General features: G+C 67.1%; 48 protein-coding genes and 1 tRNA gene. 43 read left to right on the forward strand and 6 right to left on the reverse strand.

Features of this window, described 5'->3' with window-relative positions; all coding sequences use genetic code 11:
• Positions 1-93: 93 nt before the first annotated feature.
• Together ALA01S_RS18290 and ALA01S_RS18295 are read right to left on the reverse strand one after the other, a co-directional pair.
• Positions 94-816, reverse strand: coding sequence for a hypothetical protein (locus ALA01S_RS18290; protein ID WP_066339207.1), 723 nt, complete (start codon positions 814-816; stop codon positions 94-96).
• A 14-nt stretch (positions 817-830) separates the two neighbouring features.
• Positions 831-1,145 carry a hypothetical protein gene (locus ALA01S_RS18295; RefSeq protein ID WP_066339209.1) on the reverse strand — a complete coding sequence of 105 codons (315 nt, stop codon included), beginning with the start codon at positions 1,143-1,145 and terminating at the stop codon, positions 831-833.
• 243 nt (positions 1,146-1,388) lie between these two features.
• On the opposite strand from ALA01S_RS18295, the gene ALA01S_RS18300 reads away from it, so the two are divergent.
• The 38 genes from ALA01S_RS18300 to ALA01S_RS18480 all read left to right on the forward strand — a co-directional run bounded on the left by ALA01S_RS18300 (position 1,389) and on the right by ALA01S_RS18480 (position 32,970).
• Positions 1,389-1,464, forward strand: a tRNA-Gly gene (locus ALA01S_RS18300).
• A gap of 14 nt (positions 1,465-1,478) precedes the next feature.
• Positions 1,479-1,799: an HNH endonuclease gene (locus tag ALA01S_RS18305; RefSeq protein WP_169805957.1), complete on the forward strand. Its 321-nt coding sequence runs from the start codon at positions 1,479-1,481 to the stop codon at positions 1,797-1,799.
• A gap of 224 nt (positions 1,800-2,023) precedes the next feature.
• Positions 2,024-2,233: a hypothetical protein gene (locus ALA01S_RS18310; RefSeq protein ID WP_066339214.1), complete on the forward strand. Its 210-nt coding sequence runs from the start codon at positions 2,024-2,026 to the stop codon at positions 2,231-2,233.
• A gap of 9 nt (positions 2,234-2,242) precedes the next feature.
• Entirely contained in the window at positions 2,243-3,934 is a 1,692-nt protein-coding gene (locus tag ALA01S_RS18315) for a terminase large subunit (protein WP_066339216.1), read from the forward strand.
• Positions 3,931-4,119, forward strand: a complete 189-nt coding sequence (locus ALA01S_RS18320; RefSeq protein WP_066339218.1) for a hypothetical protein — start codon at positions 3,931-3,933, stop codon at positions 4,117-4,119. The genes ALA01S_RS18315 and ALA01S_RS18320 overlap by 4 nt, the downstream gene beginning before the upstream one ends.
• The gene (locus ALA01S_RS18325; protein WP_084267700.1) at positions 4,116-5,345 is read left to right on the forward strand and encodes a phage portal protein; all 1,230 of its coding nucleotides are present in this window, start codon (positions 4,116-4,118) and stop codon (positions 5,343-5,345) included. Before ALA01S_RS18320 ends, ALA01S_RS18325 begins: the two co-directional genes overlap by 4 nt.
• Before the next feature lie 71 nt (positions 5,346-5,416).
• Positions 5,417-6,154: an HK97 family phage prohead protease gene (locus ALA01S_RS18330; protein WP_066339220.1), complete on the forward strand. Its 738-nt coding sequence runs from the start codon at positions 5,417-5,419 to the stop codon at positions 6,152-6,154.
• An 11-nt stretch (positions 6,155-6,165) separates the two neighbouring features.
• Positions 6,166-7,698, forward strand: coding sequence for a phage major capsid protein (locus ALA01S_RS18335; RefSeq protein ID WP_066339223.1), 1,533 nt, complete (start codon positions 6,166-6,168; stop codon positions 7,696-7,698).
• A 32-nt stretch (positions 7,699-7,730) separates the two neighbouring features.
• Positions 7,731-8,153 carry a hypothetical protein gene (locus ALA01S_RS18340; protein ID WP_066339225.1) on the forward strand — a complete coding sequence of 141 codons (423 nt, stop codon included), beginning with the start codon at positions 7,731-7,733 and terminating at the stop codon, positions 8,151-8,153.
• Positions 8,154-8,213: 60 nt separating this feature from the next.
• On the forward strand, positions 8,214-8,702 hold the full coding sequence (locus ALA01S_RS18345; RefSeq protein ID WP_066339226.1) for a hypothetical protein: 489 nt from the start codon (positions 8,214-8,216) through the stop codon (positions 8,700-8,702).
• A gap of 12 nt (positions 8,703-8,714) precedes the next feature.
• Positions 8,715-8,963, forward strand: a complete 249-nt coding sequence (locus ALA01S_RS18350) for a hypothetical protein (protein WP_066339229.1) — start codon at positions 8,715-8,717, stop codon at positions 8,961-8,963.
• Between the two features lie 73 nt (positions 8,964-9,036).
• On the forward strand, positions 9,037-9,423 hold the full coding sequence (locus ALA01S_RS18355; RefSeq protein WP_157119106.1) for a hypothetical protein: 387 nt from the start codon (positions 9,037-9,039) through the stop codon (positions 9,421-9,423).
• Positions 9,424-9,427: 4 nt separating this feature from the next.
• A complete protein-coding gene (locus ALA01S_RS18360; protein ID WP_157119107.1) occupies positions 9,428-10,822 on the forward strand; it encodes a hypothetical protein in 1,395 nt (464 codons plus the stop codon).
• A gap of 9 nt (positions 10,823-10,831) precedes the next feature.
• Positions 10,832-11,563 carry a hypothetical protein gene (locus ALA01S_RS18365; protein ID WP_066339235.1) on the forward strand — a complete coding sequence of 244 codons (732 nt, stop codon included), beginning with the start codon at positions 10,832-10,834 and terminating at the stop codon, positions 11,561-11,563.
• Positions 11,560-12,033, forward strand: a complete 474-nt coding sequence (locus tag ALA01S_RS18370; RefSeq protein WP_066339237.1) for a hypothetical protein — start codon at positions 11,560-11,562, stop codon at positions 12,031-12,033. The genes ALA01S_RS18365 and ALA01S_RS18370 overlap by 4 nt, the downstream gene beginning before the upstream one ends.
• A gap of 19 nt (positions 12,034-12,052) precedes the next feature.
• The gene (locus tag ALA01S_RS18375; RefSeq protein ID WP_066339242.1) at positions 12,053-12,934 is read left to right on the forward strand and encodes a hypothetical protein; all 882 of its coding nucleotides are present in this window, start codon (positions 12,053-12,055) and stop codon (positions 12,932-12,934) included.
• Entirely contained in the window at positions 12,934-13,380 is a 447-nt protein-coding gene (locus ALA01S_RS18380; protein WP_066339243.1) for a hypothetical protein, read from the forward strand. Before ALA01S_RS18375 ends, ALA01S_RS18380 begins: the two co-directional genes overlap by 1 nt.
• Positions 13,381-13,384: 4 nt before the next feature.
• Positions 13,385-14,884, forward strand: coding sequence for a hypothetical protein (locus ALA01S_RS18385; protein ID WP_066339245.1), 1,500 nt, complete (start codon positions 13,385-13,387; stop codon positions 14,882-14,884).
• 1 nt (position 14,885) lies between these two features.
• Positions 14,886-15,455, forward strand: a complete 570-nt coding sequence (locus tag ALA01S_RS18390) for a head-tail connector protein (protein WP_066339248.1) — start codon at positions 14,886-14,888, stop codon at positions 15,453-15,455.
• Positions 15,455-15,781, forward strand: a complete 327-nt coding sequence (locus tag ALA01S_RS18395) for a phage head closure protein (RefSeq protein ID WP_066339250.1) — start codon at positions 15,455-15,457, stop codon at positions 15,779-15,781. The genes ALA01S_RS18390 and ALA01S_RS18395 overlap by 1 nt, the downstream gene beginning before the upstream one ends.
• A gap of 5 nt (positions 15,782-15,786) precedes the next feature.
• Positions 15,787-16,314, forward strand: a complete 528-nt coding sequence (locus tag ALA01S_RS18400) for a hypothetical protein (protein ID WP_066339254.1) — start codon at positions 15,787-15,789, stop codon at positions 16,312-16,314.
• Between the two features lie 6 nt (positions 16,315-16,320).
• Positions 16,321-16,692 carry a hypothetical protein gene (locus ALA01S_RS18405; protein WP_066339256.1) on the forward strand — a complete coding sequence of 124 codons (372 nt, stop codon included), beginning with the start codon at positions 16,321-16,323 and terminating at the stop codon, positions 16,690-16,692.
• Positions 16,692-17,228, forward strand: a complete 537-nt coding sequence (locus ALA01S_RS18410; protein WP_066339258.1) for a hypothetical protein — start codon at positions 16,692-16,694, stop codon at positions 17,226-17,228. The genes ALA01S_RS18405 and ALA01S_RS18410 overlap by 1 nt, the downstream gene beginning before the upstream one ends.
• A 6-nt stretch (positions 17,229-17,234) precedes the next feature.
• Positions 17,235-19,691, forward strand: a complete 2,457-nt coding sequence (locus tag ALA01S_RS18415; protein WP_066339260.1) for a SwmB domain-containing protein — start codon at positions 17,235-17,237, stop codon at positions 19,689-19,691.
• 3 nt (positions 19,692-19,694) lie between these two features.
• Entirely contained in the window at positions 19,695-20,237 is a 543-nt protein-coding gene (locus tag ALA01S_RS18420) for an HK97-gp10 family putative phage morphogenesis protein (RefSeq protein ID WP_066339262.1), read from the forward strand.
• Positions 20,234-20,587 (forward strand): tail completion protein gp17, encoded by a 354-nt coding sequence (gene gp17 / locus ALA01S_RS18425; protein ID WP_066339264.1) that lies wholly within the window; start codon positions 20,234-20,236, stop codon positions 20,585-20,587. Before ALA01S_RS18420 ends, gp17 begins: the two co-directional genes overlap by 4 nt.
• A 98-nt stretch (positions 20,588-20,685) precedes the next feature.
• The gene (locus ALA01S_RS18430; protein WP_066339266.1) at positions 20,686-21,333 is read left to right on the forward strand and encodes a phage tail tube protein; all 648 of its coding nucleotides are present in this window, start codon (positions 20,686-20,688) and stop codon (positions 21,331-21,333) included.
• Between the two features lie 90 nt (positions 21,334-21,423).
• Positions 21,424-21,822, forward strand: a complete 399-nt coding sequence (locus ALA01S_RS18435) for a phage tail assembly chaperone (RefSeq protein WP_066339268.1) — start codon at positions 21,424-21,426, stop codon at positions 21,820-21,822.
• Between the two features lie 20 nt (positions 21,823-21,842).
• A complete protein-coding gene (locus ALA01S_RS18440; protein WP_066339271.1) occupies positions 21,843-22,142 on the forward strand; it encodes a DUF1799 domain-containing protein in 300 nt (99 codons plus the stop codon).
• Positions 22,143-22,178: 36 nt separating this feature from the next.
• Positions 22,179-26,330: a phage tail length tape measure family protein gene (locus ALA01S_RS18445; RefSeq protein WP_084267701.1), complete on the forward strand. Its 4,152-nt coding sequence runs from the start codon at positions 22,179-22,181 to the stop codon at positions 26,328-26,330.
• Between the two features lie 2 nt (positions 26,331-26,332).
• The gene (locus tag ALA01S_RS18450; protein ID WP_066339275.1) at positions 26,333-27,241 is read left to right on the forward strand and encodes a hypothetical protein; all 909 of its coding nucleotides are present in this window, start codon (positions 26,333-26,335) and stop codon (positions 27,239-27,241) included.
• A 193-nt stretch (positions 27,242-27,434) separates the two neighbouring features.
• Positions 27,435-29,156 (forward strand): tail fiber domain-containing protein, encoded by a 1,722-nt coding sequence (locus ALA01S_RS18455; protein ID WP_169805958.1) that lies wholly within the window; start codon positions 27,435-27,437, stop codon positions 29,154-29,156.
• Between the two features lie 257 nt (positions 29,157-29,413).
• Positions 29,414-29,896, forward strand: coding sequence for a hypothetical protein (locus ALA01S_RS18460; RefSeq protein ID WP_066339281.1), 483 nt, complete (start codon positions 29,414-29,416; stop codon positions 29,894-29,896).
• An 8-nt stretch (positions 29,897-29,904) separates the two neighbouring features.
• Positions 29,905-30,183 (forward strand): hypothetical protein, encoded by a 279-nt coding sequence (locus tag ALA01S_RS18465; protein WP_157119108.1) that lies wholly within the window; start codon positions 29,905-29,907, stop codon positions 30,181-30,183.
• 1 nt (position 30,184) lies between these two features.
• Positions 30,185-31,303, forward strand: coding sequence for a glycoside hydrolase family 24 protein (locus ALA01S_RS34455; protein ID WP_238455850.1), 1,119 nt, complete (start codon positions 30,185-30,187; stop codon positions 31,301-31,303).
• 2 nt (positions 31,304-31,305) lie between these two features.
• Positions 31,306-31,686, forward strand: a complete 381-nt coding sequence (locus ALA01S_RS18475) for a ubiquitination-like system serine protease family protein (protein ID WP_066339287.1) — start codon at positions 31,306-31,308, stop codon at positions 31,684-31,686.
• On the forward strand, positions 31,686-31,859 hold the full coding sequence (locus ALA01S_RS33205) for a hypothetical protein (protein ID WP_157119109.1): 174 nt from the start codon (positions 31,686-31,688) through the stop codon (positions 31,857-31,859). The genes ALA01S_RS18475 and ALA01S_RS33205 overlap by 1 nt, the downstream gene beginning before the upstream one ends.
• A gap of 325 nt (positions 31,860-32,184) precedes the next feature.
• A complete protein-coding gene (locus ALA01S_RS18480; RefSeq protein ID WP_169805959.1) occupies positions 32,185-32,970 on the forward strand; it encodes a PEP-CTERM sorting domain-containing protein in 786 nt (261 codons plus the stop codon).
• A 140-nt stretch (positions 32,971-33,110) separates the two neighbouring features.
• On the opposite strand, the gene recC is transcribed toward ALA01S_RS18480, so the two are convergent.
• Positions 33,111-36,578, reverse strand: coding sequence for an exodeoxyribonuclease V subunit gamma (gene recC, locus ALA01S_RS18485; protein ID WP_066339293.1), 3,468 nt, complete (start codon positions 36,576-36,578; stop codon positions 33,111-33,113).
• Positions 36,579-37,059: 481 nt separating this feature from the next.
• Positions 37,060-37,380 carry an H-NS histone family protein gene (locus ALA01S_RS18490; RefSeq protein ID WP_066339298.1) on the reverse strand — a complete coding sequence of 107 codons (321 nt, stop codon included), beginning with the start codon at positions 37,378-37,380 and terminating at the stop codon, positions 37,060-37,062.
• A gap of 1,381 nt (positions 37,381-38,761) precedes the next feature.
• Here ALA01S_RS18490 and ALA01S_RS33210 point away from each other — a divergent pair.
• The 5 genes from ALA01S_RS33210 to ALA01S_RS18510 all read left to right on the forward strand — a co-directional run bounded on the left by ALA01S_RS33210 (position 38,762) and on the right by ALA01S_RS18510 (position 44,060).
• The gene (locus tag ALA01S_RS33210) at positions 38,762-38,989 is read left to right on the forward strand and encodes a hypothetical protein (protein ID WP_157119111.1); all 228 of its coding nucleotides are present in this window, start codon (positions 38,762-38,764) and stop codon (positions 38,987-38,989) included.
• Positions 38,990-40,022: 1,033 nt separating this feature from the next.
• A complete protein-coding gene (locus tag ALA01S_RS18495) occupies positions 40,023-40,502 on the forward strand; it encodes a VOC family protein (protein ID WP_066339320.1) in 480 nt (159 codons plus the stop codon).
• Between the two features lie 127 nt (positions 40,503-40,629).
• Positions 40,630-41,103, forward strand: a complete 474-nt coding sequence (locus ALA01S_RS18500; protein WP_066339302.1) for a GFA family protein — start codon at positions 40,630-40,632, stop codon at positions 41,101-41,103.
• Positions 41,104-41,205: 102 nt separating this feature from the next.
• Complete coding sequence (locus tag ALA01S_RS18505; protein ID WP_066339310.1) at positions 41,206-42,117, forward strand: SHOCT domain-containing protein; 912 nt, start codon at positions 41,206-41,208, stop codon at positions 42,115-42,117.
• Between the two features lie 98 nt (positions 42,118-42,215).
• Positions 42,216-44,060, forward strand: a complete 1,845-nt coding sequence (locus tag ALA01S_RS18510; RefSeq protein ID WP_066339313.1) for a glycoside hydrolase family 15 protein — start codon at positions 42,216-42,218, stop codon at positions 44,058-44,060.
• A 28-nt stretch (positions 44,061-44,088) separates the two neighbouring features.
• Here ALA01S_RS18510 and ALA01S_RS18515 read toward each other — a convergent pair whose 3' ends face one another.
• A complete protein-coding gene (locus ALA01S_RS18515; RefSeq protein WP_066339316.1) occupies positions 44,089-44,355 on the reverse strand; it encodes a helix-turn-helix domain-containing protein in 267 nt (88 codons plus the stop codon).
• A 69-nt stretch (positions 44,356-44,424) separates the two neighbouring features.
• Positions 44,425-44,835: ABC transporter substrate-binding protein (locus ALA01S_RS18520; RefSeq protein WP_157119112.1), on the reverse strand; the 411-nt coding region annotated here is incomplete at its 5' end.

Consider the following 44,835-nt stretch of genomic DNA (forward strand, 5'->3'; position numbering starts at 1 on the left):
TCAGCTGCTTATTCAGCAGTAAACGAAAACCGAAGCGGTCCTTTTCTGAGCTGCCTGTTCGGCAGTGCGGTGGAACCCATGTCTACCAATTTCTCAGCTGCCTGTTCGGCAGTGACTGGGATCAACCAGCACCCGCTGGACACCGAGTCGATGCATCAGCAAGTGCCACAGAGCATAGCTCATCCGCTGCCGCGTGGACGCACCTTCGGGCGCGAGGTACTTGCGAAAATTCTGAGGCGTCACACCGACCAGCGCGGCCGCAGCGGCGCCGGTCACGCCAGTGAACGATCCCTCGCCCACCACGTGGCGGATCTGCCAGGCCGTTGGCGCCTCCCACTCGTCAGGGTCCGCGGCCAGCACGTGCTCGGGCAGCAGCTCCGCGATCCACGCATTGCGTGGCGCCTCGTGCTCGCATTGCAGCCGCGCGAACTCGCCCAGCGACTCCAGCGGCATGCTGAACGTCGGCCGGCTCGCCGAGACGATCCAGTGCTGCCAGCGGTCGTCCGGCAACCCTGCCGACATGCCCGGCACCACGCCGCCGCTGACAGCGAACGCGGCCAAGTCCAGGCCCGTTGTCACGTCATGCAAGCGCACCAGCCCTGGCGCGTGGCGCCGTCGCAGGTCCGCCGCGAAGGCACCCATGTCGTCGGCGAAGGCGTCGCGCACGCCGTACTGCGTCGCGGCTTCCGGCACGGTGCGCTCGGCCAGCTGCTGCTCGCCGTAGTACAGCGTCCAGCGCCGGGAGTCCACGCCCGCCACGCGCAAAGCGCGGCCGGCGCAGAACGAGAAGGGGCCGATGCTGCAGTCGGTTTTCATCGTTCTGTTCCTGATCAGACGGCTTCGACGATGGCCATGAACTGCAGCTCGCTCATGCCCATCGCGGCGGCGTAAACGGCGAGCGGCGTGCCGTGCTTTTCGAGCAGTGCAGCGGCAATGGTCTCGCGCTGCTTCTGCGTTGCCTTCTGAAAGCGCAAGCCACTGTCATAGGCCTTGAGCAGCTTCGCGGCGAGCGCCTGCACCTTCTTGTCGCCGAGAAGATCGGCCTGCTGCAGGAATTCGGGTTCAGCGACCAGGCCAATGAGGGCATGGATCGGGGCCGATTGCATGCGGCCCTTGAAGACGCCTGCGGCGTATTCGATGTGCATCTCAATCTCCTTGAGGGACAGCGCTTGCGGTGTGCAGTGCTGATGGGGTGAATATTACTAGCGCGATTCGCGCTAGTCAAGGAGTAATGCACCTCGGCTGCGCTGGGAGCTGACGCGAAACTTACAAAAATCTTGCGCGATTGCGCAGCGTGTGCTAGAAACGCGCCATCTTTGGGGAACCTCCCCTAGCAGAATCACAGAGCCCGCCACGACGCAAGTCCGGCGGGCTTTTTCTTTCCCGGTGCGGGCGTAGCTCAGTTGGTAGAGCTGCGGTCTTCCAAGCCGCAGGTCGCGGGTTCGAGTCCCGTTGCCCGCTCCATCAAATTCATGGCCATGGCCAAGCTGACGATGCTCAAGCCGCGTGTGGCGACGGTGAGCACGCAGCGCGCGCGGACGTTCACGACCGAGACGGTGCGCATCACCGGCTCACGGTTGCAGGCGATCCGCGAGCGCATCCTGCGCAGGGACAACGGGCTGTGCCAGTGCGAGGAGTGCAAGGCCGCACCGGTGCCGCGGCTGGCTTCGGTGGTGGACCATGTGGTGCCGCTGTGGGAAGGCGGGGCTGAGTCGGACGAGAACCGGCAGAGCCTGAACGTGGGCTGCCATGCCCGGAAGTCGGCCGAGGAGGCGCGGCGGCGGGCGGGTGGACGTTGACCCCTCAACCCCCTACTCAGGGGGTTGACCCCTGCCGTATCCCCTCATGCAGAGGGGTAGGAGGGGAGGGGTAGGTAAATCTTACCGATTCCGTCAGGGCGAAACCACCCGGTTCCGCACGCGCAAAACAACGCCTCGTTTTGAGAGATATTCAAATGGCTGGAGCAAAGGGCAGGAGCGGAGGTGCCCGCCCTGGGGCCGGCCGCCCGAAAAAAACGCCGGTCGTGACCGAACTCGTGGACCCGCTGGAGTTCCTGCGCGCCGTCTGGAAGGGCGAGCTGGACCCGAGTCCGGCACAGGTGAAGGCCGCGGCTGCCGCGCTGCCCTACGTGCACCCCCGCAAGGCGCCCGGCAAGAAGGAAGACGGCGCACCGAGGACCGGCGGTAGCAAGTACGCGGCACGCCAAGGCCCGCGCCTGGTGTCCAGCCGCTGATCGCTGACCATGGAATGGTCCACCTCCTGCCCCGACTGGGAGCGCAGGATCGTTGCGCGCGAACCGCTGATCTTGGTGCCGCCGCTGTTCCCCCAGGAGGCTGACGAAGCCTGGGACATCTGCGGCGGTTTCAGGCTGGTGGATGTGACCGGCCAGCCGCTGCTGCGCGACGCTGCGCTGCCTTGGCTGCGCGACTTCGTGCGGGCCGTGTTCGGCGCCTACAACCCGGAGGACGGGCGGCGCTACATCAACGAGTTCCTGCTCTGCGTGAGCAAGAAGAACGCCAAGAGCACGATTGCTGCGGCGATCATGCTGTGCGCGCTGATCATGAATTGGCGGCAGTCGGCCGAACTGCTGATCCTGTCGCCCACCAAGGAGATAGCGGACAACTCCTACAAGCCGATCCGCGACATGATCCGCGCGGACGACGAGCTCGGCGACCCGGACCATGGGCTGCTGAAGGTGCAGGACTACTGGCGCACCATCACGCACAGAGAAACGGGTGCCACCCTAAAGGTGGTTGCGGCCGACTCGGACACCGTGTCAGGCAAGAAAGCGTCGTTCGTCTTCGTGGACGAGCTGCACGAGTTCGGCAAGCAGGCCAAGGCTTCGAACATGCTGCTGGAGGCCACGGGCGGCCTGACGTCGAGGCCTGAGGGCTTCGTCATCTACGCCACGACACAGTCGGCAGAGCCGCCGGCGGGGGTGTTCAAGGAAAAGCTGCAGTACGCGCGCAAGGTGCGCGATGGTGCAATCAAGGACCCGCGCTTCCTGCCGGTGATCTACGAATTCCCGCAGTCCATGCTGGAGGCGGGTGCGCACAAGGATTTGGCAAACGCCTACGTCACCAACCCCAACTGGGGTGCCTCGGTCGATACCGAGCGGATCACGCAACTGCACAGTCAAGCGCTGGAGAGCGGTGAGAACGCCTTCAAGGAGTTCCTGGCCAAGCACCTGAACGTCGAGATCGGCATGAACCTGCGGGGCGACCGCTGGGCTGGTGCCGACTACTGGGAAGGTGCGGCCGAGCCAGTGCTCACGCTGGACGAGCTGCTCGCGCGCGCCGAGGTATGCACGGTGGGCATCGACGGCGGCGGGCTGGACGACCTGCTGGGCCTGGACGTCCTGGGCCGCTGCAGCGAGACGCGCCGCTGGCTGGTGTGGAGCCATGCCTGGGCGCACCGCATCGTGCTGACGCGCCGCAAGGAGATCGCGCCGCGGCTGCTCGACTTCGAAGCCGATGGCGACCTGACCATCGTGGACCTTCCTGGCCAGGATGTGACCGAGGTGGCCGACATCGTCTGCCGCGTGCGCGACGCCGGCCTGCTGCCGGAGAAGGCTGCGGTGGGCGTGGACGCCGCCGGCATTGGCGACATCGTGGATGAGCTCACGGCCCCGGGCCGCGACATCACGATGGAGCAGATCGTGGGCATCAGCCAGGGCTGGCGCTTGAACGGCGCCATCAAGACCTGTGAGCGCAAGCTCGCCGGCGGCGAGATGGTGCACGGCGGCCGGCCGATGATGGCCTGGTGCGTGGGCAACGCCCGCACGGTACAGCAGGGCAACGCCGTGTCCATCACCAAGCAGGTGTCTGGCACGGCCAAGATCGACCCGCTGATGGGACTTTTCAATGCGGCCTCTCTGATGGCCATGAATCCGGTCGCTGCCGGGGGCAAGAGTTTCTGGGAGACCACGACGTGACGACACTGCTGACCCGCTGCAGCGCAGCGGCCGCGCGCCACGTCCCCGACGTGCTGGGCGTCTGCGGCGCCTCAGCCATAGCCTATGGCGCAAGCCTCATCTATGTGCCGGCTGGCTGGATCGTTGGCGGCGCCATTGCGCTGGCCGTTGCCGTGCTCAGCGCCCGGAAGGCTGACGCGCCGTGAGCTTCCTGGGGAGGCTGGTCGCACCGCAGCGCAAATCGGCGGGCGACACGCTGGAGATTTTTCGGGAGCTGTTCGGCTCCCGCCTGTCGAAGGCCGGCATCGCCGTGAACTGGGACACCGCCATCCGGGTGTCCACAGTGCTGGCGTGCGCGAGCGTCATCTCGCGCGGAATCGCGCAGGTGCCACTGAAGGTGTTCCTGCAGCAGGGCGAGAGCAAGACGCCAGCGCTGGACCATCCGCTGTACTACCTGCTGCACAACCAGCCCAACCCGTGGCAGACAAGCTTCGAGTACCGCGAGACGATGGGCCTGCACCTGGCGCTGGCCGGCAAGCACTACTCGTTCATCAACCGCGTGAGCGGCGGCCGCATCGAGGAGCTGATCTCCTTTGAGCCGCAGAAGGTGTGCGTGGACCGGGCCACGGACGGCACGCTGACCTACAACATCACCATGCCCAACGGGGCGCAACAGGCCTTCCCGCAGGAGGCCATCTGGCACGTGCGCGGCCCGAGCTGGAACGGCTGGCAGGGCATGGACCCGGTGGAGCTGGCGCGCGAGGCCATCGGCCTGGCCATCGCGGCCGAGGAGCAGCACGCCAGGTTGTTCAGGAATGGCGTGCGACCGAGCGGCACGTACTCGGTCGAGGGCAAGCTGCTTCCCGACCAGTACAAGGTGTTGCGCGAGTTCATCGTCGAGAACACCACCGGCGACAACGCCAGCATGCCGCTGATCGTCGACCGCGGCGCCAAGTGGCTGCCGCAGGCGATGTCCGGCGTTGACAGCCAGCATCTGGAGACGCGACGCTTCCAGGTCGAAGAGATCTGCCGCAGCTTCGGCGTGATGCCGATCATGGTCGGCTTCGCCGACAAGACAGCCACCTACGCCAGCGTCGAGCAGATGCTGATCGCGCACGTCGTGCATTGCTTGTCGCCTTGGTACATCCGGCTGCAGCAGTCCATCGATGCGCACCTGATCGGCAAGCGCGACGTGGTGCGCGGCTACTACGCCAAGTTCATCGCCCAAGGCCTGCTGCATGGCGCCATGCAGGACCGCGCCGAGTATTTCGCCAAGGCACTGGGCGCCGGCGGCTCGCCAGCCTGGATGACGCAGGACGAGGTGCGCGGCCTGGAAGAGCTCAACCCCATGGGCGGCGCGGCGGCGAAGCTGCCGGTACCGACCAACGTCGGCGGCGGACAGCCGCAGCCGGCCGCCAACGACGACACCTGACGCGTCGCGCCGCAAGACACACGAGCCGCCTTCGGGCGGCTTTCGCATTTCAGCCCCGCAAGGAGCTCACCATGAACATCGCTGCCCGCTTCGAACGCAAGGACGGCGCGGATCCCGCCCATCTCGGGTGCGGCCTGGTCGAACTGAAGTTTTCCGGCGCCGACGAGAAGGAGATGACCTTCAGCGGGTATGGAGCCGTCTTCGGCAACATCGACAGCTACGGCGACGTGATCCAGAAGGGCGCCTTCGCCGACACGCTGCGCCGCGCCAAGAGCAGCGGCCAATGGCCGGCCATGCTGATGCAGCACGGCGGCCTGCTGGGCGCGGAGATGACGCCTGTCGGCATCTGGACCGACATGCATGAAGACGACACCGGCCTCTTCGTGGAAGGCAAGCTGGCGCCGACGCCGCGCGGCAGCGAGGCGTACCAGCTGCTCAAGATGACGCCGCGGCCGGCGATCAGCGGCCTGTCCATCGGCTATCTGGCCAAGGAATGGTCCGTGCGAACCCGGCCCGATGAGCCGCGGCGCACGCTCAAGGCCGTGGATCTCATCGAGGTGTCGCTGGTGACGAACCCGGCGAACCCGAAAGCCAGGGTCCAGGCCGTCAAGAACGACCTCACGATTCGTGATGCGGAGAAGGCTCTACGGGATGTGGGCTTCTCCCAGTCCGATGCCAAGGCAATCGTCGCCTCTGGCTTCAAAGCGCTACCTCAACGGGATGTTGAGAGGAGCGGAGTAGCTGCTGCGGAACTCGGCGACCTGCTGGCGTCCGTGCAGCGAGTTCATTCCATCTTCACCAAGCCCTGAGAGGCAACACCATGAAGAAATCCATCCTGCTGGCCGCGTGCGCGGCCCTGGCTGCCGTCGCCTCGGCTGCCGTTGCTGGCGCTGACGTGTCGGCCATCGTCGCGCTGACCGCGCATTCCCTGTTCGGCCTGGATCCGCAGGTGCTCGGCCTGGTCCTGGCCGCGGCGCCGGCCGCTGTCGGCTACGAGCGCAAGAACGCAGGCGGCGGAGATGGCGGCGGCGTCGATGCCAGTGCCGCAGTGCTTGAGGTCAAGAAGCTGGTCGAGGCCATGGGCCGAGGTTTCGAAGAGTTCAAGACCACCAACGACAACATGATCAAGGCCAAGGCCGACGGCAAGGCGCTGTCGGACTTCGAGGCCAAGCTCGACAAGATCGACAAGGACCTCACCAGCCTGAGCGAAGCCAAGAGCGCGATTGACGCCGCGCTGGCCAAGCTCAACCGCCCGGCACTGGGTGGTGCCGGCGAGGGTGCCGGCGACCTGGCCGCCGAGGTGAAGTCCTTCAACGACTACCGCCGCTCCCTGGCCAACGCTCCGGGTCACGTCTCCGAGGTCACCACCGAGCAGTACGTCGCCTACAAGAGCGCCTTCATGTCCTTCGCACGTAAGGGCAACCTGGAAATGCTGACGGACGCCGAGCGCAAGGCCATGTCCGCCGGCGTGGACTCCGATGGCGGCTACCTGCTGCCCACGCCGATGGTGGGCCGCATCATCCAGCGCGTCTATGAGACCTCGCCGATTCGGCAGATCGCCTCGGTGCAGACCATCTCCACCGATGCCCTGGAAGGCATCAATGACCTCGACGAGGCCTCGGCCGGCTGGGTGGGCGAGACCAGCGCGCGCAACGACACCAACACGCCGCAGGTCGGGAAGTACCGCATCGAGGCGCACGAGATGTACGCCCAGCCCAAGGCCACGCAGAAGCTGCTGGACGACGCCGCGGTGGATATCGAAGCCTGGCTGTCGGGCAAGGTGAGCGACAAGTTCACCCGCGTCGAGAACGCCGCCTTCATCACCGGCAACGGTGTGTCCAAGCCGCGTGGCTTCGCCGACTACCCCACGGCTGCTACCGCCGATGCCACGCGCGCCTGGGGCACGCTGGAGCACATCAAGACCGGCGCCAACGGCGCCTTCGCGAGCTCCAACCCGGGCGACGTGTTGTTCGACCTGATCGGCGCCTTCAAGGCTCACTTCCTGGCCAATGCCCGGTGGGTGACGCGGCGCGAAATCATCACGCTGGTGCGCAAGTTCAAGGACCAGCAAAACGGCTACCTCTGGCAGCCGGGTCTGCAGGCTGGCCAACCCGACCGGCTGCTCGGCTACCCGATCGTGAACGCCCAGGACATGCCGGCGGCAGCCACCGGCAGCTTGTCGCTGGCCTTCGGGGACTTCCAGGCCGGCTACCAGATCGTGGACCGCATCGGCATCCGCGTGCTGCGCGACCCGTACACGTCCAAGCCGTACGTGAAGTTCTATAGCACCAAGCGCACCGGCGGCGGCGTGCTGGACTTCGAGGCGATCAAGTTCCTGAACTTCTCGGCCTGATGCCCTGAGCGCAACCACATCGGAGAAGTCCCATGCGTGATCTCATGAACAACATCCACGTGGCCCGGGCCATCGCCCCGGTCAGCGTGGCCGACAACACCGCCCAGGTGTCCCAGATCATCGACCGCCGCGGCTACGACAGCCTCACGTTCCTGATCGCCATCGGCGCCGTGGCCGACGCCGACGCCACCTTCACCGTACTGGTGGAGGAGGGCGACGCCGCGAACCTGTCCGACGCTGCGGCCGTTGCCGACGACGACCTGATCGGCACCGAGGTGCTGGCGGGATTCCAGTTCGATGACGACAACGAGCCCCGCAAGATCGGCTACCGGGGCGCCAAGCGCTACGTGCGCCTGACCATCACCCCGGTCAACAACGCTTCCGCAGCCCTACTCGCAGCCGTGGCGGTGCTCGGCCACGCGTCGATCAAGCCGACCGCCAACCCGCCGGCCTGACCCACTTCGTTGCCAAATTGAGGCCGCCTCCGGGCGGCCTTCTCATTTCTGGAGGCCGTCATGGCTGCAATCGTCCGAATCGTGCAGAAGAACGGCGCTGGCGCAACTGCGACCGACGCCAGCGGCGGCGTCCGCTTCAAGAACGCCGACAACGCCACCGTCGACCTGAACAACCCGCTGGTCAAGCCCACCTCTGGCAGCGACTTCAGCTTCGAGAAGTGGCTGCGCCTGGAGGTGACCGGCGGCACGTACTCGCAGATCACGAACCTGAAGGCGTACAGCGACGGCACCAACTCGTTGGGCACCGGCATCCTGCTCTGGGCCAAGGCGGTGACCACCTACGCCACGCCGGCGGAGGCCACGGCAACCACGGGCTACAACAACTTCTTCTCGTACACGTCCGGCTCTCCGCTGAGCCTGGGCGCGGGTCCATACACGAGCACTGGCGAGAAGGGCGACCACCTGGTGCTCATGTGCGAAGTGCAGTCCACCGCGTCGGGCGGGCTGGCGTCGGGCGATTCCGTCTTTTTCGGTTGGGATGAGATCTGAGGGCGCAACGACATGACGCCCACCCCATTCGAGATCGCCGTTGACGAGGCAACCGGCATGCGCACAGCCTCCAACGGCGCCGTGCGCGTGGCCCTGCACGACACCGACGGCGTGATCTTCCGCCGCCGCGGCGTGATGGTCGCCGGCCCGCTCGCCGGGGCACACGTCGAATGGGCCGTCGTTGAGCTCGCCGGCGTGCGTGTCTACGTCGACAGCGCCAGCGGCGCGGTCGTCGTATCGCGCCAGGACATTCACCCCTGAATTCCAAGAGGCTGCCATGCCGCTGTACTCCGTTTCGCGCGCTCGCGCTGCTCTGAGCCTGAGCGCTGACCTGTTGACGATCAAAGCCAGCGCCAGCAAGCCGCTGCGCATCAGCGTGGTGGACATCAAGGGCATGGACTCGTCGTCCTCGGTCAACGAGATCGTGATGCAGCGCAGCTCTGGCGGAACGACCGGTGGCGGCGCCATCACCCCGAGCAAGGTGAACCCGTCCAGCGTGTCGGCCAGCTTCAACGTCTACACGACCTGGAGCGTGCAGCCCACGCTCGACGGCGAAGTGCTGTGGCGCTTCGGACCCAACGCCAACGGCGGCATCGACAAGGACGTGGCCATTCCCGGCTGGGAGTGGCCTGTACCCGTCAACGGCCAGGTCAGCTTCCGCAGCGTCACCGGCACCGGAAACGTGACGATCAACCTGCGCATCGAAGAAATCGACGGCTGAAGCCATGGCATACGGCAGACCGATCGCTGTGCGGGCCGGCATGGGACGCACGCCACGCAGGCGCCCGGCCGAGTCCGTGCCGGAGCCAACGCCGGGCGTCTTGAGCGGCACCGCGTCTGCGGCCGTCCAGCTCGCCAGGTCCGCCTCGTCCGCGCTGAGCATCAGCGTCAATGCCGGCGGCGGCGGCGGCACCGACAGCCCCTCCTACCGCTACATCCGCGCCGGCGCCGCGGCAGGCGGCAACGGCTTGAGTTGGTCCACGGCCTGGAGCAGCTTTGCCTCGGCCTCCGGTATCACGGGCGGCATGACGGTGTGGGTGGCGGGCGGCAACTACGGTGCTGTCCGGCCAGGATGGAACGGCACCAACGCCAACCGCATCACGATCCGGGCTGCCACGCTGGCTTCCCACGGCACCGACACGGGCTGGTCCAGTGCGTTCGCCGTGGACGGCGGCAATCCGGTCATCTTCGACGCTGGCGGCTCGGCGTCGCCAGCCGTCACGAAAGCGTTGAACCTCGACGGCTCGAACTACGTCACGGTCGACGGCCAGATTCGCAACGCCGACCTCGAAAGTGGTTACGGCATCATCGCCCGCAACGCCTACTACGCTGTCCACTGCGATGACGGAACCGGCTCCAACGGCATCACGCTGCGCTACATCGAAGCCAGCGTCATGCCGAACTCCGACGTGAACCGGCGTGAAGACGGCATCCAAGGCAAGGGCGACGACCTGATCGTCGAATACTGCTTCATCCACGACAACGACAGCGGCGTCACCCACGGCGACAACATTCAGTGGTTTGGCGGCAACCGCATCACGCTGCGCTACAACGTCTGGAAGAACGGCGGCCAGTCGATCTACCTGGGCGACGGCGGCCTGAACTTGTGGTGCAACAACGTCGAGATTTACTACAACCTCATCTACAACCGCGGCGGCGGCCACTACAACGGCATCCTGTTCAACTGCGTGTCCTCGCAGGCGACTTTCAACGGCGGGCAGCCGGCGTACTACAACATCTACAACAACACGGTCGACCTGGAGTGCCTGTCGAACGACGGCTTCAACGCGATCCTCAACGCCGCGAACTCGGGTCCGACGATCCGCTTCACGAACAACGCGTTCCGTGCCACGAACACGAGCACGATGCAGTGGCGCTCCACGAACACCACGAACGCGTTCGACAACAGCGGCACCGGCACGTGCTTCAACCTGCCCGCGGGCATCACAGCGGCTGATCTTGGGTTCCTGGTGTCCGCGCCCTCCAACGCGCTCGGCTTCCGCCCGGGTGCGTCTTCCGTGCTGCGCGGTGTCGGCACGAACGTCGGCTTGACCGTGGACATGCTCGGTAACCTGGTGCCGAGCACGCCCGACATCGGTTGCTTCCAGTTCGCACCCTGAGGACCGCGCATGCCCATCACCTACAGCGCCGCGCACGTCACCAGCCCCAGCGGGACCTGGACCACCGGCAATATCTCCAGCGCCGCCACGGCCGTGACGACGGGGCAACTCGTCGTTGTGATGTGGACCTGCGGCACCAACGCCTCCGGCAGCGTTGGCACGCTCTCCATCTCCAACACCGGCAGCGTCGGTGCTGGGCTGACCTGGACGCTGATCGGCCAGAACTCATCGCCCTCGACGGGCAACAACGCCAAAGTCGTGGCCTGGTACGCCGTGGCCGCGCGCAACGAGAACATCACGGTCACGGTCAACAACACCGGCTGGCAGGACCTCGGCCGCCGGCTTACGACGATCGTGCATTCCGGCGCGCACGCAACGACGCCGGTCCGCTCGTTCTCCACGGCAGAGAGCCAGGCCACGTCGGCGTCGGTGACCATCACGCCGCTGCAGTCGGGTAGTGCCATGTGGATGCTCGCGGGCGACTACACCGCGGCCAACTCGGCCACGGCGGGCACGAACTGCTCACTGGAGGGCTCGGTGTTCAACAGTACCGGCGACTTCACCACGGCCGTCATCCGCCCCACCACGCAGCCGCGCACCGACTCCGCGGCCTTCACGTTGAGCCTGAGCGGCACGTCAGCGACATGGGCCTACATCGCCTTTGAAGTGCAGGCCGCCGGGTCGTCGCAGTCCCAGGCTCCGCGCTCGATGCATCAACTCCGCCAGAGGTTCGCGCAATGAACATCCTCAAGCAAAGCACCGCCGTCACGCTGGTGCTCGGACCGTTTGTGGACAACACGGACGGCTTCACGGCCGAGACGGCGCTGTCGATCGCGCAGGCCGATGTGCGGCTGAGCAAGAACGCGGGGACATTCGCGCAGAAGGGCGACACGACCAGTGCCACGCACATGGAGAACGGCTACTACTCGGTGCCGCTCAACACGACCGATACCGGCACCCTGGGGCGCCTCACTATCGCCGTAAACAAGACCGGCGCGCTCCCCGTGTTCATGAACATCATGGTCGTGCCGGCCAACGTCTACGACTCCATCGTGGCCGGCACGAACTTCCTGAAAGTGGACAGCCTGGCGCCCGTGTGGTCGATCAGCGGCACCACGCTGACCGTCAAGGCGCCGGACGGCACGACGACCCAAACCACGCGCACGCTCACGACCGACGCCGCGGCCGTGCCCATCATCGGCGCAGCCTGACCTTCGCTGGGAGCAAGCGATGCACGCGAGTTGGGCCAAGGCGCAGACCACGACGACCGGCACGGGCAACCTCACGCTGTCGGCCCTGCCTGGGTTCCCGACGCCGTATCAGCTCATGGGCTCGCTGCCGTTCGCGTACACGCTGCTCAACAGCAGCAACCAGCCAGTCGAAGGTGGCATCGCCACCATGTCGAGCTCGACGGTGATGGTGCGCTCGCGCGTGCTGCGCACTTGGGACGGCACGACGCTGACCAAGAACGGCGGCGCCACCGCCGCGAGCCTGACGGGCACGACCCAGGTCATCTGCACGCCGCTCGATGCGACCTCTGAGGCGCTGATGCCCACGGTCGACAGCACCGCCGGCGTCGGGCGCTACGTCACGTCAGCACACCGCACGACCGTCACGGCCAGTGCGTCGCCGACGTCGCTCACCGTCTACTACCAGGCGTTCCTTCTGCGCGCCGGGGGCATCGTCACCGGCTTTGCATGCAACGTCACGACGGCGGCAGCAAGCGGTGGCCAAGCGCTCATTGGCCTCTACAACCTCACGCCGACCGGCTCGATTGGGAGCCTGATTTCTGGAGCGTCGACGTCTGCGTTTGCCGTGGACACGACCGGCTTCAAAGTGCTTTCGGCCGGCACGGCGCAGTTCCTGCCGCCCGGGATGTACATCGCCGCGTTCCTCTACTCCGGGTCGTCGCTGGTCACCGCTGGCCATAACTCCGCGGCCAGCGCGCTGATCGGCGGCAGTCCGTTCGGACTCAACGGCAACGCCAACGCCCCGATCGAATACCGCACGGAAACCGTCGGCAGCCTGGCGCTGCCGTCCAGCGCCGGCACGACCACCGCGTCGAACATCGGCTCCGCTGCCGCGGTCATGCTCTTCGTGGGAGTCCAGTGATGGCCATTGCGTACGAAGAAAAGGGCGCCGGCCTGCACGAGCGCATCCGCACCCAGGGCCACTGGCTGGTGCAGGAGGACGGCGCGTGGCAGTCGAGCGACGACGCCGCCGTGCAGGCCATCATCGACGCCTACACCCTGGACGATGCGCGCGCGCCGATCATTGCCGCGATCAAGCAGGAGGCCATGGACCGCATCCTGGCGTTCTTGCCGGCCTGGAAGCAGTCGAACCTGAATGCGCGCATGAACGAGCTGAACGAAGCGCGCTTCGTACGGTCTCTGAGCATCCCGGAGGTGTACGAGGTCGAGGCGATGCGCGGCATCTGGGACAAGGCCAAAGCGATCCGTGCTGCCTCCGATGCCCACGAGGCGGCATTGAAGGCGCTGGGCACGTTCAGCGCCGTGCTCGCCTACCCGTGGCGCACTACCGGCTGGCCGACGGTCTGACCCGATGAGCCTGAGCCTCGGGGCGCTGTCGCTGCAGGCGGCAGGCTTGCCGCCCCAGACGTCCAATGGCGGCATCAGGTCGCCGTTGCTGCTGGCGCTGGGCGGCATCGGTGCCGCCAACGTGGCAATGGACGCATCGGCTCCGCTGTCGGCCGCGGTGCGTGCCGCACAAGCCGCGAGCGCCGCCGCTTCTCTCGCAGTGCTGCGTTCCAGCAGCGCCAGCGCCGCGGTGTCATTGTTCGTGCACGGCAACGCCGGCCTGCGGTCCCTGGCATTACCGGGCCTGGGTGGTGTTGGGGCCGTGCAAACGGCCGGTGGCCGCACCGTTCAGGCCTCCGTTGCGGTGCAGGCGCCAGCACTGGCCAGCGCCGACATGAACCTGGCCGTCCAGACGGCTGGCGCTGCATCCTCGGCGCTGTCGATGAACGTGCAAGGCGGTGTCGCCGTCGCGCTGCCGGCGTCGGTCGCTGTGATGGTGACGGCAGAGGTGTCCGTCGCGCTGGACGCTGCCGTGCAAGCCGCACAGGCCGCATCGGCCGCGCTGAGCGTCCACATCAACCAACCCGGCGGCCTGCGATCGCTGGCGCTGCCGGGCCTGGGCGGCATGAGCGCGCTGCTGCCGGAAGTGCCGCGCGTCCTGCCTTATGACGACGGCATCCCCGTCGCGTGGGCCTCGGACCTCGGGTGGGCCTCGCTCTATGCGCACCAGCAGGCCGGAACGCCGGTGGCAATGCGCGTGTCGTCCATCCGGGTCGTCGGAGAGGTCAGCGTCGCGGTATCTGCCCCGGGCAGCCTTGAATCCGGGCTGTCCCTGATCGTCGGTGGCAGCCCTGAGGTCGCGTTCCCGGCTTCCCTGGCGATCGAGCATGAAGAGGTGGCGTCGGCGAGTTTCGACGTGGCCGTGCGGGAACCACTGGCGTTGACGGCAGAGTTCTCCGTCAACGTGCTGGCCCCGGCTGGCGCGAGCGCTGAGCTATCGGCACTCGTCGAGGCGGCGCTGGCTGTGCAGGCTGGGCTCAGCGTCTGCGCTCAGCAGGACCGCACGGCTCAAGCCGAGCTGCACGCGATCGTGGCTCTGCGGCGGAGCGCCGTTGCCGTGACGTCCGTCGTGGTGATGGAATACGAGCCGCAGGTGGCAGTTGTGGACGTCACCATCCCGGTGATGGAGACGCGCGCAGTCGCTGCCGGCATGGCCGTTGGCGTTCAGTCGTCGGCGCTGGCAAACGCAGGCGTGAGCGTCTATGTGGACACCAGTCACCCTGCGGGCACCTTGCTGGTTTCAAGCGTAGCCGTGCAGGTCGCGCAAGCCGCGGGCGCAGGCGTGTCGGTCGCAGTGGCCAACGCCGCTGGCACCGCCACCCCCTTGAGCACCACGGTGCAGCAGCGGGCATCGCTTCGATCGACCGTGTCGGTGTACGTCTTCACGACACACGTGTACCGCCGGGCTCCGAGCGGCAGCGGCTTTGCGCCGCGCTTGAACGACACGAAACGCCCCCGGAGGTAACTTGTCAACGATCAAGGTACTGGAGGCCACCACCGAGCCGGTGAGCGTGGCAGAGGCGAAGCTTTACCTGCGCGTCGACGGCGGCGACGAGGACCTGCTGATCGCGGGACTCATTATGGCGGCACGGCACCTCGCCGAAGGCGAGATGCGGCGCACGCTCCTGAGCGCGACCTGGCAGATGACCACGGACGCATTCAGCGATGCGCTGCGCCTGGAGTGGCCGCGTGTGCTCGGCGTTGAGTCGCTGCAGTACATCGCTGAAGACGACGAGGTCGTCACGTTGGACCCGGCCGACTACGTGCTCGACAACAGCAACGACGTGGCGCCGGCCTGGCTGGTGCCAGCCAAAGGCCGTGGGTGGCCGAGCACCAGCGCCGAGATCAACGCCGTGCGCGTGCGCTACGTCGCCGGATACGGCGACAGCGCTGCCGACGTGCCGGCGGCGATCCGGCAGTGGATCCTGCTGCACGTCGGCGCAATGTACGAACACCGCGAGGCCACCGCGGCCAGGGAGCTGAAGGCCCTGCCGTTCCTGGCCGGCCTCCTGGATCCGTATCGGGTGTACGGCTGATGGGTGCCGGGCAGTACGACACGCAGGTGGACCTGCACAAGCGCCAGTCCGGCCAGGACGCGGCTGGGCAGCCGGTGCAGACCTGGGTGGTTGCGGCCGCCGGCGTCTGGGCCGATGTGCGCCACCTCTCAGGTCTGGAAGCGATCAAGGCCGGCGCCGACACATCAACCACGCGCGGATCCGTGCGCGTGCGCTGGCGCACGGGCATCGACGCCGGCATGCGCGTCGTTTCCGGATCTACGACCTACGAAATCAAGGCCGTCCTGCCGAACCGGCGCGGCGGCTACATCGACCTGGCCTGCGAGGCCGTCAACGTCCGGACCTGACCGACATGGCCAAGGAATTTCACGACTCCGTCGCCCAGCCGGTGACGGTCACGGGCACGGGCAACGCCGCGCTGGCCACGACCACGTCATACCCGGCGCGGCGCACGCTGCAGTCCGTCGTGTCTGCCGGCGCCGTCGTGCAGTACCGCATCGCGGCGGTGGACGCCAACGGCATCGAGACTGGCGAATGGGAAACGGGCGAGGGCACGTACCTGGGCAGCGACGTGTTTCAGCGCACGACGCCGGATGCTGGCTCTAGCACGGTGCCGGTGAACTTCTCCGCCGGCACGACGAAGAAGTTCACGCTCTCGATCAACGCGGACGTGCTCCGGTTCATCGCCGCGATGACCGGCGGCGCATCCCTGACCTACGACAGCGACGGTGACGTCGCCACCGCAACGATCAACGGCACGGTCTTCACGATCGGCTACACGACCGTCGCCGGCAAGAAGACCTGGACATCGGTCGCCGGCGGCGGCTCAACGATCACCTTGAACTACGACAGCAACGGCCGGTTTGCGTCGTACTCGTGAGGAATCATGGCAGACGTCCCATTTGTGCTCGCGACGATCCCCGGCGGCGTCGACTTGCGCGGCGCCGGCGAGGGTCCGGCCGAAATCCTGTTCCCGCTTGTCGCGCTCGCGGGCCCGGCGTCCGGTGTTGTGACCATACAGACGGCCAACGTCCCCCAGGCTCTCGCCGCCGCGCGCGTGGACCGCAAGGGCTGGGCGCTGCAGAACTTCGACGAAGAGCTGTGGTGGGAGTACACGAACAACCCCACGCAATACCAGTCGTTCAAGATCGATCCGTACGCGTTCTGGATCTGCCCGCCGAGCCTGCTCACCGGCGCCGCGATCAAGATTCTTGGCGGCCGCGCAGGCCAGCGCTTTTGCTTTCGTGAGGCCTTCTGATGTTCGGCGGCCTCTTCGTTCCCAGCAACAACCAGACGTCGCGGCTGTTCCGCCTGACGGCGGACGGCGGCGACACGGCAGCGCCAGGCAATACGACATTGCGCGCCATGGCGGGGTGCGTCTGCACCGTGGCGCCCAACGCGCTGCGCGTGGGCGACCTGCTGCGCATCTACTGCGCCATCGGGCGCGGGCTGAACCAGAACTCCGGCACGGAAACCGTCCAGGCCGCGCTCTATGCAGGCCCCAACGGCAACCTGACGGACACCGCCATCAGCAGTTTTGGCGTCACCACGAACACCACCACCACCACCGCGGGCTGGTCCACCGAGTGGCGAATCATCAGCAACACGACGATGCGCAAGCAAGGTGCCGGCGCCGGCTTTTCTTCGCTCTCGGCCCAGATTTCAAATATTCGCCCGGCCATCGACACGATCCCCAGCATTGCCACGGGCTTCAAGCTCACGCTGGCCGCGGCCATGTCGACCGGCACGGATTGGTGCGTCGTCAGCGATTTCCGCGTCTACATCGAGCGCTGATCCGATATGCCTACCAACTACAAGTGGTATCCCGGCCACTACGTGCTGGGGGCTGGCGACACCAAGAACCTGAATGTGCTGCTCGACGGAATCGCCAGCACCACGACCGCGACATCCAATATCCCAAACCTGATTGGGGTACAGATGCGCTACATCTGGAAGAACCTGGAAAAGCCAAGGACGGATAACCCGGCCGTTTACGAATACGATTTCAGTTCGATCCTTGACGATCTGCAGACGCTAAAGACGCGCAGCGTGGCTATCGGCCGCGACATCTACATGCGCATCCTGGTTCAGTTCAAGGGCATCGGGGGGCGCGGAGCACCGGCCTATCTGCGCTCCGGGCAAGCCGGCTACAGAAGCGAATACGGCATAGGCGTCTATACCTGGGGCAACGCTGCAGACGACGCAGCAATCAACGAACACCCAGCACTCTGGATTCCTGCCGTTGAAGAGCGCTTGGCGCTGTTCATGGAAGCCATGGGCACCGCGCTGGACAGCATCGGTCGACCGGCTGGCGACATTCGATATTTGCTGTCAACGGTTGATTTCAATGAGTCATCGTGGGGCACCAACAGCGGTACGCCACTGACTTCAACACAGCAACAGCAGCAAAAGGACGCCCTGCTGCGCATTCAGCTCAGGACAAAGAGAAAGTTTCCGACAACCATCGTCGGCCACTTCATGAATTTCCCGCCGTATGCCGTGAATACCATGTGTGGCCCGATGGTCGATAACGGCATCACGCTGGGCGGCCCCGACACCTGGTGGGATGACGACAGCGTCGAAAACGGCGTCTATGAAAAATACGCTGACGCCTGGGGCAAGACGGCAATATCTCCGAGCATCCAAAACCAGAACTGGGAATTCAAAAAGCACGCGGACGTCAATCCGCCTGGCGATGCCCCACCCATCTATTACATCGGGCACCTGTACGACGCCGCCGGAAATCCATCGCTGCAGAAGATCTACAACCGCGTCACCGGGGCCGGGGTGAGTGTGGACGGCACTTTCCGCGCCGGTCTCAAAGGGACGCACGTCACCTGGCAAGGGGCGACATGGCAGCTGCACAACACCGGCGGTTCGCTGAGCACGCTCAAGCCGTGGAACCTGATCCGCAATTTCTTCTATGACCTTTGGTCAAGCCCGGGGCCGGACTACCACAACAGGACGCCCGGCGTTGTCACCACGATTCCGACAACGCTCGAATCGACCACGTCGCCGCCACCGCCACCACCGACCGGCACGCTGACGCTCGCGCTGACAACCGACACCGGGCCGGTAACCACGGACAAGATCACGAACAATGCCGGCGTGAGCGTCACTGGAGCCAGCAGCGGCGCAACGATCCAATACTCAACGACCAACGCTGGGCCATGGACAACGACCCCGCCGACCCCCACCCAGGGGAGCAACACCTGGTTCGTGCGCCAGGTCGTGGGCGGGACGCCTGGAGCGGCATCGGCCGGGCTCACGTTCACCTACGACAACGACCCTCCGGACCTGCTGCAGATCACGGTCAACGACAACGTCGCGCTCATCACCTACACGGATGCGCTGAGCCTGACAAACGCCACCGGCTTCAAGGCGCCGGGCAGCGCGTTCACCGTCAAGCAGGGCACGTCCACAGTTGCGATCACGGGCTCATTCGTCAACGAGGATCTGAAGCGAGTGCGCCTGGACCTGGGTGCTTCCGTCACGGCCGGGTCAACGGTGACAGTGAGCTATGCCCAGCCGACCTCGGGCACGGCGCGCATCCAGGATCTGGCCGGCAACTACGCGGCCAGCTTTACCGAAGTCACGGCGACCAACACCACCGGCATCGCGACGCCGACGACGACCGTGGCGATCTCGACCGTTGGCGGCGCAGCGTCCGCGGGCTACAGCAACTCGGCGTCACCGGCTGTCGTGGGCACACTCAGCGCCGCGCTCGTCGGCTCCGAGCGAATCGAGCTGCAGCGCGCGCCGGCCAGCGGCGTCTACGTCACGCTGGGCATGCTCACGGCCACCGGCACCGCCTGGACCTATGCCGACAGCGGACTCACGGAGGGCACCTACACGTATAGGGCGCGCGTGCGCAACGGCGATCTCCTCGGTCCATTCAGTGCGCTGTTCACGGCCAACGTCGATCTGACGCCGCCGGCGGCGCCTACCGCATCTGGCGCCACCGTCGCCTTCGGTCAAGCCGCAACGATCCGGGGCACCTGGTCGGCCGAGACGGGCGATGTGCTCACCGTGAGCGTCGGCAGCGACACCTACACGACGGCCAACGGCATCAGCGTTTCTGGCACGTCCTGGTCTCTGGCGCTGCCGGCACTGCCTCCCGGCTACTACGACATCAACGCGCGCACGACCGACCGCGCCGGCAATGCCGCACTCAGCGAAGAAGAGACCGTGCTGGTCGTTCTTCCGCAGCCGTCCATCAACCACGCGCGCCTGGCCAAGGCGCGCCGCAGGCGCTGAGACATGCCCAGCTTCTCGATGAAGGCGGATATCGACAGCCTGCTGCAGGCCGTTGGCGGCATGCAGGAGCGCGCCGAAGCCGCCGCGCGCCCGGCCGCCCAGGCCGCGGCCCAGGTGCTCTATGACGCGGTGCGGGCCAACGTCGCCCGCATCAAGAAGCACACCGGCAACCTGGACCGTGCCATCTACCAAGCTTTCAGCATCGACAACAGCGGGCCCGGCCGCGCCACGTACCACATCAGCTGGAACGCGCGCCGTGCACCGCACGGGCACTTGGTGGAGTACGGCCACATGCAGCGCTACGTCTACTACAAGGGCAACGACGGCCAGATCAGGCCCATGGTGCGCCCGGGCATGGACGGCACGCCCAAGCCCAAGCAGCGAGCATCCCAGGCCGTGAAGGACGCCTACTACGTGCCACTGCCCGGCGGCCCGCGCCTCGTGGCCGCGCGCCCGTTCATCCGGCCCGCGGTGGCGAAGATGGGCGAAGCCATGGACGAGGCCAAGCGCGTGGCCCTGGACATCATCCTGGGCACGCAGCCATGAGCCTGGAATCCGCACTGCGCGACGTACTGCAAGCCATCTGCTCGCGCGCCTACCCGGACGTCGCCCCTGCCGGCGCGTCGACGCCTTATGTCGTCTGGCAGCAGATCGGCGGCCGCGCGACGAGCTACACGGATGACGCGGTGCCGGACGAAGAGAACTCGTTCGTGCAGGTCCAGGCCTGGGCGAACACGCGCGTCGAGGCCAACGGGCTGATGCGCCAGATCGAGGCCGCCATGGTCGTTGCCGCCGCGTTCGCCGCGCGCCCCATGAGCGCCATGAGCGCGGCGCCCAGCGACGACGAGAACCTGCGCGGTGCCATGCAGGACTTCGACATCTGGATCGATCGCTAGACCGATACCGAACCCGGCCACGAGGCCAACAAGCAAGCCGCCCCTGAGGCGGCTTTTTCATGCCCGCGACGCGGGCTTTTCCATCTGGGAGCCCACAAATGCCCACCGTACCGACCGGCACCATCTATGCCGTGGCCACCGCGTTCGCGTCGTCGAAGACGGTCACGGCGATTTCCAACGCCACCGAGGCTGTCGTGTCCAGCACCGCCCACGGCTACAGCAACGGCGACTACGTCGAGATCACGACCGGCTGGGGCCGGCTGAACAAGCGCGCGTTCCGGGTGAAGTCCGTTGCAACCGACACCTTCACGCTCGAAGGCGCGAACACAACGAACACCGAATTTTTCCCGTCTGGCTCGTCTGCAGGAACGGTGCGCAAGGTCACGACCTGGCAGCAGATCAGCAAGATCATGAACCCGCAGTCCAGCGGCGGCGACCCGAAGAACATCACGTACAAGTACCTGGAGAGCGACGTCGAGTTCACCAAGAACGACGGCTTCACGGCGGTGCAGGAGTCGTTCGAGATCGATGCCGACGAAATCGGCGGCGCCTCCTACACGGCGCTGGTGGCGCTCACCGAGGTGCAGTCCGACACCATCCTGAAAAAGACGCTGAAAAGCGGCTCGATCATCTTGACGCCTTCGACCATCGCGCTGAACGAGAACGTGCGCATGCAGGACGGGCAGATCAACCGCTGCGTGGTGTCCGTGGCCGCCAACAACCGCGTGACGCGGTACCAGTCCTAAACCACGTCTCCTCCGGCCCATTGCGGGCCGGCTTTACCCCGGCCGGGTCGCGCCCGGCGGGCTTTTTGATCATCACCCCACGACAACACCATGGCTGCGAAAGTCAAGCTGGGCGCGCGCCCGAAAGAGTTCAAGCACACGGTCACGGCGCCGCTGCCTGAGGGTGGCGACGGCTCCATCGAGGTTGCCTACGTCTACCGCACCCGCACGGAGTTCGGTCAGTTCGTTGACGCGCAGATGGAAGCCAACGGCGTGAAGCCGGACGGCACGCTGACCGAGGAAGAGAAGTTCACGATGCTGCGCATGCAGATGAAGGCGCGGGACTCGAACGCCGCCTACATCATGGGCATCTGCAACGGCTGGAACCTGGACTTCGAGTTCACGCGCGCCACCATCGAACAGCTCTGCGACGAGCTGCCGGGCCATGCCGACAAGATCATGAACGACTACCGCGCCGCCATCCTGGAGGGGCGCCTGGGAAACTCGTAGCGGCCGCGCGCGCGGCCTACATGACGCTCCCGACAGCCGAGGAGCTGGAGGGCACGGGCCTCACGCCCGAGGACTACGAAGACGAAGAGGTCGAGGTCTGGCCGGAGCTCTGGCCGGCCTGGTGCCTCTTCGACGACATGCGCACGCAGTGGCGCACGCGCGGCATGGATGGCCGCCCGTACGGGCTGGACTACGCCGTCCTGTTCCGGCTGATGGACGAAGACGGCCTCAAGGGCCGCGAGTGGCGGCAGGCGCTGGACGACATCCGCGTCCTTGAAGGCGCAGCGCTCGAAGAGATGCGCAAGCAACACACCAAGTAGGGCCCGAAAGGGCCCTTTCTCATTTCCGGGTAGCTCATGAGCACTGACGATCGCAAAGCCCAGCTCGGCGTAGAGGTGGACTCCACCGACGCCAAGCGCGGCTTCGAAGAGGTCAAGCAAGGTGCCCGGGACATGGCGCAGGCCGTGTCGCGCTCCGGGCAGGATGCCGCCCGCGGCATGGACGGCATCGGCACCAGCGGCGAGCGCGCGGCTGCGCAGGCTGACCGTGCCACGCGCAGCCTGGCCAGCAGCATCCAGCGCGCCACGGCGGCGATGCAGGCCGGCAGCCAATCCAGTGCCGACTACTACCGCGCCCTGGCCAACCAGCGCGGCGCCAACACGGCCGCCCTGGAGCCGTACCTGCGCCAGCTCGAAGAGGTCACGCGCAAGCAGCAGCAGATGGCTGCCAGCGCCGGCGTGTCGGCCGCGCAGACCGCAGCGGCTATGCGCTCCATCCCGGCGCAGATGACGGACATCGTCACCCAGCTCGCCGGCGGCCAGAACCCGCTGCTGATCCTGACGCAGCAAGGCGGGCAGCTGAAGGACCAGTTCGGCAGCATCGGCGCGGCGGCGCGCGGCTTCGGCAGCTACCTGGCCAGCCTCATCAACCCGGCCACGGCCGCCGGCGCTGCGGTGCTCGCGCTGGCTGTGGCCTACGAGAAGGGCGCCAGCCAGTCCGCCGAGTTCGCACGGATGATCGCGCTCACCGGCAACGCCGCCGGGCTGACCGAGGGCCGGTTCAACACGCTGGCGTCCACGATCAGCGAAACGACCAAGACCACAATCGGCAGCACGCGCGAGACGCTGCAGTCGCTCGCTGCCACCGGCCAGCTCAGCGGCCAGGCCCTGGAGAAGGCCACGGCTGCGGCGCAGTTGATGAGCAAGGTCACCGGGCAGACGGCGGACGCGATCGTCAAGCAGTTCGCTGGCGCTGCCGAAGCGCCGGCCAAGTTCGCGGCCGAGCTCAACAAGTCCTACAACTTCCTCACTGCCGCCGAGCTGCAGCACATCCGCGCGCTGGAGGACCAGGGCCGCACGCAGGAGGCGCTGGCCAGGACGTTCGATGCCCTGAACACGCGGCTCAAGGACGCCGCGCAGAACTTCGGCACGTTGGAGCGCTGGTGGGACACCCTCAAGCGCAAGGGCAGCGAAGGCATCGACTTCGTGCTGCGCATCGGCCGCGTGCAGACGACGGACGACCAGCTCAAGACCGTTCGAGAGCAGATTGCCAGGGCTTCTTCACAGCCGTTCGATCCGAGCCGCTTCGGCGGCAATGCCGAGGCGCGGGCGCGGCTTCCGCAACTCCGCGCGGACGAGTTCGCGCTCTCTATTGCCGAAGACAACGAGGCTCAGCGTGCAGACGCCGCCGCCAAGCGCGCCCAGGGCGAAAAGGACGTGGCTGCGGCCTTCGAGCTGCAGAACAAGCACCTGGACAAGCAGGGCCAGCTCAACAAGGCAATCCGCGACTACGCCGCGCAGATCAAGACGGCGCTCGAAAGCACCACGATCACCGCCGAGCAGCGCGCGTCACTGCTGGCGAACTACGACAAGAACATCAAGGCGATCCGCGAGCAGTACACCGACAAGGGCGGCGCCGCGGCCGCGCGCTCCGCGGCCAAAGACCAGCGCGACGCCGAGCTGGAGAGCATTAAGGGCCTGGAGCGCCAGCGTGTCGAGGCCTCCAAGCAGGCACAGGACGAGATCCGCGTGCTGCGCGCCACCGGCGTGCTCGATGAGCGCCAAGCCATCGAGGAAAGCACGCGCCTGGACGTGGCCGGCCTGACCGCGAAGAAGGCAAGCCTCGAAGACCAGCTCGCGCTGATGAGCAAGCGCAAGTTCTCCGAGAAGGAGATCGCGCAGGTCATGCGCGAGGTCGCGCAGGTCGACGCCGAGATCAAGACCCGCATGCTCAAGGGCGAGAACGACCTGATCATCGCGATCCAGGCGCGGGAGGACGCCTGGGCCAAGACCACGCAGGCCGAAAACGCTGCGTTCATCGAGCGTCAGCAGGACCGCGCCGGTCAGATCCAGGCCGAGGTGAAGGCCCAGCTCGAAGCGAATGCCGCCATCGGCAAGAGCGCCATCGAGATCGCGGGCCTGGAGGTGGCCAAGCTCAGCGAGACGGCCGCGACGAAAGAGCGGCTGGCGGCAGAAGCCGAGGCGAACCTCCAGAGCAAGGAGCTGATCGACGCCTATCGCACCCAGGCCCAGGCCCTGCGTGAACTCGCCGCGGCCAAGACGCAGGGTGCCGTGCTGCAGGCCAACGCTGACACCGCCAAGAAGGCCAAGGAGGAGTGGGAGCGCACCAGCGACCAGATCGGCCAGGCCCTGGCCAACTCGTTGATGGAGGGCGGCAAGAGCGCGGGCGAGTACTTGAAGGGTCTGTTCCGCACGATGGTGCTGCAGCCGGTCATCAAAGCCGTGGTGCAGCCGATCGCTGGCGCTGTGGCAAGTCTGTTTGCGCCTGCTGCAAGTGCGGGAGGTGGAGGCCTTGGAGGCAACGGGCTTGGCCTACTCTCGTCCGCCGGAAACCTCGCCGGCATGTTCGGTGCCGGCGGCTTTGCGGGCGCTCTGACCGCGGGGGCTGGCTGGCTCACTGGGGCCACGAGTTTCACGGGGGCTTTGACGGCTGCCGGCTCATTGATCGGCACTGGTACCGCCGGCGGCGTCATGAGTGGCTTGGCGATGGGCGCTGGCGCGCTCGGCCCGATCGCTCTCGGCGCGCTGGCTCTGGGGTCTTTGCTTGGCCTTGGCGGCGGCGGCACCCCCCACCGCGGCGGCGCATTCACAGTCTCCAGCGACGCCCTCTTTGCCGGCCGGCTGGCCAACGCCGCAAACGCGCCCGGCTTCGGCCTGGAGAGCGGCGCATTCCGCAGCGACCGCAGCGCCGACGTCGACAAGAGCGTGCAGTCGCTGGTCACCGGCGTGGCGTCCACGATTGGCTCTGCGCTGACCGCGTTCGGCCTCGGCCCCGCGACCGTGACCGGCAAGTTCGCATCCGACAACGACGACGGCAGCTGGGGCGGCCTGCGCATCGTCGGCAAGAACGGGCGCGTACTGGCCAACCTGGATACGCGCAGCCTGAGCAGCAACCCGCAGAAGGGTTTCGAGGAGCTGACGCAGCAGGCGGGCAAGGTCGTGCGCGACGCCCTGATTGCCGCTGACCTGCCGGGCTGGGCCAAGGACATTCTGAAGTCCGTGAGCGACTCCGCGAGCGTTGACGTGATCGGCCAGGTCGTCACCGAGATCAAGGCGATCACGGACGCGTCCACGACGCTGGGGCCGGCGCTGAACCTGAGCACCAGCCAGTTCATCGAGCTGGCCAAGGCGCTGGGTGGCGCATCGAACACGGCCTCGCTGGCGCAGAGCTATATCGAGGCCATCTACACCGACGCCGAGAAGCTCAAGGTGGCCCAGAAGACGCTGGCCACGACGTTCGCGCAGCTCGGCGTCGCCGTGCCTGCCAACGCCGCCGCGTACCGGCGCCTGGTGGAGTCGCAGAACCTCAGCACAGACGCCGGGCGGCGGATGTACGTGCAGCTCCTGCAGCTCGCGCCCGTCTTCGGCGAGATCACGAAGGCCGTGCAGCAGGCCAGCGAGGGCGTGCAGGCCGAGATCGAGCGGCTGCGCGGCGCCGCAGGCGTCAAGGACGTGGCGTCGCTGCAGGCGCAGTTCGCGGTCAAGACGGCCCAGGCCAGGGCCGGCGACAGCGCGGCGCTGCAGGCGCTGCCGGAGATCAGCAAAGCGCTCGAAGCCGCGCGCACGGCCACCGCCACCAGCGCCGCCGACGTCGCGTTCGTGCGGGCGTCGCTGGCTGCCAGCCTGGCCGAGACGCTGCGCGCGCTGAAGGTGCCGGGATTCGCTGATGGGGGTTGGCACGACGGCGGCTGGCGCGTCGTCGGCGAGCGCGGCCCCGAGCTGGAGTACACGCCGCCGGCGCGCATCTACAGCAATCCGCAGTCGCAGCAGCTCCTGAACACGGCACGGCTGGAGCAGCAGGTGGCCGTGCTCACCGAGAAGCTCATCGACTGCGAAGAGAAGCTCATGGCCATCGCGCTGCACGCGGCCGACACGTCCAAGACGCTGCGGCGCGCCATGCCTGACGGCGACGCCATCGCCGTGCGCAACGCAACCGACACCACCCTGACTGTGACCGTGGTCGGCACCGTCAGTACGACGAGCACCTGAGCATGCAGTACATCGTCCCAACCAGCATCGGCGACTCGATGCTGGTGAGCAGCAGCGTGCCCGAAACGGATTACGGCGAGTGGTTCGCGGGCGCCGTCTACGCCGCCGACCAGTACGTGATCCGCAGCTCGATGCACAGCGTCTACAAGCGCGTGGTGGCCGGCAACACGACCACGCCGCCGGAGCAGGACGCGATCAACTGGGTGAGAGTTGGTCCGACAAACCGGTGGGCGATGTTCGACCGCGTGGTGGGCACGAAGACGGCGGCCACCGCGCCGGCGCTGGACCAGGACGCGGTCATCACGGTGACGCTCAAGCCCGGCCTGGTGCGCGGCCTGGCGCTGCTGGACCTGGACGTCGACGGGCTGACCGTCGAAATGGTTGCCAGCGGCGAGACGGTCTATCGGCGCGACCTGGATCCGCTGGGCAGCCTCGAAGACGTGGACAACTGGTGGGACTACTTCTTCGACGCCATCAAGCGCCGGAACCTGCTGGTGCTCACCGATCTGCCGCCGTACGCAGACGCCGAGATCACGCTCACGTTCCGCGGGCGCGGCGCCATCTCGATTGGCTCGTGCATCGTGGGGCGAGCCTACAGCCTGGGCAACGTGCTCGTGAACGCATCGACCGGCATCACGGACTACAGCGTCAAGAGCCGTGACGAGTTCGGGGCCGTGACCCTGGCAGAGCGCCCGTTCAACAAGCGCATGAGCCTGCCCATCATTCTCGACACGGCCCAGGTCGATGCGTTCGTCTCCCGCCTGTCGGCCGTGCGCGCCACGCCGGTGGTCTGGATCGCGTCGACGACCAAGAGCAGCCTCGTGATTTACGGGTTCTACAAGGACTGGTCGATCACCATCCCAGGCCGCGTCAAGAGCACTCTCAGCATGGAAATCGAGGGCCTGGTTTAGCCGGTCCGCACAGCAGTTACCTCATCAACAAAGCCGCCTTCGGGCGGCTTTTTCCATTTCCGCCATGGAAACAGGTTTCGCAGAAGTCGGCGTTGCTGGCGTCGGCACGTCCTGGGTGCCGCTGACTTCGTCTGCGCCGCCCGTCACGTCACCGCCGTCACCGCCCGTCCTAGTTGGCAAAGGAGCGTTCTACGTGAGCTTTACTCCACTACCGCCCTCGCCGTCGCGCAAGGACCCGGTCAATTTCAATGACAGGGCTGATGATCTGTTCCCGGCGTTGGCGAACTTCGTTGAAGAGGCGAACAAGCTGATTCCCGGGGAAACCGCCGCCGGTCTTGCGCAGTTTTTGGCGACGGCCGATGAGGCAAGGGGTGCGGCCCTCGTCGCGTTCATGCCCTCTGGCGCCGGCGCTGTCAGCCGCACGGTGCAGCAGAAATTGCGGGAGTTGCGCACGGCGGGTGACAGCGCCGGCGGCACGAATACGGCAATTGGCACGAATGCGCTGAGTGCCACCACCACCGGCCAGAACAACACCGCGGTTGGGTCGCAGGTGCTCACCGCGGCGACTGTCAGCAACGCAAACGTCGCGGTTGGCCGCCAGGTGATGGAAAACCTCACCTCTGGCAGCAACAACACCGCCGTAGGCACCACGGCGATGCAGGGCGCCGTAGGCGGCGACAACAACGTCGCCGTGGGCCTGTTTTCACTGCGTGAGCTCAACAGCGGCTCCAACAACACTGCAGTCGGCACCCACAGCATCCAGTACCTGGGCAGCGGAAGCTGGAACACGGCTGTTGGCTTCGGTGCGCAGATGGGCTGCGCCACCGGAAACACGAACACCGCGTTCGGCTACCGCAGCATGTATTGCGGCGGGGACAGCGGGACCGGAGCCGGCGACAACAACACAGCGGTTGGCGGCTATGCCCTGCACAGTCTCGCGGCCGGCTTCTCAAACGTCGCTTTTGGGCTCAATGCGGGCTTCAACATAACGTCTGGAGCCGAGCACATCGCCATCGGCGCCAACGCCCTGTTCCGCATGAATGCCGGCAATGGCAGTGTTGCTATCGGAACGCGAGCTCTCTACAACTTGACCGCGCCATCCGGGCAGAACCTGGGCATCGGCAGCGACGCCGGCTTTGGGCTGACGACCGGCGCAGCAAACGCTGCGCTTGGCTACAACGCGCTCAAGGCCGGAACAACGGCCAGCAACACAGTGGCTGTTGGCCACCAGTCGTTGGTCTCGGCAACCACTGCCAACAATAACGTGGCTGTCGGTCAGGCTTCCGGCTCAAGCATCACCACCGGATCGAGTAATTCGGTCATCGGGTACGCTGCTGGCGCGGGGCTGACCACTGGATACCAGAACGTGGCCGTTGGGGCGGGAACCTCCATTGGTGCAACGCGGTTCCAGAACACCGTAATCGGCTATTCCGCCAGCACGGGGGAATACAGCAACTGCTCCGCCATCGGCTATGCGTCCTCGGTCACTGGCGACAGTCAGGTCCAGCTCGGCGGCCCTGGTACCACCACTTACGTCAACGGAGCACTGCAGAGCCGATCAGACCTTCGTGACAAGGCCGATGTCCGCGACACGAAGCTTGGACTCGACTTCATCAACGCGCTGCGTCCCGTGGATTTCCGTTGGGATCGACGCGACGATTACGGATGGGGTCCGCGCGACGGATCCAGGCGCGGCAAGCGATTCCATCACGGCCTCATTGCCCAGGAAGTGAAGGCGGCGTGCGCGTCCGCTGGCGTGGACTTTGGCGGCTACCAGGATCACAGCGTCAACGGGGGCATGGACGTGCTCTCCCTCGGTTATGAAGAGTTCATTGCTCCACTCATAAAGTCGGTGCAGGAGCTTTCTCAACGATTAGTTGAGATTGAGAGTCGCATTAAAAGCGCCAGCGACTGAACACCGATGTCAGCGCCCCGCTTCGGATACCAACGGTTCCCATGGAGGCGCAATGCCTAGTCGTCAAATCAGGCCACCACTTTCTGATGAAGAAATCGAAAAGTTGCGCGAGCTACTTATACGTGAGGCGCGGGTTACTTGGCTTTGGAGCACGGCCCGCACCTGGGCCGTGTGGATCGCCGCCGTGGTCGGCGGAGTGACTATCGGGTGGGACACGCTGACAAAAATCGTGCGCTCGCTCGGCAAAGGGTGACCAAATGGGAATCACGACAGCCGTGCTGTACCGCTTACGTTGGCTGGCCACAGCCATGATCGGTCTGTGCCTTGGGCAAATCACGGTCTGGGGCTTGGACAGGGAACCGCCATTCAAGCTTCAAGGCTATGCCGTCGAGCGGCCCGTCCACCCCGGCGGGCCGCTTCGCATCACGCTTTCCGTCGCCCGCGACTTGCGCCAGTCGTGTGACGTGCAGATCACGCGGTACATCGTTGATGGCGGCGGCTTTCGCTTCTACATGCCACAGATCGGCCTTGATGCCCATGCCATCGCCGAACTGCAATCCAGTTCCCGCGACGAGAACCGAATTCTGATCCAGATGCCAGAGGACGCGGCACCAGGGGATGCACGATTCGGCAACGCGCTCAGCTATGTCTGCAACCCGATCCACAGGCTGTGGCCGGTGCGAGTGGCCTTCGAGGTGCCTTTTGACCTCACACCCATACCCGTTGCCCAGGAGCTGTAGCTGTGGAAATGAAACTTCCCCTGGTTGAGACGCGCCTACTCTGGGACGGACGCGTGTGCATCGTCCGCCAGGATGACGTCGAGGTGCGGCTGCCATGGCGCCCGCCCGTGCTGTCGGCGCTGGTGATGGAGGCCGACTACGCGCCGGCCGTGCGCGTGCAGGACGTGCGCGAGCTCGGCTGCTGCAGGCGCGACATGACGGCTGCCGAGGCCGCCGCCGTGGCGGCCTGGATGGCGATGTTCATCGGCGCCGTGCGCGTGCAGGCGCAGCTGGTGACGGGAGGCTGACGTGCTGCCCACCACCGAGATCAAGCGGCTGCGGGCGGCACTGGTCGACACGAACGTCCAGGCTTTCCTGGCCGTCATCCGGGCCGGGGAGGGCACTGCGGGCGAGGACGGGTATCGCACCAGGTTCGGCGGCGGCCTCTTCGACTCGCTCATCGATCACCCGGGTGGCACGGTCTCGGCCAAGTCTGGCGGCCGGGTGCTGGTCAGCAGCGCCGCCGGTGCCTATCAGTTCCTGCTCAAGACCTGGCGCGAGTGCCAGGCCGCGCTGGCGCTGCCCGACTTCTCGTCGGCCAGCCAGGATCTGGCGGCCGTGTTCCTGATCGATCGCCGCCGGGCGCTGGTCGACGTCCTGGCCGGGCGAATCGAGGCCGCGATCGCCAAGTGCAACCGCGAGTGGGCCAGCCTGCCGGGCAGCCCCTACGGGCAGCCGGTGGTGTCGCTGGCGCGCGCGCTGGAAACGTACCGCGTCGCCGGCGGCGTCTCGCGCCCGGCCGGCACGCCGGCGCCGGTCGAGGCGCGCGACATCCCCACCGAGCCCGTGACCCGCGAGCGCGCGCAGGCGCTCGCCCCCAACCCACAGGAGCCCGCCATGGCGCCCTTCATCGCCGCGGCGTTGCCCGCCGTCATCAACGCCGTGCCGGAGCTGGCCAAGCTCTTCGGCAGCGGCTCCAAGGTCGCCGAGCGCAACGCCAAGGCCGCCGAGGTCGTGGTGGGCATTGCCCAGGACGCGCTGGGCGCGCGCAACGCGCAGGAGGTGGCCGAGCAGCTGCAGAGCGACCCGGCCGCGGCGCCGGCGGTGCGCGCGGCGGTGCAGGAGCGGTGGTTCGAGCTGCAGGAGGCTGGCGGTGGCGGCATCGAGGGCGCGCGCAAGGCCGATGCCGCGTTCGTGGCCGGCAGCGGCGACATCAAGCGCTCGCCGTCGTTCTGGATCGCCGTGGCCCTGGTCCCATTGGTCTACCTGATCGTGGGCAACGTCGTCGGCCTGTTCGGCAGCCCGCTGTCCGACGAGGTGCGCAGCGCCATCAGCAACGGGGTCGTAGGCCTGATCCTGGGCGCGGTGTCGGGCTACTACTTCGGGCAGACCACCACGCGTAACCGCACGCCGGCGGGCAAGGAGTGAGCATGGATCCGCTCTCGAAAGTCCTTCGCACCGGCGCCGACGGTGCCTTGTACTTCTGGTGCCTGGGCTGCGACATGCCGCACTGCGTCATGCATGGCGCTGGCGGCGGGCCGCGGTGGACGTGGAATGGCGATGCCGACAAGCCGACGCTGTCACCCAGCGTGCTCGTGCAGTGGGACCACCTGAGTCCTGCGGCGCGCGAGCGCAACGCCGCCTTCTACCAGGAGCACGGCCGGTACATGACGCATATCGAGCTGCCGTACGACGTCCACCACGTCTGCCACACCTTCGTGCGCGACGGCCGCATCGAGTACTTGGGCGACTGCACGCACGACCTGGTCAACCAGACCATCGACCTGCCCGAGTTCCCGGAGGGATGGTGATGCGCGCGCTGGCGCTCCTGCTGCTGGCCGCGGCGCCCGCGTGGGGCCAGTACCTGCAGCCGCTGGCGCCGCCGCTGGATCCGCTGGCCGAGACGCGCATCTGCGGCGCACCAGCGCGGGACGTGCGCGGCGAAATCAAGCGCAGCTCGGCATGGGTCACTTCTCGCCTTTGATGCTTGGCGCCTACGCCACGGCGCCGCAGATCGTCATTCTCGAAAGGTGACCCTTTTTGTGCTGGATGCGAGGCCCAACACCGCAGAAATCTCCCGCAGTTGCCATTTGAGTGGTTCGGGGCTGCCGGGCCTCGCGGGCGCAATTTTAGGGGTGGCCGCTTTTGCGCACTGGCGTCAGCATGAGCTGGTGACGCCGCCCGCGGCGTCATTGCCCTGGAACCCCCTCTACCGGGTGCCTGAGGCTATGGGAGGGCCACCCCGAAGGGTGATGCACTCGCGCGCACGCACGCCCCACGCTGGCCGTCCCATAACTCTGGAGACGGCAATGAGACGCAGAAGAAGAATGGTCTTGGCCGCGGCGGCGCTCGCTGCGGCAGCCGGGCCAGCGCTGGCGGCAGTCAACTCGACCGCAGCCCTCACCAACATCCGCTTCGAGCTGGTGGATCTGGCGCCCGACGATGGCGTTGATCCGTGGGCCCAGTATGTGAGCGGCGTCAGGGCGACGGCAAAGGTCTACGGCGCGCCGTTCTGCTGGGGCATTTGCATGATCGACGGCGCGCCCATTGGTGAGCCGGCAGCAGCAAGCGTGAGCAAGGATGGCGGCACAGCCTTCGCTGCGTACTCGGTGACCGGGATGTTCGCCGGTGGCAGTGCTACGCCCGGCGACGGCATGGCCGGCCGCTACACCGGCCACAGCTGGCTTAAATCCGGCAGCAGCACGCCGCTTTTCCGGCTTGGGGCGTACACGGGCGTGCGCATCACCGGCGACTATTCGGTGACGGCGACAGCCATGAACGCCGGCGGCCCGCCGGAGCTGTCCGGCGCCTACGTGTTCGGGTACGGCGCCCTCGCGGGCGGCTACACCTTGGAGTACGTGCGCGCGTCGTCGGATGGCTCGGACGGCCCGTCCTTTGCGCACGACACCGGCACCTTCTCCATGATGTTTAGCAACGACAAGGCGCGCACGGTGGGTGCCTGGGGCGGCCTGCAAGTCGGTGCATTCGGACGCCAGGTGTCACCCATCCCAGAACCGTCCACCTACGCCCTCATGGCTGCTGGCCTGGGTGTTGTGGGCGTGGTGGCGCGCCGACGCAGGGCCGACATGGGGTAGTAGCCAAGCTCAAGGCCGGCCCGTGCGGTACGCATTCCCGCGCGCGGGCCGCACGCCTAAATCCCGCAAATCAACTCCAAGCCTTTGATTAACAAGGATTTCAACTGCCCCACAGGGGCAGCCGCAGGGCGTCCAGCAGCTCACTCATCGCCATCTTCCCCGGCGGCGCCGTCGTCGTTGCGCAGCACGCTCACGCCGGTGCGGGCCCAGGCGGCCAGCGGGCCGTAGAGCTGCGGGGCAAGGTCGGCGAAGCGGCCGTCCTGCGCCAGCGTTTCGAAGTCGGGGTACAGGCGCGCCAGGCAGGGCTCATGGCCTTCAGGCGCCACGGGGCTGAAGCCACCGCCCTCGTACACCTCGGCCGCCTTGTCCGGCTTGTTCTCGGCCACGAAGGCCAGCGCCGTGCGGCAGGCCAGGGGCAGCGGCGCCTGCATGCCCAGCCGCCACAGCGACAGCAGCACGCGCAGGGTCTCGGCGGCCTCGGCCTGCGGCAGCGGCTGCAGCGCCAGCACGGCGTCGCGCGAGACGATGCGCCCAAGCAGCGGCACGCCGCAGGCGCTGGCCACGAGCTGGCGCACCCAGTCGTCCACGAGCTTGTCGGCCCGCGCCGCGCCTTTTTTTTGCAGCACGCTGGGCGACAAGCGCAACTGCAGCGGGCCGCCGCTGCCCGCGCGCAGCTCGGTCAGCCAGTCCTCCAGGCGCACGCCGCCGTGCTCGAAGCTCAGCGCCTCCTTGGGCGCGGCCTGCGCGTGTTCGCGCTGCAGGTGCAGCCACTGCCGGTGCATCCACTGCGCGGGGCGCAGCAGCTCGTCGCGCTGGCGCTCGCCCAGGGCGTTCATGGGCAGGCGGCCGCTGCGCTGGATGCGCTGGGCGCGGCGGGCGATGTCCGCGGCCGTGCAGTGGTGGGCGTCGGCCAGCAGCTCGCTGATGAGCGTCCAGGCCTCCAGGCCGTTGACGCCGAAGGGCTCGTCGTCCTCGCTGGCGGACTCGGCCTCCTTGAAATTCACGTTCAGGCGGCGCAGGAAGTACTCCGACACCGGGTTCTTCACGAAGGCGGCCAGGCGCGAGACGGTGAGCACTGGAGACTCGGCCTCCAGACCCGGCGCCGCGGTCCCCGCTGCCGCCCCTTCCGCCGTCCCTTGTGCCGTTCCCATGGCCGCCCCCGCTGCCGCCTCGCCGGCATGGTGCGCGGCGCGCCACTCGCGCGCCCACGTGCGCAGGCCGTGCGGGCTGGCCTCGAAGTAGCGGCGGCTGAAGGGCTGCAGCGGGTGCTCCACGGTGAGCTGGCGCGCCGTGTGTTCGCCCCAGCCGGCATCCAGGTAGTCGCGCAACTGGGCAATGAGCACCGAGGGCGGCTGCTCGCTGTTGTCGCGCACGCTGCGCCCGCTCCAGCTCATGTAGAGCTTGCGGCGCGCGGACAGCAGCGCCTCCAGCATGAGGTAGCGGTCGTCGTCGCGGCGCGAGCGGTCGCCGGGGCGGCGCTGGCCGGGCAGGGCCATGAGGTCGAAGTCGGCGCGGTGGGTGCGGCGCGGGTAGTCGCCGTCGTTCATGCCCAGCAGGCACACCACCTCGAACGGGATGGCGCGCATGGGCATGAGGGTGCAGAAGGTGACGCCGCCGTCCAGGAAGCGGCGGCGCAGCGTGGGCTCGTCCAGGCCGGTGAGCCAGCCCTCGCGCAGTACGTCCAGCGGCACGGCCTCCTCGAAGCTCGCGGCCTGGCAGGCTTCCAGCCAGCCCTGCAGCGCTTCCTGCGCCAGGCCGAGCTGCCGGCGCTCGGCCTCGTCCGACGGGTCGAAGAACGTGTCGAGCAGCTTCCTCGCGTGCTCGGCCCATTGCAGCGGCGTGGCGTCGGCCGCGGCCAGCTCGTGCCAGCGGTGCAGCTCATCGACCAGCACGGCCAGCGAGCCCGCCACGGCCGCCTCCAGGCCGCCGACCTCGCCGTAGGCCTCGATCTCGTCCCAGGCCGCGCCCTCGCCCGCGGCGTAGCCCAGCAGCATGCGGCGCAGGCCGAACACCCAGGTGTTCTGGCTGCCGCAGGCCTCAAGGCCCAGCGCGGCGCGGTGCCCGGCGTCCAGGCCCCAGCGCACGCCGGCGCCCGTCAACCATTGGCCGATGCGGGGCAGCTCGTCCTCGGTGACGTCGAAGCGGCGGGCCAGGGCGGGCACGTCCAGCAGGTCGCGCACCTCGGTGAGCCGGCAGCGCTGGCGCGGCAACCTCAGCAGCCACTCCAGGGCCACGAACAGCGGGACGTGGCCGCGCTGCTGCAGGTCGGCGATGCCGTAGGGGATGTGGCGCGCGTCGCCCGCGCCGTACTGGCCGAAGACGGCGCGGATGTTGGGCGCGAAGCGGTCGATGTCCGGGACCATGACCAGGATGTCGCGCGGGCGCAGCGGCCCGCCGCCCGGCGGCTCGGCCAGCAGTTGCAGCAGCGCGTCGTGCAGCACCTCCACCTCGCGCTGCGCGCTGTGGGCGACGTGAAAGACGATGGAGCGGTCACCCTCGGCCACGCCGCGGCGCGGGTGCTCGGCGGTGGGCAGCAAGTCGCGTATGGCGGCCTGCACCTGGGTGAGCAGGGAGCCGGGGGCGCCGTCGCCGGCGTCGAACAGGTCGATGCGCGGCAGGGTGGTTTCGCGGCCCAGCGCGTGGTCGTCGAAGGCGTCGAGCTGGCGGACGAAGTCGCGGCCCTGGCGGCCCCAGGCGGCCAGCAACTGGTGGGAGTGCGCGTGCATCTCCTCCAGCGACACGGCGGCCAGCTCGCGCTCGCCGCGGCATTGGAAGCGCCGGCGCTGCAGCTGCAGCAGCTCGCGCCCGTCGATGATGTCGGCCCAGTGGTACTGGCAGGGGTTCACGACCGCCAGCAGCACCTGCGTGTGGCGCGAGAGCGCGGAGAGGGCTTCGAGCATCTGCATGGGCAGCTGCGACAGGCCGAACACCACCACGCGGCGCGCCACGGGGCTGCGCGGCGCCTGGCCGCTGTGCAGCGCGGCCAGGAAGCGGCGGTGGATGTGCGGGCGCACGGCCAGGCGCTCCTCGTCCGTCAGCTCCTGCAGCAGCTCGCGCCAGAGGGTGCTTTGCCAGCGCTGCTCGTCCGGCACGGCGACGAGCTCGCCGTCGGCGCGCTGGAGCTGGTCGCGCCCGGCGCCCCAGATTTCCAGCCAGTCGGCGCGGTGCACTTGGTACTGGTCGTACAGGTCGGCCAGGCGGCGCGCGAGCTGCAGGCGCCGGCCCACGTCGCCGCCGTCCAGAAAGCGCGCCAGCGGGGCGAACTCGGGGCGTTCGAGCTGGCGCGGCAGCAGCCGCATGAGGCGCCAGGTGAGGGGAATCTCGTCCAGCGGCGACTGTGCCGGCACGCTTTGGCGGCCCAGCACCTGGCGGTAGCTGCGCCAGAGAAAGCGCGCGGGCAGTTCCACCCGCGCCGCGGCGCACACGCCTTGTGCTTGGGCCAGGGCCATCTTCAGCCACTCGGCCACGCCGTTGCTCTGGACGAGAAAGACCTCCGCCTCCAGCGGCGCCAGCGGCTGGCTCTGCAGCCAACTGACCACCGTCTCCTTGAGCATTTCAAGCCGGTTGCCATGGAGCACCATCAAACCCGTGCCGATTTCGGCGCTCATGTGGCCGACCTCCGTAACCCGTTCTTCCACGCGCCGCCGGCCCACTGCCGACGACTGGATATTTTCGCAGGGGGCAACACCGCCGGCCGTGCCCGATGTCTCGTTTTCGCCTCAAGGCCCGCCTGCGCGGCAGGCCCTTGAGGCCCAAGCGCACGAAAGCGCTTGAAAGCGTTCAGCAACGCCCACGGCGGCACGGCCCCCGCGCATTTTCCGGCTGCCGGGATTCGGCAACCTGAAAAATGCCTGAGCTACCGGGTTGGCCGTTTCGAAGGCCCGGCGGCCGCCATTTACGGTTGTGCTGCTTGAATCGAAAGCCGCCAAGACCGATTTGCTGCGGCCCTGCCATATTCCGCAAATCCCCAGAATTCGCAGGCCATGGCGGCGCAAGCGTTTGAGCTATCAAAGCAAAAAGCCCCGCACGAGGCGGGGCTGATAACGCGGCCGGTGTGGGACCGCGGGTGATTCAGGATTGGAACCTGGATCAGGCCTTGATGGCCAGATCGTCCAGCGACTTGCCGCTTTCCAGGGCTTCGGTAACCCACTTCGGCTTCAGGCCGCGACCAGTCCAGGTCTTGCCGGAGGCCGGATCCTGATACTTGGGGGCGACGGTGCCGGTTTTGCCACCGGTTTCGCCCTTTTTGCTGCCGCGAGCATTGCTGGTCAGGTCTTCGACGCTCAGGTTGTTCTGAGCCATCAATTCCTTGATGGTGTTGATCGCTTCAGAGCGCGAATTCTCTTGCAGTTGCTTGATCTGACGCTCGAGGTCTTCGCGCTGCTTCAGAAGGTCTTGGATGTTTGCCATACGCTTTGCACCTTAGGTGAATGTCTTGGACATTTCTGATCTGTAGCGACTTGCCTTCACCGTAACTCGACGTACCGAGTACTTACCATGTTGCCGGCGGGTTGCGAAACCTGCCGGGGACTTTGGAGAACTCCTGGAGGCCGGTATGTTCGGTTCGGCATTGCGCGGAACGAATAATGCCACAACTGCGCTAACTACGAAGCCGCTGCATCAAAAAATTTTCAGTGCATCTGCATTGATTGCATTGATGAGAACCTGCCTTCACTTACAACGATGGGCACATACCCGATTCCTGGACGGTGCCGATCTCCGCAGGACCTGAGTATGAATCCCGGTTCCCGAGTCGGCCTGGGGCGGGTTGGGTGGGTTGCCGCCATGTTTGGAAGGCGAGAAGCCGGCACGCAGTTGCTGCAAGCCGTGCCGGGAAAGCGGGGATTTCCAACTGAATTTCAAGCGTGAGCGCAGGGCATGGCAGCGGTGCCTGATTTCAGTTCCCGGCCCTCTTTGAGGTCCACCGTGAATACGGCCTTGGCTGACCCTGGCGCATTCAGCAAGTACAGGGTTTGCCGCTGTGTGTCACAGGCCCATGAAAAGAATCATGCCGTGACAAAGACACGCTGCGGTCGTATTGCCTGCCCGTCGCCCATGCCGGTCTCATTTCGGAATGCGCCGATTCCACAAGCTGCGTGAGGAAACTTGTCCGGCATCAGCCGTGCTTCCCGCGCATTACCAAGACCGGCCGCATGCCGAGACGCGGGGCGCGCGTGATTTGCCCTGCGCCTTCGCAGTGGATGAATTCGTCGCACAGGCGGCTTAAAGGTCGGACACCATTGAGCCATCATTCTTGATTCAAATACCGCAGCACTTTCTGCCGATTCCGTGCCGGCCTGTTCGACCGTCATCGGCAACAAACTGGCTCCCCGACCCTCCCCTGTTTCTGGGGAGGCACACAGCAGCCTCAGAGGGGACCTCTCCACCGCAAGTCCGGATATTGGAAACAATTTGTAATCAAAACGATGTTTTTCCGGATTTAAACGCCCGGGAAGAAAACTTTCGCCGAGCCGGTGAGGGTTGCGCCTTTTGTGAAGTTCTTCACGCCAACCTTAAAGCCGGGAGCACTGTGGCGAAATGTTCGTGCCGGAGTTTTGAGCATTCAGCTTGATCCGATCCGTGGCGGCTGCTAGGCGCGGACCCATAAGCGTTTGCAACGCGGGCAGCACAGAACGTCACACATTAACAACGGCTTCAGCTCAGAACGATCGGCTACCTCCCGATACTTGTTGGCAACGCGTGCGGCAAGGGATGCACGGGGGAGGCGAAGCGTCGCGCATCCCAATTCCGGGCAGCTTGCACGCCAGCAGCAAGGACGCGGAGGAAACCCATGCGCCGCATGGATACAAGGGCCTGGACGGCCGGCTTCATGGCCGGCGAAGTTTTCGCCGGCAACTGCCCATACACGCATGGTTCGTTCGAGGCGCTGGATTGGTTCGGCGGCTGGATTGAAGGTGCAACAAATGCACTGGGCCGCGACGAATCTTCGGATGTCCCATCTTCCCTGGGCTCCACGACGGAACGGCAATCCACGGCCTGGCAACTTTTGCGCCATTGAAGCGGGCTCATCAGAGCGACCGGCGATTTTCCTGCAGCCCTGCGCCATATTGCGGTGCAGCATTTTTCCGCGGCTGGCGGCCCGGCCTTCTCCAGGCAAGCACCTCTGCAAGACTTATACAAGCCTTAAATCCGTCCTCCGGGCTTCGAAAAGTGCTGGGTTTTCCCCGGGTGGTCTTCCGGTGCTGACTGTGCGCCGCCAAAGAGCCGGCAAAAAATCCTGAAGCCGGTCCGGCATTCGGGCGCCAACAGGCCTTGACGGTGGGGCAGGCACAATTTCGCAATTCCATATGGGTCGGCTTGTAGCCGCGGTGCGGCACGGTGGTCCGGATCGGTCTTTCAACGTGTCAACCGCGGGATGCCGGCCAGATGCAAGCATTTGCAGCCCAACCTGCCCATATCAGAGGGGAAGGCTTTTTCCGTGGCCTGCGCATCAGCGAATCGTTACGGAAATCACGGCTGCAACCGGTTCGGCAAGCCGGCTACAGGCGGTTCATCGTGTGACTGGCTTCATCACTGTGTAACGGCATACCGGAACTCTTCGGCATAAGCCGGATTTGCGGCCAGGAATTGCGAATGCCGCAGCCTTGAATCACCCCGCTGTCCTGCCATGGGCCGGCTGTTGCCGGCGGCAACAAAATCGCATTTGGTATCAAGGTCCCTGGGGGATGGGTCCCACCCGGGTTTGAGCCTGTCACCTGCATGGCGGGTAATTCTCCGCCTGATGCCTTGCGAGGCTGCCGCACGGGGTCGGTCCACGGTCTCGTCATCTCCAGCCGCAAATAGATGGTGACGAAAGTCCGGCCTCACTCGAATACCCGGCCGTGCGGCCTTCGCCAAACCGACAAGGCCAGTGCCGCCGATTCGCCGCGCGCCGAGCGGCAAAAAGGATGTGTCGGGCACGCCGGTGTGCAGGGCTTGATTCCGTCGTCGTGCCCGCTATGCTGTATGTATATACAGTGTTCCAGCCGTGGCACTGGTGCGGCCCGCGGTTGGGCGCTTGGTTTTCAAGGCCCGCCGAAAGGATGCAAGCCATGGCTGACCCGGTGCGAAAGATTCCCGAGGGCTACCTGTCCGTGACGCCTTATCTGACGGTCAAGGGCGCGGCGCAGGCCATCGAGTTCTACAAAAAGGCTTTTGGCGCTCAGGAAGTGATGCGGCTGCAGGCGCCTGACGGCTCGGTGATGCATGCGGAGATCCGCGTGGGGCAGGGCGTGCTCATGCTGCATGACGAGGCGCCGCAGTGGCAGGCCTACAGCCCGTCCACGTTGGGCGGCTCGCCTTGCAGCCTGATGTTCTACGTGGAGGACGTGGACGGCGTCGTCCAGCGTGCCGTGGCCGCTGGCGCCACGCTCACCATGGCCGTGGCCGACCAGTTCTACGGCGACCGCTGCGGCGCGCTGAAAGACCCGTTCGGCCACAAGTGGCACATTGCCACCCACGTTGAGGACGTGCCGGAAGACGAGATCCGCCGCCGTGCCGCCCGCATGTTCGAAAGCGCCGAGCGGTCCTGATCGGCCGCGCCTGACCTCACCGCTGGATACACATGGGCTGCCGCCTTGAACCATGCGGCGTGCCTCGCCGGTACAAGGTGGCGGCTTTGGGCGGCGCGCCGCCGTTTCACCCCGGGAGCGGTTTGACATGCATCTCCAAGGTTCCTGCCATTGCGGCGCCGTGCGTTTCTCGGTCGAGTCGCACGAGCCCGTACCGTTCATGCGCTGCTATTGCTCCATCTGCCGCAAGACGGCGGGCACGGGCGGCTTTGCCATCAACCTGGGCGCGGACAAGGCCACGCTGCAGGTGCAGGGGCGCGAGCACCTGAGCGTCTACCGCGCCCGCATGGAGGACGGCAGCCGCAGCAGCGGCGAGCGCCACTTCTGCAAGCACTGCGGCACGGCGCTGTGGCTGTGGGACCCGACCTGGCCGGATCTGGTGCACCCGCACGCCGGGGCCGTGGACACGCCGCTGCCCGTGCCGCCGTCGTCCACGCACATGATGCTGGGCTCCAAGCCGGCCTGGGTGGAGGCCAGCGTGCAGCCGCAGGACGCGCGCTTCGACGAGTACCCCGACGAGTCGCTGGCCGAGTGGCACCAGCGCCACGGGCTGCGGCGCTGAGGCGGGCGCGGCGCCGACAATCGGCGTGCGCCGCCGGCACATCCCGTGCCGCCGGCGCATTCATCCGGGTACCGCCGCAAGGCATCCCGCAAGAGGTCATTGATGCAACAACTCAGCCCCGAAGGCCGCCAGGCCCTAGACGACATCGCCCGCCGCCACGGCTTCAGCAGCGAGGCCGTGACGTCCATGCTGTGGTCCGTGGTGCAGGGCAACGGCTCCATGGCGCAGTTCGGCCACCCGGAGTTCGGCGGCGCCGGGCAGTGGATGCGCGGCGGCATGACCATGGTCTCCGACATGTTCAACAACGCGCTCAAGGCGCGGGTGGATGGCCTGTGCAACGAGCTCTCGGCGCTGGTGGCCAATCAACCCGGGCTGGTGCAAAGCGGCAGTTTTCAAACGCAAAGCCAGGGGTCCGGCTACGGCGGGCAGGGCGGGCAGCAGCAGTCGTCGTGGAGCGGCGGGGCGCAGCCGTCGCCCGGCGGCTTTTCCGCGTCCGGCGGCGCCAGCCTGTTCGTCCCGGCGCCGGGCGGCGGCGACTGGTGGGGGCCCAGCCTGCGCTGGCCCGACGCCACGGGCGCCCAAAACGGCGTGCGCTACGCCTACTTTTCGCAGGCGCGGCGGCTGGCCATCGAGGTCAATGGCCGCGTGACCATTTACGACACGCTGGACCACCACATTGGCGGCTTTTCTCAGCAGCAGTCCGGCAGCGGCTCGCTGAGCTTCAACAGCCAGTACGGCCTGGTGGACGTGGTCAGCCTGCCCGTGGTGTCGGTGGACGGGCAGGCGCCGGCCGCACCGGCGCCGGTTCAGGCCGCGCCCGCGGCCTGGGGGGCGCAACCGCCTTCGCCGGCGCCGGTGCAGTCACCGCTACCGTCCAACAGTGCCGCGGGCGGGCTGCCGCAGGGGCTGGACGTGTTCGCCGCCATAGACAAGCTGGCCGAGCTGCACGCCCGCGGCGTGCTCACCGCCGAGGAGTTCTCGGCCAAGAAGGCGGAGCTGCTGAGCCGGCTGTAAGCGGCTGCCCCTGTGGTGGGCCGGGTAGACCGGGTGGGCGCGGCGCAGGGCGCCCTGTGCCTTCCCGGGTGCGGAACGCCTCTTGCCCCGGGTGGTCGGTGCATTACCCGGACATCGAATCCCACGGCGTCATCGGCAACCTGCGCACCACGGCGCTGGTGTGCAGCGATGGCAGCATCGACTTCTTCTGCTTCCCGCGCTTCGACTCGGAAAGCGTCTTCCTCTCGCTGCTGGACCCGCAGCGCGGTGGGCATTTCAGCGTGCGCCCGGCGCACCAGGACATGCGCACGCGGCAGATGTATTTGCCCGATACCAATGTGCTGGTGACGAGATTCATGTCGCCGGCGGGGATGGCGGAGGTGACGGACTACATGCCCGTGTCCGAAACCGGCGCGCCGCGCAGCGCGCTGGTGCGGCGCATCCAGGGCGTGCGCGGGCGGCTGGCGCTGCGGGTGCTGTGCGCGCCCCGCTTCGACTATGCGCGCGCCCTGCTGCCGGCCCGGCTGTCGCAGGACGGTCGCTGCGCCGTCTTCGGCGACCCGGCCGCGCCCGGCCCCTTGCGGCTGCGCGCCACGGTGGAGATGGCCGTGCGCGACGGCGACGTCGATCTGCAGGTGGAGCTGGGCGCGGGCGAGGAGGTCGCCTTCGTCCTGGAGTGCGTGCAGGAGCGGCCCAGCGAAGGCCCGCTCGACGACTTCGTGCAGCGCTCCTTCCAGGACACCATCCGCTTCTGGCGCGGCTGGAGCGAGCGCTCCAGCTACCGCGGGCGCTGGCGCGAGATCGTCCAGCGCTCGGCCCTGGTGCTCAAGCTGCTGTCCTCGGCTGACCACGGCGCCATCATCGGCGCGGCCACGTTCGGTCTGCCCGAGCACGTGGGCGGCGAGCGCAACTGGGACTACCGATACTGCTGGATACGGGATGCCGCCTTCACCGTCTACGCCCTCATGCGGCTGGGCTACACGGGCGAGGCCGAGGCCTTCATCGGCTGGGCCCACGAACGCACCCTGGACCACCATGCCGGCGAGCCGCCACAAATCCTCTACGCCGTGGACGGGCGCCACGTCGGCCAGGAGGTGGAGCTGTCGCACCTGGCCGGCTACCGCGGCTCGCGTCCGGTGCGCGTGGGCAACGCGGCGGCGGGGCAGCTTCAGCTCGACGTGTTGGGCGAGCTGGTCGATGCGCTGTACATGGCCGACCACCACGGCGTGTCCGCCTCCATCGACGTGTGGCAGGGGCTGTCGCAGCGCATCGACTGGTGGTGCGAGCACTGGGACCAGCCGGAGGAGGGCATCTGGGAAATGCGCGGGCCGCGGCGCGATTTCCTCTCCGGGCGGCTGCTGAGCTGGGTGGCGTTGGACCGCGCGCTGCGCATGGCGCGGCGCTTTGCCCGGCCCACGCCCTGGGCGCGCTGGTACCAGGCGCGCGACGCCATCGCGCTGCAAATCCTCACCGAGTTCTGGAACCCGGAGAAACAGGCCTTCGTCCAGACGCGCGGCGGCGACACGCTGGACGCAGTGGCGCTGCTCATGCCCATGGTCAAGTTCGTCAGCCCAACGGACCCGCGCTGGCTCTCCACGCTGGAGGCCATCAGGCGCGAGCTGAGCATCGACGGGCTGGTGGCGCGCTACTCCACCACCAGCGCCAGCGGCGTGGTCAACATCGACGGGCTGCAGGGCCAGGAGGGCGCCTTCACGCCTTGCTCGTTCTGGCTGGTGGAATGCCTGGCGCGCTGCGGGCGCGTGGACGAGGCGCGGCTGACCTTCGAAAAGATGCTGACCTACGCCAACCACCTGGGCCTGTACGCCGAGGAGCTGGGCCCAAGCGGCGCGCAGCTGGGCAATTTCCCGCAGGCGCTCACGCACCTGGCGCTCATCAGCGCCGCGCACGCGCTCAACCGCGCCCTGGAGGAAGGTCCCTCGACTTGGGCGCGCGAGCAGGGATGACACGCCCGGCGGCGCCGCGCCGTCCGCTTCAGGACTCGGCTGTCTGGCCCTGCGGCTGCACGGCCACGCCCAAGCCGTAGAGCGCCAGCAGGCCGATGACGTGGCCAACGGCCACGCCCGGCTCGCCGGCTTCGATGCGGCCGATGGTCTGCACGTGCACACCCAGCCGCGCCGCGGCGGCGGACTGGCCTTCGCCCGCGGCGGTGCGCGCCGTGCGGGCGGCGGCGCCCAACTCGCGTATGGCCTGCAGGGCCTGCGGGGAGATGTCGGTGGAGGTTCGCTTGCCTTGTGCCATGGGCGGGATTGTCGCCGTGCCGTGGGCGGGCTCCACGCCGGGCGGCCGCAGGGGGACGGGGCTGCGGCTTCAGCGGACGACCGCCAGCTCCATGCGCTCGCTGCCGTTGCGGTAGGTGTAGAGCGTGAGCGCGCCGTTCTTGATGTCGCCCCTGGCATCGAAGGCCACCGTGCCCGTGACGCCCTTGTAGGCATTGCCGGCCAGCACGGGCAGGTATTTCGCCGGTTCGGCCGAGCCGGCCTTGGCCATGGCGTCCGCCATGGCGAGGGTGGCGTCGTAGGTGTAGGGCGAATAGATCTGCACCTCGGTACCGAAGCGCTTCTTGTAGTCGGCCTTGAACTTGTCCAGCGCGGCGCGCTGCGAGGCGTCCACGCCGCCGGCGATGGCGCACACCACCGCGTCGTCGGCCAGCGATCCGGCGGCCAGCTTGGGCAGCTCGGCGGTGCACACGCCGTCGCCGCCCATGAGCCGCGTCTTGAT

The organism is Azohydromonas lata NBRC 102462 (assembly GCF_001571085.1).
Lineage (GTDB): Bacteria > Pseudomonadota > Gammaproteobacteria > Burkholderiales > Burkholderiaceae_C > Azohydromonas > Azohydromonas lata.

What these genes read in the sequence shown, in the direction of transcription:
- recC (WP_066339293.1), bottom strand. Translation starts at nt 36,578, where the DNA reads ATGAGCGCCGAAATCGGCACGGGTTTGATGGTGCTCCATGGCAACCGG.
- ALA01S_RS18515 (WP_066339316.1), bottom strand. Translation starts at nt 44,355, where the DNA reads ATGGCACAAGGCAAGCGAACCTCCACCGACATCTCCCCGCAGGCCCTG.
- ALA01S_RS18505 (WP_066339310.1), top strand. Translation starts at nt 41,206, where the DNA reads ATGCAACAACTCAGCCCCGAAGGCCGCCAGGCCCTAGACGACATCGCC.
- ALA01S_RS18360 (WP_157119107.1), top strand. Translation starts at nt 9,428, where the DNA reads ATGGCATACGGCAGACCGATCGCTGTGCGGGCCGGCATGGGACGCACG.
- ALA01S_RS18495 (WP_066339320.1), top strand. Translation starts at nt 40,023, where the DNA reads ATGGCTGACCCGGTGCGAAAGATTCCCGAGGGCTACCTGTCCGTGACG.
- ALA01S_RS18440 (WP_066339271.1), top strand. Translation starts at nt 21,843, where the DNA reads ATGACGCTCCCGACAGCCGAGGAGCTGGAGGGCACGGGCCTCACGCCC.
- ALA01S_RS18290 (WP_066339207.1), bottom strand. Translation starts at nt 816, where the DNA reads ATGAAAACCGACTGCAGCATCGGCCCCTTCTCGTTCTGCGCCGGCCGC.
- ALA01S_RS18475 (WP_066339287.1), top strand. Translation starts at nt 31,306, where the DNA reads ATGGATCCGCTCTCGAAAGTCCTTCGCACCGGCGCCGACGGTGCCTTG.
- ALA01S_RS18410 (WP_066339258.1), top strand. Translation starts at nt 16,692, where the DNA reads ATGTTCGGCGGCCTCTTCGTTCCCAGCAACAACCAGACGTCGCGGCTG.
- ALA01S_RS18400 (WP_066339254.1), top strand. Translation starts at nt 15,787, where the DNA reads ATGGCCAAGGAATTTCACGACTCCGTCGCCCAGCCGGTGACGGTCACG.
- ALA01S_RS18480 (WP_169805959.1), top strand. Translation starts at nt 32,185, where the DNA reads ATGAGACGCAGAAGAAGAATGGTCTTGGCCGCGGCGGCGCTCGCTGCG.
- gp17 (WP_066339264.1), top strand. Translation starts at nt 20,234, where the DNA reads ATGAGCCTGGAATCCGCACTGCGCGACGTACTGCAAGCCATCTGCTCG.
- ALA01S_RS18370 (WP_066339237.1), top strand. Translation starts at nt 11,560, where the DNA reads ATGAACATCCTCAAGCAAAGCACCGCCGTCACGCTGGTGCTCGGACCG.
- ALA01S_RS18365 (WP_066339235.1), top strand. Translation starts at nt 10,832, where the DNA reads ATGCCCATCACCTACAGCGCCGCGCACGTCACCAGCCCCAGCGGGACC.
- ALA01S_RS18315 (WP_066339216.1), top strand. Translation starts at nt 2,243, where the DNA reads ATGGAATGGTCCACCTCCTGCCCCGACTGGGAGCGCAGGATCGTTGCG.
- ALA01S_RS18385 (WP_066339245.1), top strand. Translation starts at nt 13,385, where the DNA reads ATGAGCCTGAGCCTCGGGGCGCTGTCGCTGCAGGCGGCAGGCTTGCCG.
- ALA01S_RS18500 (WP_066339302.1), top strand. Translation starts at nt 40,630, where the DNA reads ATGCATCTCCAAGGTTCCTGCCATTGCGGCGCCGTGCGTTTCTCGGTC.
- ALA01S_RS18415 (WP_066339260.1), top strand. Translation starts at nt 17,235, where the DNA reads ATGCCTACCAACTACAAGTGGTATCCCGGCCACTACGTGCTGGGGGCT.
- ALA01S_RS18395 (WP_066339250.1), top strand. Translation starts at nt 15,455, where the DNA reads ATGGGTGCCGGGCAGTACGACACGCAGGTGGACCTGCACAAGCGCCAG.
- ALA01S_RS33205 (WP_157119109.1), top strand. Translation starts at nt 31,686, where the DNA reads ATGCGCGCGCTGGCGCTCCTGCTGCTGGCCGCGGCGCCCGCGTGGGGC.
- ALA01S_RS18335 (WP_066339223.1), top strand. Translation starts at nt 6,166, where the DNA reads ATGAAGAAATCCATCCTGCTGGCCGCGTGCGCGGCCCTGGCTGCCGTC.
- ALA01S_RS18405 (WP_066339256.1), top strand. Translation starts at nt 16,321, where the DNA reads ATGGCAGACGTCCCATTTGTGCTCGCGACGATCCCCGGCGGCGTCGAC.
- ALA01S_RS18330 (WP_066339220.1), top strand. Translation starts at nt 5,417, where the DNA reads ATGAACATCGCTGCCCGCTTCGAACGCAAGGACGGCGCGGATCCCGCC.
- ALA01S_RS18450 (WP_066339275.1), top strand. Translation starts at nt 26,333, where the DNA reads ATGCAGTACATCGTCCCAACCAGCATCGGCGACTCGATGCTGGTGAGC.
- ALA01S_RS18465 (WP_157119108.1), top strand. Translation starts at nt 29,905, where the DNA reads ATGAAACTTCCCCTGGTTGAGACGCGCCTACTCTGGGACGGACGCGTG.
- ALA01S_RS18340 (WP_066339225.1), top strand. Translation starts at nt 7,731, where the DNA reads ATGCGTGATCTCATGAACAACATCCACGTGGCCCGGGCCATCGCCCCG.
- ALA01S_RS18305 (WP_169805957.1), top strand. Translation starts at nt 1,479, where the DNA reads ATGGCCAAGCTGACGATGCTCAAGCCGCGTGTGGCGACGGTGAGCACG.
- ALA01S_RS18295 (WP_066339209.1), bottom strand. Translation starts at nt 1,145, where the DNA reads ATGCACATCGAATACGCCGCAGGCGTCTTCAAGGGCCGCATGCAATCG.
- ALA01S_RS18350 (WP_066339229.1), top strand. Translation starts at nt 8,715, where the DNA reads ATGACGCCCACCCCATTCGAGATCGCCGTTGACGAGGCAACCGGCATG.
- ALA01S_RS33210 (WP_157119111.1), top strand. Translation starts at nt 38,762, where the DNA reads ATGCGCCGCATGGATACAAGGGCCTGGACGGCCGGCTTCATGGCCGGC.
- ALA01S_RS18460 (WP_066339281.1), top strand. Translation starts at nt 29,414, where the DNA reads ATGGGAATCACGACAGCCGTGCTGTACCGCTTACGTTGGCTGGCCACA.
- ALA01S_RS18445 (WP_084267701.1), top strand. Translation starts at nt 22,179, where the DNA reads ATGAGCACTGACGATCGCAAAGCCCAGCTCGGCGTAGAGGTGGACTCC.
- ALA01S_RS18435 (WP_066339268.1), top strand. Translation starts at nt 21,424, where the DNA reads ATGGCTGCGAAAGTCAAGCTGGGCGCGCGCCCGAAAGAGTTCAAGCAC.
- ALA01S_RS18430 (WP_066339266.1), top strand. Translation starts at nt 20,686, where the DNA reads ATGCCCACCGTACCGACCGGCACCATCTATGCCGTGGCCACCGCGTTC.
- ALA01S_RS18420 (WP_066339262.1), top strand. Translation starts at nt 19,695, where the DNA reads ATGCCCAGCTTCTCGATGAAGGCGGATATCGACAGCCTGCTGCAGGCC.
- ALA01S_RS18380 (WP_066339243.1), top strand. Translation starts at nt 12,934, where the DNA reads ATGGCCATTGCGTACGAAGAAAAGGGCGCCGGCCTGCACGAGCGCATC.
- ALA01S_RS18490 (WP_066339298.1), bottom strand. Translation starts at nt 37,380, where the DNA reads ATGGCAAACATCCAAGACCTTCTGAAGCAGCGCGAAGACCTCGAGCGT.
- ALA01S_RS18375 (WP_066339242.1), top strand. Translation starts at nt 12,053, where the DNA reads ATGCACGCGAGTTGGGCCAAGGCGCAGACCACGACGACCGGCACGGGC.
- ALA01S_RS18345 (WP_066339226.1), top strand. Translation starts at nt 8,214, where the DNA reads ATGGCTGCAATCGTCCGAATCGTGCAGAAGAACGGCGCTGGCGCAACT.